Origin of the sequence: Rhodocyclus gracilis, assembly GCF_009617575.1 — a bacterium.
Classification (GTDB): Bacteria; Pseudomonadota; Gammaproteobacteria; order Burkholderiales; family Rhodocyclaceae; genus Rhodocyclus; species Rhodocyclus gracilis.
Map to the genome: position 1 here is coordinate 229,163 of NZ_WIXJ01000001.1, position 57,671 is coordinate 286,833.

General features: G+C 63.1%; 50 protein-coding genes (2 of these 50 running past the window's edge). 15 read left to right on the forward strand and 35 right to left on the reverse strand.

Annotation, left to right across the window (positions count from 1 at the left end):
• The 8 genes from GHK24_RS01050 to gyrA form a co-directional block, all read right to left on the reverse strand.
• A protein-coding gene (locus GHK24_RS01050) for an integration host factor subunit beta (protein WP_153467642.1) crosses the window boundary here: on the reverse strand, positions 1–115 show its start. 170 nt of this gene lie to the left of the window's left edge; only the first 115 of its 285 coding nucleotides appear in the window; the start codon lies at positions 113–115; the stop codon falls past the left edge of the window.
• Between the two features lie 9 nt (positions 116–124).
• Positions 125–1,828, reverse strand: coding sequence for a 30S ribosomal protein S1 (gene rpsA, locus GHK24_RS01055; protein WP_153467645.1), 1,704 nt, complete (start codon positions 1,826–1,828; stop codon positions 125–127).
• Positions 1,829–2,025: 197 nt separating this feature from the next.
• Complete coding sequence (locus GHK24_RS01060) at positions 2,026–4,038, reverse strand: bifunctional 3-phosphoshikimate 1-carboxyvinyltransferase/cytidylate kinase (RefSeq protein ID WP_153467648.1); 2,013 nt, start codon at positions 4,036–4,038, stop codon at positions 2,026–2,028.
• A 14-nt stretch (positions 4,039–4,052) separates the two neighbouring features.
• Positions 4,053–5,015 carry a prephenate dehydrogenase gene (locus tag GHK24_RS01065; protein WP_153467651.1) on the reverse strand — a complete coding sequence of 321 codons (963 nt, stop codon included), beginning with the start codon at positions 5,013–5,015 and terminating at the stop codon, positions 4,053–4,055.
• Entirely contained in the window at positions 5,012–6,103 is a 1,092-nt protein-coding gene (gene hisC / locus GHK24_RS01070; protein WP_153467655.1) for a histidinol-phosphate transaminase, read from the reverse strand. The genes GHK24_RS01065 and hisC overlap by 4 nt, the downstream gene beginning before the upstream one ends.
• A 25-nt stretch (positions 6,104–6,128) precedes the next feature.
• The gene (gene pheA / locus GHK24_RS01075; RefSeq protein ID WP_153467658.1) at positions 6,129–7,220 is read right to left on the reverse strand and encodes a prephenate dehydratase; all 1,092 of its coding nucleotides are present in this window, start codon (positions 7,218–7,220) and stop codon (positions 6,129–6,131) included.
• Complete coding sequence (gene serC, locus GHK24_RS01080) at positions 7,217–8,314, reverse strand: 3-phosphoserine/phosphohydroxythreonine transaminase (protein ID WP_153467661.1); 1,098 nt, start codon at positions 8,312–8,314, stop codon at positions 7,217–7,219. The genes pheA and serC overlap by 4 nt, the downstream gene beginning before the upstream one ends.
• Positions 8,315–8,319: 5 nt before the next feature.
• The gene (gene gyrA, locus GHK24_RS01085) at positions 8,320–10,869 is read right to left on the reverse strand and encodes a DNA gyrase subunit A (protein ID WP_153467664.1); all 2,550 of its coding nucleotides are present in this window, start codon (positions 10,867–10,869) and stop codon (positions 8,320–8,322) included.
• A gap of 214 nt (positions 10,870–11,083) precedes the next feature.
• Between gyrA and ppk1 the strand changes: the two genes are divergently transcribed.
• The gene (gene ppk1, locus GHK24_RS01090) at positions 11,084–13,210 is read left to right on the forward strand and encodes a polyphosphate kinase 1 (RefSeq protein WP_153467667.1); all 2,127 of its coding nucleotides are present in this window, start codon (positions 11,084–11,086) and stop codon (positions 13,208–13,210) included.
• 60 nt (positions 13,211–13,270) lie between these two features.
• On the opposite strand, the gene GHK24_RS01095 is transcribed toward ppk1, so the two are convergent.
• A complete protein-coding gene (locus GHK24_RS01095) occupies positions 13,271–15,499 on the reverse strand; it encodes a RelA/SpoT family protein (protein WP_153467670.1) in 2,229 nt (742 codons plus the stop codon).
• A gap of 96 nt (positions 15,500–15,595) precedes the next feature.
• On the opposite strand from GHK24_RS01095, the gene GHK24_RS01100 reads away from it, so the two are divergent.
• The 6 genes from GHK24_RS01100 to GHK24_RS01125 all read left to right on the forward strand — a co-directional run bounded on the left by GHK24_RS01100 (position 15,596) and on the right by GHK24_RS01125 (position 21,788).
• Complete coding sequence (locus GHK24_RS01100) at positions 15,596–16,510, forward strand: DMT family transporter (RefSeq protein ID WP_153467673.1); 915 nt, start codon at positions 15,596–15,598, stop codon at positions 16,508–16,510.
• The gene (locus GHK24_RS01105) at positions 16,507–17,298 is read left to right on the forward strand and encodes a M90 family metallopeptidase (RefSeq protein ID WP_340666067.1); all 792 of its coding nucleotides are present in this window, start codon (positions 16,507–16,509) and stop codon (positions 17,296–17,298) included. Before GHK24_RS01100 ends, GHK24_RS01105 begins: the two co-directional genes overlap by 4 nt.
• A 293-nt stretch (positions 17,299–17,591) precedes the next feature.
• Complete coding sequence (ahpC, locus tag GHK24_RS01110; RefSeq protein ID WP_153467676.1) at positions 17,592–18,158, forward strand: alkyl hydroperoxide reductase subunit C; 567 nt, start codon at positions 17,592–17,594, stop codon at positions 18,156–18,158.
• Positions 18,159–18,305: 147 nt separating this feature from the next.
• Entirely contained in the window at positions 18,306–19,868 is a 1,563-nt protein-coding gene (ahpF, locus tag GHK24_RS01115; protein WP_153467678.1) for an alkyl hydroperoxide reductase subunit F, read from the forward strand.
• 71 nt (positions 19,869–19,939) lie between these two features.
• Positions 19,940–20,389, forward strand: coding sequence for a PACE efflux transporter (locus tag GHK24_RS01120; RefSeq protein WP_167680631.1), 450 nt, complete (start codon positions 19,940–19,942; stop codon positions 20,387–20,389).
• A 55-nt stretch (positions 20,390–20,444) separates the two neighbouring features.
• Entirely contained in the window at positions 20,445–21,788 is a 1,344-nt protein-coding gene (locus GHK24_RS01125) for a cation:proton antiporter (RefSeq protein WP_153467680.1), read from the forward strand.
• Here GHK24_RS01125 and GHK24_RS01130 read toward each other — a convergent pair.
• On the reverse strand, positions 21,769–22,692 hold the full coding sequence (locus GHK24_RS01130) for a LysR family transcriptional regulator (protein ID WP_153467683.1): 924 nt from the start codon (positions 22,690–22,692) through the stop codon (positions 21,769–21,771). The two genes, GHK24_RS01125 and GHK24_RS01130, sit on opposite strands and share 20 nt — an antisense overlap.
• Before the next feature lie 108 nt (positions 22,693–22,800).
• Here GHK24_RS01130 and GHK24_RS01135 point away from each other — a divergent pair, with 108 nt between their 5' ends.
• Positions 22,801–23,688, forward strand: coding sequence for an MBL fold metallo-hydrolase (locus tag GHK24_RS01135; protein WP_153467686.1), 888 nt, complete (start codon positions 22,801–22,803; stop codon positions 23,686–23,688).
• Entirely contained in the window at positions 23,685–24,455 is a 771-nt protein-coding gene (locus tag GHK24_RS01140) for a DsbA family protein (RefSeq protein ID WP_228384472.1), read from the forward strand. The genes GHK24_RS01135 and GHK24_RS01140 overlap by 4 nt, the downstream gene beginning before the upstream one ends.
• Positions 24,456–24,610: 155 nt before the next feature.
• Here the strand turns inward: GHK24_RS01140 and GHK24_RS01145 are convergent, their stop codons facing one another.
• From GHK24_RS01145 to GHK24_RS01165, 5 genes are all read right to left on the reverse strand, one after another.
• Positions 24,611–25,387, reverse strand: a complete 777-nt coding sequence (locus tag GHK24_RS01145) for a hypothetical protein (RefSeq protein WP_153467689.1) — start codon at positions 25,385–25,387, stop codon at positions 24,611–24,613.
• Between the two features lie 26 nt (positions 25,388–25,413).
• Complete coding sequence (guaA, locus tag GHK24_RS01150) at positions 25,414–26,979, reverse strand: glutamine-hydrolyzing GMP synthase (RefSeq protein ID WP_153467692.1); 1,566 nt, start codon at positions 26,977–26,979, stop codon at positions 25,414–25,416.
• Positions 26,980–27,113: 134 nt separating this feature from the next.
• Positions 27,114–28,574, reverse strand: a complete 1,461-nt coding sequence (guaB, locus tag GHK24_RS01155; protein WP_153467695.1) for an IMP dehydrogenase — start codon at positions 28,572–28,574, stop codon at positions 27,114–27,116.
• Between the two features lie 114 nt (positions 28,575–28,688).
• Positions 28,689–29,003: an RnfH family protein gene (locus GHK24_RS01160; protein ID WP_153467698.1), complete on the reverse strand. Its 315-nt coding sequence runs from the start codon at positions 29,001–29,003 to the stop codon at positions 28,689–28,691.
• Positions 28,981–29,439, reverse strand: coding sequence for a type II toxin-antitoxin system RatA family toxin (locus GHK24_RS01165; RefSeq protein ID WP_153467701.1), 459 nt, complete (start codon positions 29,437–29,439; stop codon positions 28,981–28,983). The genes GHK24_RS01160 and GHK24_RS01165 overlap by 23 nt, the downstream gene beginning before the upstream one ends.
• Positions 29,440–29,522: 83 nt before the next feature.
• Between GHK24_RS01165 and smpB the strand changes: the two genes are divergently transcribed.
• Together smpB and GHK24_RS01175 are read left to right on the forward strand one after the other, a co-directional pair.
• Complete coding sequence (smpB, locus tag GHK24_RS01170) at positions 29,523–29,969, forward strand: SsrA-binding protein SmpB (protein WP_153467704.1); 447 nt, start codon at positions 29,523–29,525, stop codon at positions 29,967–29,969.
• Positions 29,969–30,583 carry a trimeric intracellular cation channel family protein gene (locus GHK24_RS01175; protein WP_153467707.1) on the forward strand — a complete coding sequence of 205 codons (615 nt, stop codon included), beginning with the start codon at positions 29,969–29,971 and terminating at the stop codon, positions 30,581–30,583. Before smpB ends, GHK24_RS01175 begins: the two co-directional genes overlap by 1 nt.
• Positions 30,584–30,653: 70 nt before the next feature.
• Here GHK24_RS01175 and ppsA read toward each other — a convergent pair whose 3' ends face one another.
• Positions 30,654–33,026 carry a phosphoenolpyruvate synthase gene (gene ppsA, locus GHK24_RS01180; protein WP_153467710.1) on the reverse strand — a complete coding sequence of 791 codons (2,373 nt, stop codon included), beginning with the start codon at positions 33,024–33,026 and terminating at the stop codon, positions 30,654–30,656.
• Between the two features lie 339 nt (positions 33,027–33,365).
• On the opposite strand from ppsA, the gene ppc reads away from it, so the two are divergent.
• Positions 33,366–36,191: a phosphoenolpyruvate carboxylase gene (ppc, locus tag GHK24_RS01185; RefSeq protein WP_153467713.1), complete on the forward strand. Its 2,826-nt coding sequence runs from the start codon at positions 33,366–33,368 to the stop codon at positions 36,189–36,191.
• Positions 36,192–36,290: 99 nt separating this feature from the next.
• Entirely contained in the window at positions 36,291–37,124 is an 834-nt protein-coding gene (gene ppsR / locus GHK24_RS01190) for a posphoenolpyruvate synthetase regulatory kinase/phosphorylase PpsR (RefSeq protein ID WP_153467716.1), read from the forward strand.
• Between the two features lie 42 nt (positions 37,125–37,166).
• Here the strand turns inward: ppsR and GHK24_RS01195 are convergent, their stop codons facing one another.
• The 16 genes from GHK24_RS01195 to rpsB all read right to left on the reverse strand — a co-directional run bounded on the left by GHK24_RS01195 (position 37,167) and on the right by rpsB (position 52,206).
• Positions 37,167–37,958: a TrmH family RNA methyltransferase gene (locus tag GHK24_RS01195; protein ID WP_153467718.1), complete on the reverse strand. Its 792-nt coding sequence runs from the start codon at positions 37,956–37,958 to the stop codon at positions 37,167–37,169.
• A gap of 7 nt (positions 37,959–37,965) precedes the next feature.
• Complete coding sequence (gene rnhB / locus GHK24_RS01200) at positions 37,966–38,550, reverse strand: ribonuclease HII (protein WP_153467722.1); 585 nt, start codon at positions 38,548–38,550, stop codon at positions 37,966–37,968.
• Positions 38,531–39,712 (reverse strand): lipid-A-disaccharide synthase, encoded by a 1,182-nt coding sequence (lpxB, locus tag GHK24_RS01205; RefSeq protein ID WP_153467725.1) that lies wholly within the window; start codon positions 39,710–39,712, stop codon positions 38,531–38,533. The genes rnhB and lpxB overlap by 20 nt, the downstream gene beginning before the upstream one ends.
• Positions 39,709–40,485, reverse strand: a complete 777-nt coding sequence (gene lpxA, locus GHK24_RS01210; RefSeq protein WP_167680640.1) for an acyl-ACP--UDP-N-acetylglucosamine O-acyltransferase — start codon at positions 40,483–40,485, stop codon at positions 39,709–39,711. Before lpxA ends, lpxB begins: the two co-directional genes overlap by 4 nt.
• Before the next feature lie 10 nt (positions 40,486–40,495).
• Complete coding sequence (gene fabZ, locus GHK24_RS01215; RefSeq protein ID WP_153468796.1) at positions 40,496–40,933, reverse strand: 3-hydroxyacyl-ACP dehydratase FabZ; 438 nt, start codon at positions 40,931–40,933, stop codon at positions 40,496–40,498.
• A 33-nt stretch (positions 40,934–40,966) separates the two neighbouring features.
• Positions 40,967–42,040 carry a UDP-3-O-(3-hydroxymyristoyl)glucosamine N-acyltransferase gene (gene lpxD / locus GHK24_RS01220; RefSeq protein WP_340666068.1) on the reverse strand — a complete coding sequence of 358 codons (1,074 nt, stop codon included), beginning with the start codon at positions 42,038–42,040 and terminating at the stop codon, positions 40,967–40,969.
• Positions 42,041–42,051: 11 nt separating this feature from the next.
• Positions 42,052–42,570 carry an OmpH/Skp family outer membrane protein gene (locus tag GHK24_RS01225; RefSeq protein ID WP_153467729.1) on the reverse strand — a complete coding sequence of 173 codons (519 nt, stop codon included), beginning with the start codon at positions 42,568–42,570 and terminating at the stop codon, positions 42,052–42,054.
• Between the two features lie 14 nt (positions 42,571–42,584).
• Positions 42,585–44,876 carry an outer membrane protein assembly factor BamA gene (bamA, locus tag GHK24_RS01230; protein ID WP_153467732.1) on the reverse strand — a complete coding sequence of 764 codons (2,292 nt, stop codon included), beginning with the start codon at positions 44,874–44,876 and terminating at the stop codon, positions 42,585–42,587.
• A 3-nt stretch (positions 44,877–44,879) separates the two neighbouring features.
• A complete protein-coding gene (gene rseP / locus GHK24_RS01235) occupies positions 44,880–46,247 on the reverse strand; it encodes an RIP metalloprotease RseP (RefSeq protein ID WP_340666069.1) in 1,368 nt (455 codons plus the stop codon).
• The gene (gene ispC, locus GHK24_RS01240; RefSeq protein WP_153467735.1) at positions 46,244–47,428 is read right to left on the reverse strand and encodes a 1-deoxy-D-xylulose-5-phosphate reductoisomerase; all 1,185 of its coding nucleotides are present in this window, start codon (positions 47,426–47,428) and stop codon (positions 46,244–46,246) included. The genes rseP and ispC overlap by 4 nt, the downstream gene beginning before the upstream one ends.
• A 22-nt stretch (positions 47,429–47,450) precedes the next feature.
• Positions 47,451–48,290 (reverse strand): phosphatidate cytidylyltransferase, encoded by an 840-nt coding sequence (locus tag GHK24_RS01245; RefSeq protein WP_153467738.1) that lies wholly within the window; start codon positions 48,288–48,290, stop codon positions 47,451–47,453.
• Positions 48,283–49,125 (reverse strand): polyprenyl diphosphate synthase, encoded by an 843-nt coding sequence (uppS, locus tag GHK24_RS01250; protein WP_153467742.1) that lies wholly within the window; start codon positions 49,123–49,125, stop codon positions 48,283–48,285. Before uppS ends, GHK24_RS01245 begins: the two co-directional genes overlap by 8 nt.
• Before the next feature lie 22 nt (positions 49,126–49,147).
• Positions 49,148–49,669: a ribosome recycling factor gene (frr, locus tag GHK24_RS01255; protein ID WP_228384503.1), complete on the reverse strand. Its 522-nt coding sequence runs from the start codon at positions 49,667–49,669 to the stop codon at positions 49,148–49,150.
• 51 nt (positions 49,670–49,720) lie between these two features.
• Complete coding sequence (pyrH, locus tag GHK24_RS01260) at positions 49,721–50,437, reverse strand: UMP kinase (protein WP_153467748.1); 717 nt, start codon at positions 50,435–50,437, stop codon at positions 49,721–49,723.
• A 33-nt stretch (positions 50,438–50,470) separates the two neighbouring features.
• Positions 50,471–51,358 carry a translation elongation factor Ts gene (gene tsf, locus GHK24_RS01265; RefSeq protein WP_153467751.1) on the reverse strand — a complete coding sequence of 296 codons (888 nt, stop codon included), beginning with the start codon at positions 51,356–51,358 and terminating at the stop codon, positions 50,471–50,473.
• A gap of 104 nt (positions 51,359–51,462) precedes the next feature.
• Positions 51,463–52,206: a 30S ribosomal protein S2 gene (rpsB, locus tag GHK24_RS01270; protein WP_153467754.1), complete on the reverse strand. Its 744-nt coding sequence runs from the start codon at positions 52,204–52,206 to the stop codon at positions 51,463–51,465.
• 357 nt (positions 52,207–52,563) lie between these two features.
• On the opposite strand from rpsB, the gene map reads away from it, so the two are divergent.
• Positions 52,564–53,361 carry a type I methionyl aminopeptidase gene (gene map / locus GHK24_RS01275; RefSeq protein ID WP_153467757.1) on the forward strand — a complete coding sequence of 266 codons (798 nt, stop codon included), beginning with the start codon at positions 52,564–52,566 and terminating at the stop codon, positions 53,359–53,361.
• Between the two features lie 3 nt (positions 53,362–53,364).
• The gene (locus tag GHK24_RS01280; protein ID WP_153467760.1) at positions 53,365–55,944 is read left to right on the forward strand and encodes a [protein-PII] uridylyltransferase; all 2,580 of its coding nucleotides are present in this window, start codon (positions 53,365–53,367) and stop codon (positions 55,942–55,944) included.
• A 33-nt stretch (positions 55,945–55,977) separates the two neighbouring features.
• Here GHK24_RS01280 and GHK24_RS01285 read toward each other — a convergent pair whose 3' ends face one another.
• The 3 genes in view from GHK24_RS01285 to galU are tightly spaced (at most 9 nt apart) and all read right to left on the reverse strand, a layout consistent with a single transcriptional unit that may run on beyond the window.
• The gene (locus GHK24_RS01285) at positions 55,978–56,724 is read right to left on the reverse strand and encodes an S-methyl-5'-thioinosine phosphorylase (protein WP_153467763.1); all 747 of its coding nucleotides are present in this window, start codon (positions 56,722–56,724) and stop codon (positions 55,978–55,980) included.
• A gap of 1 nt (position 56,725) precedes the next feature.
• Positions 56,726–57,277 (reverse strand): hypoxanthine-guanine phosphoribosyltransferase, encoded by a 552-nt coding sequence (locus tag GHK24_RS01290; RefSeq protein WP_153467766.1) that lies wholly within the window; start codon positions 57,275–57,277, stop codon positions 56,726–56,728.
• A gap of 9 nt (positions 57,278–57,286) precedes the next feature.
• A protein-coding gene (gene galU / locus GHK24_RS01295; RefSeq protein WP_153467769.1) for a UTP--glucose-1-phosphate uridylyltransferase GalU crosses the window boundary here: on the reverse strand, positions 57,287–57,671 show its final stretch. 482 nt of this gene lie beyond the right edge of the window; 385 of the gene's 867 nt are visible here — the last part of the coding sequence; the start codon falls outside the window, past its right edge; it ends in the stop codon at positions 57,287–57,289.

Consider the following 57,671-nt stretch of genomic DNA (forward strand, 5'->3'; position numbering starts at 1 on the left):
GGGCAAGCGCTTCAGACATCGCATCGAGAATCATCTTGACCGCGAAATCGGCATCCTTCGCCACCAACTGGGGAAAACGCTCCGCCAGCCGCGCGATCAGCTCGGACTTGGTCATACGGCTGCCTTATTGCGGATTGTTCAGCTTGGCCTTGAGCAGAGCGCCCAGGTTCGTCGTACCGGAAATCGTGTTGCTATCGGCGGCGAACTTCTGCATGGCTTCGTGCTGTTCGGCTTGATCCTTGGCCTTGACCGAGAGGTTGATCGAACGCGACTTGCGGTCAACGTTGATGATCATCGCCTCGATGGCATCGCCTTCCTTGTACAGGGTACGCAGGTCGTCGACACGGTCACGGGAAGCTTCGGAAGCACGCAGATAGCCTTCCATGCTGTTGTCACCATCGAGCGTCACCACGGCACCGCGGGCGTCCACCGACTTGATCGTGCCGCGAACGATGGTGTTCTTCTCGTGCGTCGCGATGAAGCTGGTGTAAGGATCGCCTTCGAGTTGCTTGATGCCGAGGGAGATGCGTTCCTTGTCGGTATCGATCGCCAGAACCACCGCCTCGACTTCGTCGCCCTTCTTGAAGTTGCGGATCGCTTCTTCGCCAGGCAGGGACCACGACAGATCGGAGAGGTGCACCAGACCGTCGATGCCACCGGGCAGGCCGATGAACACGCCGAAGTCGGTGATCGACTTGATGGCGCCGCGGACCTTGTCGCCCTTCTTGTGGTTCATCGAGAAGTCGTCCCACGGATTCGCCAGGCACTGCTTCATGCCGAGCGAGATACGGCGGCGGTCTTCGTCGATCTCGAGGATCATCACTTCGACTTCGTCGCCGAGCTGGACGACCTTCGACGGATGAACGTTCTTGTTCGTCCAGTCCATTTCCGACACGTGCACCAGACCTTCGATGCCTTGTTCGATCTCAACGAACGCACCGTAGTCGGTCAGGTTGGTGACCTTGCCGAAGAGACGCGTGCTTTGCGGGTAGCGGCGGGAAATGCCGACCCACGGATCTTCGCCGAGTTGCTTGAGGCCGAGCGAAACGCGGTTCTTCTCTTGGTCGAACTTGAGAATCTTGGCTTGCACTTCGTCGCCGACCGCCAGCACTTCCGACGGGTGACGCACGCGACGCCAGGCCAGATCGGTGATGTGCAGCAGACCGTCGATACCGCCCAAGTCAACGAACGCACCGTAGTCGGTGATGTTCTTGACGACGCCCTTGACGACGCTGCCTTCCTTCAGGTTGGCGAGCAGTGCTTCGCGCTCTTCGCCAACGCTCGCTTCGAGCACGGCGCGACGCGAAACGACCACGTTATTGCGCTTGCGGTCGAGCTTGATGACCTTGAATTCGAAGGTCTTGCCTTCGTACGGGGTCGTGTCCTTGACCGGACGCATGTCAACCAGCGAGCCCGGCAGGAAGGCGCGTACGCCGTTGGTCATGACGGTCAGACCGCCCTTGACCTTGCCGGTAATGGCGCCGGTCACCAGCGTGCCATCATTCAATGCCTGTTCGAGGGCGTTCCATGCCGCGACGCGCTTGGCGCGGTCACGCGACAGACGCGTTTCGCCGAAGCCGTTTTCCAGTTGCTCGATGGCAACCTGAACGAAATCGCCGACGCCGACTTCGAGTTCGCCCTGATCGTTACGGAATTCCTCGATATCGATGTAGCTTTCGGACTTGAGTCCGGCGTTGACGACGACGAAATTCTGATCGACGCGAACGACTTCCGCGGTGATGACCTCACCTTGGCGCATTTCCTGGCGCGTAAGACTTTCTTCGAAAAGCTGCGCAAAGCTTTCCTGCATGATGGAAGTGTCAGACATGTGAATGGATGGACCTAACCGCACAAGAGCGGGTTGAATTGAACATTATCGACCGCCTGCGCCAGACTGCGCGAAAACTGCGCCGACCCGCGTCTCCTCACTTTGAGGAAAACAACGAAACGGCGCACAGGACGAGCGACACCTTGAAACGAGCGAAAAACCGCCCGGTACGACTACGAACGCGGCCGATGGCCGCCTCACACTGCCGCGCCAGCGATATCCGGCACCACAGCACGCGCCCAATCCAGTACTCGCGCCACAGCCACGTCAATCGGAATATCGGTGGTATCGAGCAGGGAAGCGTTCGCATCTTGCTGCAAAGGAGCCACGCTACGCCCGCGATCACGGTCGTCACGCTGCTGCATCTCCAGCAAAAGAGGCTGAAGTCTAGCAGCGATTCCTTTTGCCATCAACTGCTTATAGCGTCTTTCCGCACGCGCCTCGACGCTGGCGGTAAGAAAAACCTTCAGCGCCGCATCGGTGAATACCACGGATGCCATATCGCGCCCGTCGGCGACGAGGCCTGGCGCCCGACAAAATGCCCGCTGACGGAACAGCAAGGCCGCGCGCACGCTCGGCAGGACGGCCACTTGAGAGGCACCGGAGGAAATCTCTTCCTGGCGGATGGCGTCTTCCACTTCCTCGCCGGCAAGACGGATCGAACCTTCAGCAAAGACCACATCCAATCCGGCCGCAATGGCCGCGACGGCCGGCTCATCGTCCCACGCCACGCCAGCGCGTTGCGCGGCCAAGGCGGTTAGGCGATAGAGCGCGCCCGAATCGAGATAATTCCAGCCCAAGGTGGCGGCCACGCGCGCGGCGACGGTGCCCTTGCCGGAAGCGGAAGGCCCGTCTATGGCGATCACCGGAACGACACGCGTCAAACGCGCAAAGTGCTGAAAATACTCCGGGAAGGTCTTGGCTACACACCCCGGATCGTTGATGCGTACCGGTGCCCCCACGGAAGCCAGCGAAAAGCACATCGCCATGCGGTGATCGTCATAGGTGTCGATCATCGCGGGACGCACGCCGTCAGTCGGCGGCGTAATGCGCAAAAAGTCAGCCCCCTCCTCGACACAGGCGCCGAGTTTCGCAAGCTCGACCGCCATCGCGGCGAGGCGATCCGTCTCCTTGACGCGCCAGCTGCCGATGTTGCGCAAGGTGCTGACCCCGTCGGCAAAAACAGCCAGAGGCGCAAGAGTCATTGCCGCATCGGGGATGGCATTGCAATCGAGGTCAATCGCCGCAAGCCGCCCCGACACGGGGGCGGCGGCCTCGATCCAGTTCTCGCCGAGCGAAACGCGCGCGCCCATCGCAGTGAGTGCCTCGACGAAGCGCACATCGCCCTGCACCGACTGGCGACCGACGCCCTCGACGCGTACCGGCCCGCCCGCCAAAGCCCCCAGCGCGAGAAAATACGAGGCAGCAGACGCGTCCCCTTCAACGTGCACGACGCCCGGCGAACGATAGCTGCCGGCGGGCACGATAAACGCGGAAACGCCTTCCGCACACACATCAACGCCAAAGCGCGCCATCGTCGCCAGGGTAATGTTGATGTAAGGGCGGGAAATCAGCTCACCGACCACCTCCACCGTGCCGCCACCAATCAGCGGCAAGGCCATCAGGAGAGCGCTGAGGAACTGGCTGGAAACGTCGCCGCGCACACGAATACGGCCAGCCGACTCTTTGCGGGCCGACTCGCCGCCGTCCGGCACGGCACGTGGACCAATCGCGAGCGGCGGATAGCCCTCCGTCGCCAGATAACGGATGTCAGCCCCCGCCTGGCGCAGCGCATCGACGAGATCGCCAATCGGCCGCTCATGCATGCGCGGCGTTCCAGTCAGGCGATAGCGCCCTCCCATCAGCGCCAAAACGGCCGTCAGCGGACGAAACGCCGTCCCCGCATTACCGAGAAAAAGACCCGCCTCGCGTACCGAAAAGGCGCCACCGACACCGCCAACGCGCACATTCAGAGCCGTGTAAGCCTCGTCCGTCCCCGCCGCACCCGGCAAAGGCTGGATGTTGACACCCAAGGTGCGCAGCGCGTCGAGCATGCGCTCGGTGTCGTCCGAGACGAGCAAATCGCGAATTTCCGTCTCGCCCTCGGCGAGCGCGGCGAGCAGCAGCACACGGTTGGAAATGCTTTTCGAACCGGGCAGGCGCACGACGCCGCCCGCTCCCAAGCATTGCGGAAGGTCAATGAAATCCATGAAGGGAAAACTCCTCAGCGAGAATCGCCAGCACTACCCGTCGCCGCGCCAGAAACGCCGTCGGCCCATGCTCGACGAGCCGTCCGGGCAACGTCGAACACCGCCTCCAGGCGCGCGCCATCCCCCGCCGCAAGCGCCGCCCGCAGACGGTCGAGTTCGGCCCGATAGCTATCCAGTTCGCCCAGCAAGGCGTCGCGGTTGGCCAGACAGATATCGCGCCACATTTCCGGGTGGCTGGCAGCGATCCGCGTGAAATCGCGGAAACCGCTGGCCGCATAGGTAAAAAACAAGTCGCGCTCGTCGCGTTGTGCCAGATCGTGCACCAGGGCAAACGACAGCAGATGCGGCAAATGGCTGACGGCAGCGAAAATCTGGTCGTGCCGCTCGGGCGTCAGTTCACGCACATCGGCACCGCACAGCGCCCAGGCATCGCGCACCCGCGCCAGCGCCGTCGGCGAGGTTTCCGGCAAAGGGGTCAGGACCAGTTTGCGACCGGCAAACAGATCCTGACGGGCAGCGGCAGCACCGCTGTTTTCCGCCCCGGCAATCGGATGCGCCGGCACGAACCGGGCAAACTGCTCGCCCAGCGCCGCGCGGGCGACCGCGACGACGTCAGACTTTGTGCTGCCGGCATCCGTCACAATCGCCTGCGGCCCGAGCGACGGCGCAATCCGCGTCAGCACCTCCGCCATGGCACCGACAGGCGTCGCCAGCAATATGAGATCGGCGTCGACCGCTTCCTGCGCCGCATTGGCGCCGACCCGATCAATGACGCCCAGCGCCAGCGCCTGCCGTAGCGAAGCGAGGCTGCGCCCGAAACCGACGACTTCGTCGACATCTGCCGCCGCCTTGAGCGCCAGCGCAAACGAGCCGCCGATCAGACCGACGCCAAACACCAACACCTTGCCAAACCGCGGGCGGGCAAGCGTCGTAGCGACCTCGCCGACAGCGGTATCGGGGCCGGCGCTCTGGCTCATGACAAAGCCTGCGCCAACGCCTCCAGGAAGCGCGCGTTGTCACGTTCCAGGCCGATGGTGACGCGCAGCCACTCAGGCATGCCGTAACCGGCAATCGGACGCACGATCACGCCCTGCCGCAAGAGCCGCTCATTCACTGCGGCCGCGTCGCCGACGTGGAAGGTAATGAAGTTGCCGTGCGCGGGAATGAAGCGACGACCAAGGCGCGTCAGCCCGGCGCTGATCTGTTCAATGCCGGCCACGTTCACGGCGTAGCTCTTGGCGAGGAATTCGTCGTCGCCCAAGGCGGCGACCGCCGCCGCCAGGGCGAGGTTGTTGCAGTTGAAGGGCTGACGGACGCGGTTCATCAGATCCGCCACGCCAGCGTCGGCGAGGCCGTAGCCGATGCGCAGACCGGCCAGCCCGTAAATTTTCGAGAACGTCCGGCAAACCACGAGGTTGGGAAAGCGCGCCAGCCAGGCCGTCGAATCGATGCGCTCCGCCGGAGGGAGGTAGTCGTTATAGGCCTCGTCGATGACGACAGCGACGTTGGCGGGGACTTTCTCCAGAAAGCCGACCAGCTCATCCGCCGCCAAGAACGTGCCGGTCGGGTTGTTCGGATTGGCGATCCAGACGACGCGGGTATCGGGGCGGATCGCCGCCAGCATGGTGTCGAGGTCATGCCCGAAATCGCGCGCCGGCACGGCGATGAGTTCGGCACCCGCCGAGCGCGAGGCCAGCGGATATACGGCAAAGGCGTGCTGCGAAAAGACGGCCGACGTTCCCGGCGCAAGGAAGACGCGCGCCAGAAGATCGAGCACGTCGTTGGAGCCGTTGCCAAGAACGATGCACTCGCGCGGCAGACCATGGCGCTCTGCCAACGCCGATTTGAGCTCGAAATCGTCAGGATAGCGTTCCAGCGTTCCCAGTTCGCGCTCGACCGCGGCACGCGCCTTCGGGCTCATACCGAGCGGATTTTCGTTCGACGCCAGCTTGATGATGTTGTCGACGGGGATGCCCAGTTCGCGGGAAAGCTGGGTGATCGGCTTGCCCGGCTGGTAGGCGGACAAGGCACGGATGTAGGCAGGCGAGTGATCGCAAAGAGACATGGGTTTCAACCTTCGGAGAACGTCGTCAGAAGACGGCAACAGGATAGGAGCCGAGCGTCTTGAGGTAGGCGGCACGACGGGCCAGTTCGTCGAGCGCCACCCGCACCGCAGGATCGTCGCGATGGCCCTCGATATCGACGAAAAACACGTATTCCCAGAGCGTATGGCGAGCCGGTCGGGATTCCAGACGCGTCATCGACACCCCGGCATCAGTGAACGGCGCGAGCAGATAGCCGAGCGCTCCCGTGCGATTGGGCGCCGACATGACGAGCGAGGTCTTGTCGCGCCCCGACGGTCCGGCGTCGTGGCGCCCCAACACGACGAAGCGCGTCGTATTGTTCGGTTCGTCCTCGATGCTGACGGCGAGCTTCGGCAGACCGTACCGTTCGGCCGCCGCATCGCCGGCGATGGCGGCCGCTTCCGGATCGGCGGCTGCCTGCTGCGCCGCCTGCGCGTTGCTGCCGACAGGAATGCGCTGCGCGTCGGGCAAGGCACGGTTGAGCCATTCATGGCACTGCGCCAGCGACTGTGCGTGCGAATAGACACGCTTGATGCCGGTAAGCGACGGCGCGGTCGACAGCAGATGCTGATGGATGCGCAACACCACTTCGCCGCAGATTTTCAGGGGCGTCGTCAGGAGCAGATCGAGCGTGCGACCGATGGCACCTTCGGTAGAGTTCTCGATCGGCACAACGGCGAAATTGGCATGCCCGGCTTCGACCTCGCGGAAAACATCGTCGATGGACATCTGCGGCAGGAGACGCGCGGCGTGGCCGAAATGCCGCACCGCCGCACTCTCCGAAAACGTCCCCAGCGGCCCGAGAAACGCCACCGACAGCGGCTGCTCCAGCGACAGGCACAGCGACATGACCTGGCGGAACAGCCAGGTGACGTTATCGTTCGGCAGCGGGCCCGGGTTGAGTTCCTGCAGGCGGCGCAGGATCTGCGCTTCCCGTTCGGCGCGATAGACAAAGCCGGCATCGCCATGCTGCGACTTGATTTCGCCGACGTGCTGCGCGCAACGCGCACGACGATTCAGGAGTGCGAGCAGATCGGCGTCGATACTGTCGATCTCGTCGCGCACTTGCGACAGGGCTTTTTGCAGCGCGTCGCTCATCCGCGCCGCCGTGCGAAATCGTCCATGAACTCGACCAGCGCACTCACGCCCGCCAAAGGCATGGCGTTATAGATCGAAGCGCGCATGCCGCCGAAGGACTTATGCCCTTTCAGGCCAAACAAGCCGGCCGCCTCACTCTCGGCGAGGAAACTCGCATTGAGGTTTTCATCGGCGAGACGGAAAGGCACGTTCATCTGCGAACGACACGCCGGCTGTACCGGGTTGCGATAGAAGCCTGCACTGCGGTCGATGCAGGCATACAGCGCCGAAGCCTTGTCGGCATTGATGCGGGCAATGGCGCTCAAACCGCCCAATTCCTGGAGCCAGCGGAAGACCAGTCCGGCGACGTAGATGGCGAAAGTCGGCGGGGTATTGAGCATGGAGCCGTTGACGGCTTCGACGGCGTAGTTCTGCAGCCCCGGCACCTGCGGCGCCGCGTGCCCCGTCAGATCGTCGCGCACCAGCACCAGCGTCAGCCCCGCCGGACCGATGTTCTTTTGCGCGCCGCCATAAATCAGCCCGAAGCGCGAAACGTCAAAGGGGCGCGACAAGAGATGCGAACTCATGTCGGCGACGAGCGGTGCGGCGGTCGGCAGTACGACGTCGGCCGGAAATTCGACGCCGTGGATCGTCTCATTGGTGCACAGATGAACGTAGGCGGCATCGGCAGAGAAATCGTACTCGGCGGCCTCCGGCAGACGCGAGAAAGCATCCGCCTCGGTGGACGCAGCACAGCGCACACGACCGAGACGCTGCGCCTCGGTCAGCGCCTTTTTCGACCACGTGCCGGTGACGACGTAATCGGCAGCACGGCCATCCGACGCGCCATCCAGCAGGTTCAGCGGAATTTGCGAAAACTGCTGCGTCGCGCCGCCTTGCAGGAAGAGGACACGGTAGTTGGCGGGAACGCCGAGCAGCGCGCGCAGGTCGGCTTCCGCCGTCTCGATGATGCCGGTGAAGGCCTTGCCGCGATGGCTCATCTCCATCACGCCCATGCCGGTACCGTGCCAGTCGAGCAGTTCGTCGCGAACCTGCTCAAGCACCGGTTCCGGCAGTACGGCCGGGCCGGCGCTGAAGTTCCATACGCGCGCCATCGTCATTACTCCTCGCCGTCGTCGCTTTCGACGACTTTTTCCAGACCGGCGAGCTTCTCGCCGGCATCCAGCGCGATCAGCGTGACGCCCTGGGTGGCGCGTCCGAGTTCGCGAATTTCACTGACGCGGGTGCGAATCAGCACGCCACCGGTCGTGATCAGCATGATCTCGTCTTCGTCCTGCACCAGGCGGGCTGCCACCACCTTGCCGTTGCGCGCGCTGGAAGCAATGGCGATCACGCCTTGCGTGCCGCGACCGGAGTGGCGGAAGTCCGCCAGCAGCGTGCGCTTGCCGAAGCCGTTTTCCGTGGCGACCAGCACCGTCTGCTGATCGTTCTCGGCCACCAGCAGCGACAGGACTTGCTGCTTCAACGCCAGTTTCATGCCACGCACACCGCGCGCGGTACGGCCCATCGGACGGACGTCTTCTTCGTCAAACCACACCGCCTTGCCGGCGTCGGAGACGAGAACAATATCATTCTCGCCATGCGTGATCTCGGCGCCAATCAGGAAATCGCCTTCGTCGAGCGCCACCGCGATGATGCCCGCCTTGCGCGGGTTGGAGAAGTCAGAGAGCGGCGTCTTCTTCACCACGCCACCGGCAGTGGCCATGAAAATGAAGCGGTCGTCGGTGAATTCCTTGACAGGCAGGATGGCATTGATCTTTTCGCCTTCTTCCAGCGGGAAGAGATTGACGATCGGCTTGCCGCGGCTGGTTCGCCCGCCCTGCGGCGCTTCGTAAACCTTGAGCCAGTAGACGCGACCACGGTTCGAGAAGCAGAGGATGAAATCGTGCGTGTTGGCGACGAACAGGTGATCGACGAAATCGTCTTCCTTGACCGAGGCCGCCTGTTTGCCGCGGCCGCCGCGCCGTTGTGCGCGGTAGTCGGCGAGCGGCTGCGACTTGATGTAGCCGGAATGCGAGAGCGTCACCACCATGTCTTGCGGCGTGATGAAGTCCTCGATGCCGAGATCCTGCGTATGCGTGACGATCTCGGAGCGGCGGCGGTCACCGAACTGGGCGCGGATCGCGTTGAGTTCCTCGCCGATGATTTCGGTGATGCGCTCCGGACGCGCCAGGATATCGAGCAGATCGGCAATCTTGATCAGCAATTCGCCGAAGTCGGCCACGATCTTGTCGCGCTCCAGACCCGTCAGGCGCTGCAGACGCAACTCAAGGATTGCCTGTGCCTGCGCCTCGGAGAGCAAGTAGCCGTTCTTCGACAGGCCATATTCGAGGCCGAGACCTTCGGGTCGCGTCGCGTCGAGCGCCGCGCGAGCGAGCATCTCGGCGACAGTCGGCGAGTTCCACAGCTTGCCCATCAGGCCGCGACGCGCGTCCGCTGGCGTCGGCGACGCCTTGATCAGGGCGATGATCTCGTCGACGTTGTCGAGCGCGACGGCGAGCCCCTCCTGGATGTGCGCACGTTCGCGCGCCTTTCTCAGTTCAAAGACCGTGCGCCGCGTGATGACCTCGCGCCGATGCGAGAGGAAGCAATCGAGCAATTGCTTGAGGTTGAGCAGGCGCGGCTGGCCGTCGACCAGCGCCACCATGTTCATGCCGAAGGTGTCCTGCAGCTGTGTCTGCTTGTACAGGCAGTTGAGAACGACCTCGGGGACTTCGTTGCGCTTGAGTTCGATGACGACGCGCATGCCGGACTTGTCCGACTCGTCGCGCAGATCGGAAATGCCCTCGATCTTTTTGTCATTGACGAGCTCGGCGATCTTCTCGATCAGGGACTTCTTGTTCACCTGATACGGCAGCTCGTCGATGATGATCGCCTGCCGGTCGGCGCTGCCCTTGATCGGCTCGAAGTGCGTCTTGCCGCGCATGACAACGCGGCCGCGGCCGGTGTGGTAACCCTCACGCACACCGCCGACGCCATAGATGATGCCCGCCGTCGGAAAGTCCGGCGCCGGAATGATGTCGATCAGCTCATCGATGCTCATGTGCGGGTTACGCAGGAGCGCCAGACAGCCGTCGATCACCTCGTTGAGGTTGTGCGGCGGGATGTTCGTCGCCATGCCGACGGCGATGCCGGACGAGCCGTTGATCAGGAGATTCGGAATGCGCGACGGCAGGATCAGCGGCTCCTGCTCGGAACCGTCGTAGTTCGGCCCGAAGTCGACGGTTTCCTTGTCGATATCGGCGAGCAACTCATGACCGATGCGCGCCATACGCACTTCGGTGTACCGCATGGCCGCCGCGTTATCGCCGTCGACCGAACCGAAGTTACCCTGCCCATCCACCAGCATGTAGCGCAGCGAAAAATCCTGTGCCATACGCACGATGGTGTCATAGACCGCCGTATCGCCGTGCGGGTGGTATTTACCGATGACATCGCCGACGACACGGGCCGATTTCTTGTAGGCCTTGTTCCAGTCGTTGGAAAGCTCGTGCATCGCGAACAGAACGCGCCGGTGTACCGGCTTCAACCCGTCGCGCGCGTCGGGCAGCGCACGACCGACGATGACGCTCATCGCGTAGTCGAGATACGAACGACGCATTTCGTCTTCAAGACTGACGGGCAAAGTTTCCTTGGCGAATGATTCCATCTTCTATCCGGTGAGTGCCGGGCCACGGCAGGCTGCCATCCGACCCGGTAAAGCCTTGAATTCTACCATGCCAGACCACCCCGATCAGCCCCCGCCGCGCAGCGCGACCGCCGTTGCGGCAGCCTGGCCGCCATAAAGACTGAAACATCGCGGTAACATGTTCGCAACATAATGTCCGCTTGCCTCGTCGGGCCAATACTGCTCCAATCCCCACATGCTCACACCCACGTTCGCCGAACAGCACCCCACCTTGCAATCGCCCGCCCACTTCCCCCCGGAAAACTATCTCAACCGGGAACTCGGTTTGCTGGCATTCAACCGGCGCGTGCTGGCACAAGCGCAAAACGCCCGCAGCCCCTTGCTCGAACGTCTGCGCTTCCTCTGCATCGTCAGCAGCAACCTCGACGAATTCTTCGAAATTCGCGTCGCCGGCATCAAGGAACAACTGAAACTCGGCTCCTCGGCCATCACCACCGACGGCATGAGCGCAAAGGAAGTTTTCCTGCGCGTCAGCGCCGAAGCACGCACCCTCATCGAAGCCCAGTACGCGCTTTTCAATCACGAAATATTGCCTCGCCTCGACGCCGAAGGCATCCGCTTCCTGCGCCGTGCCGACTGGACGGAAGCGCAGCGCGAGTGGATCCGCGGCTTTTTTTTCCGCGAGGTAATGCCGGTACTGACGCCGATCGGCCTCGACCCCTCGCATCCTTTCCCGCGCGTTCTCAACAAGAGCCTCAACTTCGCCATCGAACTGGAAGGCAAGGACGCCTTCGGCCGCAGCTCAGGCGCCGCCATCGTGCAGGCGCCGCGCGTCCTGCCGCGGGTCATCCGCCTGCCGGGCGAGTTGTGCGACTGCGAGTACGCGTTTGTCTTCCTGTCCTCGGTGCTGCACGAGTTCGTCGGCGAACTCTTCGCCGGCATGAACGTGCTCGGCTGCTATCAATTCCGCGTCACGCGCAACAGCGACCTTTTCGTCGACGAAGAAGAGGTGAAAAACCTGCGCACCAAGATTCAGGGCGAACTGCCGCAGCGTCACTTCGGCGACGCCGTGCGCCTCGAAGTCGCCGACAACTGCTCGCCGGCGATGACCGAGTTCCTGATGGCGCAATTCAACCTGACGACGCACGATCTTTACCGCGTCGCGGGGCCGGTCAACCTCGTCCGCCTGATGCAGGTGCCGGACTGGGTGCAGCGCGACGATCTCAAGTTCCCGCCCTTCCATCCGGGCAAGCCGAAAGCCCTGCACAAGGGGCTGAGCATCTTCGCCAGCATCCGTGCCGGCGACATCCTGCTGCACCACCCGTACCAGAGCTTCGCGCCCGTCATCGAACTGCTCGACCAGGCCGCGACCGACCCAAAAGTCGTGGCGATCAAGATGACCGTCTACCGCACTGGTACCGACTCGGTACTAATGCAATCGCTCCTGCGCGCCGCCCAGAATGGCAAGGAAGTCACCGTCGTCGTCGAGCTGATGGCACGTTTCGACGAGGAAGCGAACATCGGCTGGGCAACGAAGCTCGAAGAAGTCGGCGCGCATGTCGTTTACGGCGTCGTCGGCTACAAGACGCACGCCAAGATGCTGATGATCGTCCGCCGTGAAGAAAGCCCCGCCGGCAACGGCGGCAGCATCCTCCGCCGCTACGTGCATCTGGGCACCGGCAACTACCACCCGCGCACGGCACGCCTCTATACCGACTTCGGTCTGCTGACCGCCAACGAAGAGATCGGCAGCGACGTAAACGAAGTCTTCAAACAGCTCACCGGTCTGGGCTACGCGCAGTCGCTGCATCACCTCTGGCAAGCGCCGTTTACGCTGCAACCGAACATTCTCGCTGCCATTCGTAGCGAAACGGCGGTGGCGGCACGTGGGCAAAAGAGCCGCATCATCGCCAAGATGAATTCACTGCTGGAACCGGAAACGATTGCCGCGCTTTACGAAGCCTCGCAAGCCGGCGTCAAGATAGACCTCATCGTGCGCGGCGTCTGCGCCCTGCGGCCGGGCGTCCCGGGGCTGTCGGAAAACATCCGGGTGCGCTCGATCATCGGCCGTTTTCTTGAGCACCACCGAGTTTTCTACTTCTATGCCGACGGCGCCGAGCGGGTCTATCTCTCCTCCGCCGACTGGATGGATCGCAACTTCTTCCGGCGCATCGAACTGGCGTTCCCGATTCTCGACCGCAAGCTCAAGCGCCGCGTCATCGTCGAGGGGCTACAGACCTACCTCGCCGACAATCAGGAAGCCTGGGAAATGAATGGCGAAGGTCATTACCATGCGCGCCGTGCCTCCCGCGCCAAACCGCGCGCCGCACAACGCGAGCTGATCGAGTTGCTGCACCACTAAGCCCACGGCCAGCATCCCGCGACACAGCGGGATGCGCCGGAACGTCAGGTTTCTCGCGGGCTAGGCGCGGCGGGCGCCGACAACGCCCGGCACGTCGCGAATCAGCGACAAGGTGCGCTTGAGCTGCGGCAGATCGCCAATCTCGACGGTGAAGCCCATGCGTGCCGCGCCCTGCTTCGACAGGGTATTGACCGCCGTGACATTGAGCTTTTCGCGCGAAAAGACTTCGGAAACATCGCGTAGCAAGCCCTGACGGTCCTGCGCGTCGACCACGACGTCGACCGCAAACACCCCGCCACCACCGCCGCCCCAGGCCGTCTCAATGACACGCTCGGGATTCCGCGTCTGCATATTGGCAAAATTCGAGCAGTCGGCGCGGTGGATCGAGACCCCCTTGCCGCGCGTCACGAAGCCGACGATAGCGTCCGGCGGCGCCGGCTTGCAGCAGCCTGCCAGTTGCGTCATGAGCTTGTCGACACCGACGATGAGGACGCCGGAATCGCCTTCCTTGACCTTTGATTTGCGCACCGGCGCGACCATATCCGGCGCGGCTTCCGCCGGTGCTTCGCCGCCACGGGCGGCAACCTGCAAGGCACGCGGCCCGACCTCGCCACGCGCGAAGGCAATCAGCAACTCGTCGCTACCCGCCAGCCCCAGGCGACCGCTGATCTCATCAAGATTGGCGTTGCTCAAACCGATGCGCTGCAGTTCGCGCATGACGAGCGTCCGCCCCTCGGCGAGCGACTCTTCCAAAGCCAGACTGGCGAACCACTGCCGCGCCTTGGCCCGCGCCCGCGAGGTGGTGAGATAGCCAAGCGCCGGGTTGAGCCAGTCGCGCGACGGCCCGCCCTGTTTCGCCGAGACGATCTCGACGCGCTGCCCGGTTTCGAGCGGCGTGTTGAGAGTGACCAAGGCGCCGTTGACGCGCGCGCCACGGCAGCGATGCCCGAGATCGGTATGCAGACGATAGGCAAAGTCGACCGGCGTTGCGCCACGCGGCAAGGCCACGACACGTCCTTGCGGCGTCAGCACGTAGATCGACTCGTCAAGCTCGGCCTGCTTGTAGCGACGCTGCCAGTCGGCGGAATCGGCCACCTCGTCTTTCCACAGCAGCAGCTGCCGCAGCAGGGCGATCTTCTCGTCGTAATCCTCGGCATTCGGCGCTTTGCTGCCTTCCTTGTAACGCCAGTGCGCGGCCACGCCCAGCTCGGCGTGGCGGTGCATATCGCGCGTGCGAATCTGCACTTCGAGACTGCGCCCGTCCGGGCAGCGCACGGCTGTATGCAACGAGCGGTAGTAATTGCCCTTGGGATGCGAGATGTAGTCGTCGAATTCCTTGGAAATCGGCGTCCAGAGGTTGTGCACGATGCCAAGGACGCTGTAGCAATCACGCACCTCGTCGACGATGACGCGCAGGGCGCGCACGTCGTAGACCTCGGAGAAATCGACGCCCTTTTTGCGCATCTTGTTCCAGATGCTGTAGATGTGCTTCGGACGCCCGTAAATTTCGGCATCCGGCACACCGACCGCCGCCAGCTCGCTGCGCAGACGCGCGATGGCGTCGGTGATGAACTGCTCACGCTCGATACGCTTCTCGTCCAGCTGGCGGGCAATCGTCTTGTAAATGTCAGGGTGCAGGAAGCGGAACGAGAGATCCTCGAGTTCCCACTTGACCTCCCAGACGCCCAGCCGATTCGCCAGGGGCGAGTACAACTCCAGCGTCTCGCGCGCCACCTGCTCGCGCAGATCGTCGGGGTACGCCGCGTAAAAACGCAGGGTTTGCGTGCGCGAAGCCAAACGCAGAAGGACGACGCGAATGTCTTCGACCATCGCCAGCAGCATCTTGCGCAGCACTTCGATCTGCGCTTTTGCTTCCTGCGGATTGTCGCCGGCTTCGTCGAGAAAACCACGGGCAATGGGCCGCAGGCGGTTGAGCCGGCTGACACCCTCCACCAACTGCGCGACCGGACCTCCACAACGCGCCTCGATCAGTTCGCGGGCCGCGCTCTCATCGCCATTGCGGACGAGACAACCGGGCGCAGCAAACAGCAGGGCTGCGGCGCGCGAATCCGCATCGAGACGCAAGCCGGCAACGATCAGTGCCATACCGAGCGCATGAGGCCAAACGCCCTCGCCGGTACCCAGCTTGGCGTCTCCATAGCATTCGCGGGCAAAAACAAACGCCTCACGCAAACGCGCCGCATCGTCAGCATTGAGGGCGACGGCGAGCGTAGCGAAGGACTCTTCGGGATCGGCCTGCGCGGAGACCGAGTGAACGACGGAAACCATGGCGCCGATTATCGCCCATCCGGGGGATGAAGGGGAGCCTTGCCGTACGCAAGCTGCATTGATCAGTGATAATGCCGCCTTTAGCGAGACACGCCCATGCTCGAACGCTTCGCCCACCCGTACCTGCTGCTTGTCCTGACGACGCTCTTCTGGTCGGGCAACATGGTGGTCGGCCGCGCCATCCGCGACGACGTACCGCCTCTGTCGCTCGCCTTCTGGCGCTGGACGATTGCCTTCCTGCTGACGCTGCCGCTCGCGCTGCCCTACCTCAAAACCCAGTGGCCGGCGCTACGCCGGGGCTGGAAGTCGGTACTGGGCCTGGGGCTACTGGGCGTCGGCGGCTACAACACGCTGGCGTACATCGCCTTGCAATACACCGCAGCGACCAACGCCGTCCTGCTCAATTCCTTCATCCCCATCGCCACCATCGCCCTGTCGTGGATTTTCCTCGGCAAGCGCCTGCACCGAATCGAGTGGCTGGGCGTACTGCTCTCCTTTGTCGGCGTGACGACCATCGTCTGCCACGGCGACCCGGCGACGCTGGCGACGCTGTCGCTCAACATCGGCGACCTCTGGATGCTGGTCGCCGTGCTAACTTGGGCGCTCTATACCATCGGCCTGCAATGGCGGCCGACGGGCGTGCATCCGATGCTGATGCTGGCGGCGATGACGGCGGTCGGACTCCTCGCCTTAGCACCGGCTTATGCCTGGGAAGTCGCACAAGGGCGGCATATCCACCTGAATGCGGCGGCCTTTGCCGGCATTGCCTACACCGGACTGTTGCCGGGATTTCTCGGCTACGTTTTTTACAACCGCGCGGTCGCCGATGTCGGCGCCAGCAAGGCGAGTCTCTTCATTCATCTGATGCCTGTCTTCGGCACACTGCTTTCCGCCGTCTTTCTCGGCGAGATTCCACAGCATTACCACTACGTCGGCATTGTCCTGATCTTCGGCGGCATCTACCTGACGACGGCGGCGCTGCCATCGCTCAAGAAACCGCGCGCACCGTGATCCGACGCCTGCTTGGCCGAGCCATCGGCACACTTTTCGGGCGCAGCGAACCTGCGCCGATTGCCGAAGCGCTCTGGCAGGAGACGCTCGCCAGCCTGCCTTTTCTGGCGGCGCTCGACGCCGACGAGCAGCAACGACTGCGCGCCCTCTGCGAAGCCTTTCTGGGCGAAAAGGAATTCACCGCCGTCGGCGAATTGCCGTTGACCGACGCCCTCTGCGTCTCGATTGCCGCGCAGGGATGCCTGCCGATTCTCAATCTCGGGCTGGAGCGCTATCGCGGCTGGGTCGGCATCGTCGTCTACGCCGACGAGTTCGTCATTCCGCGCAGCATCGAGGACGAATTCGGCGTCGTGCACGAGTACGACGAGATCGCCTCCGGGGAAGCCTGGGAGGGCGGGCCACTTCTGGTCTCGTGGCGCGACGCGCAGATGGCGGGCAGCGGCTACAACGTCGTCATCCACGAGTTTGCGCATAAACTCGACATGCAGAACGGCCCGGCCGACGGCGTGCCGCTCTTGCCGCCAACGCTGGCGCGCGATGACTGGGAAGCGACCCTATTGGCCGCCTGGGAAAATTTCGCAGCCAAGGTCGACGCCGCAGACGAGCGCGGCGAAGACACCGCACTCGACCCGTATGCGGCCGAAAGCCCCGCCGAGTTTTTCGCGGTGATGAGCGAGGCCTTTTTCGAAACACCGTGGCTATTGCAGGAGCGCTTCCCCGAGCTTTACGCGCGCTTCGTGGCCTTTTACCGGCAAGACCCGGGGCGTCGCCCATCGCCAGGCGCCTGAAAGCAGGAACGGCAGACGAGCGACAAAGAAGTCGGCGAAAGACGCCACCAAGTGCGTCTTTACGTTGTCATAGCCGGGCGCGAAGATGGCGCAAGAGCGTCGCGCATGAGGCTCTGGCAGCAACGAGACAACGGCGCGTATCTCGGCGCAGCAGCCATAAAATAGCTTCGCGCTATCGCATCGATCAAATCAATCGATTGGAACACGATCGCCAGCCTCAGTAGGATTCAACCCGTGGCAGATGCCCAAGCAATACACATCACTCTTTTCACACGACCCCAGGAGCCAACACCATGTCATCGCTGATCAATACCGAAGTCCAGCCGTTTACCGCCGATGCTTTCCACGCAGGCAAGTTCGTCAAGGTTTCCGACGCTGACCTGAAGGGCAAGTGGTCGGTCGTCTTCTTCTACCCCGCCGACTTCACCTTCGTCTGCCCGACCGAACTGGGCGACCTCGCTGACAACTACGCCGAATTCAAGAAGCTCGGTGTTGAAATCTACGCCGTGTCGACCGACACGCACTTCACGCACAAGGCCTGGCACGACAGCTCGGAAACCATCGGCAAGATTCAGTACGTGATGGTCGGCGACCCGACGGGCCGGATCAGCCGCAACTTCGGCGTGCTGATCGAAGAAGCCGGCCTCGCGGATCGCGGCACTTTCGTCATCGATCCGGAAGGCAAGATCCAGATCATCGAAATCAACGCCGGAGGTATTGGCCGCGACGCGTCGGAACTGCTGCGCAAGGTCAAAGCCGCGCAATACGTCGCCACCCACCCGGGTGAGGTCTGCCCGGCCAAGTGGAAAGAAGGCGACGCCACCCTCGCTCCGTCGCTCGACCTCGTCGGCAAGATCTAAGGCGAAGCGATAAGCTCTCCACGCCGGCCCCTGGCCGGCGACGCCCGGATGGCACTCGCGCCGTCCGGGCCGCAGCGAAAAGATGCGCGCCCTGCCGTGCGAGCGGTTTTTCACTGCGATCCGATTCAAATTCAAGGGGACAGAAGCATGCTCGACGCCACCATCAAAACTCAGTTGCAAGCCTATCTGACGCGCCTCGTTCAACCGATCGAACTCGTCGCCTCGCTCGATGACAGCGCCAAAGGCGCGGAAATGCGCGCGCTCCTCGACGACATCGCCGCGCTGTCTGACAAGGTCAGCGTGCGCAGCGATGGCAAGGCCGCCCGCCGCCCGTCGTTCGGCATCGCCGCAGCGGGCCAGACGCCGCGCATCCACTTTGCCGGCATCCCGATGGGGCATGAATTCACCTCGCTGGTGCTCGCGCTGTTGCAGAGCGGCGGCCATCCGCCGAAGCTCGACGCCGATCTCATCGCGCAGATCAAGGGCCTGAGCGGCAGCTTCCGCTTCGAGACCTTCATCTCGCTCTCCTGTCACAACTGTCCGGACGTCGTGCAGGCGCTCAACACCATGGCCGTACTCAACCCGGCCTTCGAAGCGACGATGATCGACGGCGGCATGTTCCAGAAAGAAGTCGAAGAGCGTCAGATCATGGGCGTTCCGGCGGTCTATCTGAACGGCGAACTGTTCGGTCAGGGGCGCATGAGCGCCGAAGAAATCCTCGCCAAGCTCGACACCGGCGCCGCCGCCCGCGACGCGGCGAAGATAAGCGAAAAGGACGCCTTCGACGTGCTCGTCGTCGGCGGTGGTCCGGCCGGCGCAGCGGCAGCGATCTACGCGGCGCGCAAAGGCATCCGCACCGGCGTCGTCGCCGAACGTTTCGGCGGCCAGGTGCTCGACACACTGGGCATCGAGAACTTCATTTCGGTGAAGGAAACCGAAGGCCCGAAGCTCGCCATGGCGCTCGAGCAGCATGTGCGCGAATACCCGGTCGACATCATCAACCTGCAGCGCGCCGAAGCCCTGCGGCCGGCCGCCAACGGCCCGCTGACTGAAGTGCAGCTCGCCAGTGGCGCCAGCCTGCGCGCCAAAACCGTGATCCTCGCCACCGGCGCGCGCTGGCGCGAAATGAACGTTCCCGGCGAAGCCGAGTACCGCACCAAGGGCGTCGCCTACTGCCCGCACTGCGACGGCCCGCTCTTCAAGGGCAAGCGCGTGGCCGTGATCGGCGGCGGCAACTCGGGCGTCGAGGCGGCGATCGACCTGGCGGGCATCGTCGCGCACGTCACGCTGATCGAGTTCATGGACGAGTTGCGCGCCGACGCCGTCTTGCAGAACAAGCTCTTCAGCCTGCCCAATGTCACGGTAATCAAGGGCGCGCAAACCACCGAGGTCACCGGCGACGGCCAGAAGGTCAACGCGCTGCTGTACAAGGACCGCGCCAGCGGCGAAGCACACCGCCTCGAGCTCGAAGGCATCTTCGTACAGATCGGCCTGCTGCCGAACACCGACTGGCTCAAGGGCACGCTTGATCTGTCGCGGCATGGCGAGATCGTCATCGACGCCAAAGGCCAGACTTCGCTGCCCGGCGTTTTCGCCGCCGGCGACTGCACGACGGTGCCTTACAAGCAGATCATCATCGCCATGGGCGAAGGGGCGAAAGCCAGCCTCTCGGCCTTCGATCACCTGATCCGTAGCTCAGCCCCGGTATAATCGGCGCCCCTCCCTCCCCCGCACACGGCACACCGGCGCCTTGCCGGTGTGCCGTGTGCGCTTCGGATACCGTGTCGAAAAAACCCTCCCTGCGCTCCTGGCGCGACCGCCTGCGGCAGATCGTCCTCTTTGAAGTCGGCGGTCTGCTACTGATTACGCCGCCCTTCACCTGGGCCAGCGGCGTGCCACTGCACGAATCGATCGGCCTTCTGGCCGTGCTGGCGGTCATCGCCTCCATCTGGAACGGCGCCTACAACACCGGCTTCGACTGGATCGAAGGTCGCCTCACGGGCCGCACGGCCGACCGTCGCCCGCTCCCGCTACGCGCGCTGCACGCCATCGGCTTTGAAGGGGGCCTGCTGCTGATGACGCTGCCCGTCATCGTCTGGTGGGTCAGCATGGACTGGCTAGAAGCACTCGTCGCCGACCTCGGCCTGGCCGTCGCCTACACGCTCTACGCGCTGCTATTCAATATCGCCTACGACCGCCTCTTCCCCATCGACACCCGCGAAGCCCCGTAAGCCGGAACGGCCGCGCGCTTTTATACTCGCCCCACCGACGACCTGAAGGATGCCGATGACGCCGCGTTTTCTCCCCTGCGCACTGCTCGCCTTACCCCTCACTGCCCTGGCGGCGGGAAGCGACGTGGTGGGCGAAAACCTGCTCTGGCTGGCCATCATCCTGATGGCGGCGCGACTCTTCGCCCCGCTGGCCAGCCGCGTCGGTTTTCCGGCCGTGCTCGGCGAACTGCTGCTCGGCGTGCTGCTCGGCAACCTCGCCTTGCTTGGGCTGAACTATTTCGAGAGCGTCCGCGCCGATCCGATCATCGCTTTCATCGCCGAACTCGGCGTCATCGTGCTGCTGCTACAGATCGGCCTTGAGACGCGGCTGAAGGATCTCGTTGCTGTCGGCGGACAGGCCTTTCTGGTCGGCTGCGTCGGCATCGCTGCGCCTTTCCTGCTCGGCGCCTTCCTCGTCGGACCGTTGCTGCTGCCGGGCAAGGAAACCAATACCTATCTCTTTTTGGGCGCCACCCTCGCCGCTACCTCCGTTGGCATCACCGGACGCGTATTCCGCGATCTGGGCAAGCTATCGACGCCGGCGGCGCGCATCGTGCTCGGCGCGGCCGTGATCGATGACGTTCTCGGGCTGGTGATTCTCGCGGTCGTCTCAAGCCTCGTGCAGGCGGGCAGCGTCAGCCTCGGCGAGGTCGCCGGCATCGTTGCCAAGGCGGTGATCTTCCTCGGCGGCAGCATCTGGCTCGGCCGCCTGATCGCGCCACATTCGAGTCGCTGGCTGGCGCGTGTCGACGCCAGCCACTCGATGCTCTTCGCACAGGTGCTGGCGACAGGATTGGCGCTGGCCTGGCTTGCCCACGCCATCGGGCTGGCACCGATCATCGGCGCTTTTGCCGCCGGCCTGCTCTTCGAGCCGCTGTTTCTCAAGGATTTCGAGCGGCCAGCCATCGTCCGCGAAATCGAACCCCTGCTCCCCGACGATCACGGGCATCTCGCTGCCCGGCTGCGGCCGATCCTGCTGCGTCACGCCGGGCATCAGCACGAACACATGATCGAGCCGATCGGCTACTTCTTCGTACCGGTGTTTTTCGTACTGACCGGCATGCAGGTCGACCTGCGCACCCTCGCCGATCCGGCGCTCGTCGCCGTCGCCCTCGGCATGACGGCTGCCGCCATCGTCGGCAAGCTGGTGGCGGGCCTCTTCGCCCGTCAGGCGGGCGGCTGGATCGTCGGCTGGGGAATGGTGCCGCGCGGCGAGGTCGGGCTGATTTTTGCCATGGTCGGCAAGCAGCTTGGCGTCATCTCCGAAAACCTCTTCTCGATCATCGTCATCATGGTCATCCTGACCACGCTGGTGACGCCGCCGGTACTGACCTGGCTGCTCAAGCGCCAGAAGGACTGACCGTGCCGGCCGGCGCCAGACCTTCCTGCACGAACCAGTCGACCAGAAAATCGAGCAGCGTCCGCACACTTGCCGGCTGGTGCGCGCGCGAGGCATAGACCGCGAAAATTCCCAGCGCCAGCGGTCGATATTCGGGCAGCAGGGCAATCAGGCGGCCGTCAGCGATGAAAGGTGCCGCCGAAAACACCGGCTGCATGGCGATCCCCGCCCCCGCAAGCGCCGCCTGTAGCAGGACGACCGACTCATTAGCGCTGAGGTTGCCACTCACCGGCACATTGCGCGGCTCGCCGCCGTACTCGAACTGCCAGAGGCTTTTGCCAAAGTACGAATACGTCAGGCAGTTGTGCGCGGCGAGGTCGTCCACCGTGAGCGGCACGGCGTGCGCGTCGAGGTAGGCGGGCGAGGCACACAGCACCGACGGGCAGGCGCCAAGAGGCCGGGCGATCAGATTGGGATCGAGCTGGTGAGTGATGCGGATGGCGAGATCGATGCGCTCGTCGATCAAGTGGACCGCCTGATTGCCGATCTGCAAATCGACGCTGACCCGCGGATGGCGGCGCAAATACTCCGCCAGGGCATGCGCCAGCGTTGCCTGCGCCAGTGATTGCGAGCAGGCGATGCGCACGATGCCATGCGGCGCGTCATTGCCGGCGTCGGCGTTCACCGGCATCTGCTCGGCAACCTCCAGCAAGCGGCGGCAGCGTTGCAGCGTTTCTTCACCGGCCGCCGTCAGGCTCAGCGAGCGCGTCGTGCGATGCAGCAGGCGCGCCCCGACCCAAGCCTCCATCTGCGCCAGATAGCGCGTCACCATCGCCCGCGACATCGCCAGTGAATCGGCTGCCGCGATCAGGCTGCGACGTTCATTGATGGTGACAAAGACGCGGGCGGCGATCAGGCGGTCCATTATTCGTCCGATACATGAAACAAACTGGTGACCAAAACGCGGTTTTTCGTTCGCTCCATGCAATCTATGCTTCGCCTCGTCATCACGTCAAGCCAAAGGACAGCCACCATGATTCGTCATTCACTACTCTCCAGCCTTGCCGCCCTTAGCCTTCTGAGCCCCCAGGCAAACGTCGCCAACGCCGCCACGCCCTTGCGCGTCGAGGTCTACAACCCCGGCGAACGCTCGCTCTTTCCCGTTGCCTCCGAGATCGTCATGGGCGAACGCGAGGCGATTCTGATCGACGCCCAGTTCCAGAAAAACGACGCCGAAGCGCTGGTCAGCAAAATTCAGGCAAGCGGCCGGCAGCTGAAAACGATCTATATCAGTCAGAGTGACCCCGATTACTACTTCGGTCTCGACGTCATTCACGCCGCCTTCCCGGAAGCGAAAATCGTCGCAACGGCGCCGACCGTCGCTGCGATCAAGGCAAGCATGCAGGGCAAGCTCGCGCACTGGGGGCCGATCCTGAAGGAAAACGCGCCGAGCCAGCTCATCGTTCCAGAGGTGCTGGCAAGCGAACACCTCACGCTGGAAGGCCGCTACCTCGACATCAAGGGGCTGCACGGAGCCGCACCCGCGCGCAGCTACGTGTGGATTCCCTCGCTCAAAACGGTCGTCGGCGGCGTCGTCATCGCCAGCGGCATTCATGTCTGGATGGCCGATACGCAAAGCGTCGCCTCGCGGCAAGCCTGGCAAAAGACGCTGCGCGAAATCGAGGCGCTCAAACCCGCCGCCATCGTCCCCGGCCATTTCCTCGGCGAAGCACCAGCCGGCAACGCGGCGCTCCGCTTCACTGCACGTTACCTGCGCGACTTCGACGCCGCAGCAACGCGTGCGGCGGATGCCCCGGCGCTGATCGCCGCCATGCAAAAAGCCTACCCCGATCTCGGCGAAGCCGCATCGCTCGAACTGAGCGCCAAGGTCATCAAGGGAGAAATGACGTGGCCGCAATGAATACCGTCGCCGCAGCCCCGATGAGCCGTCACGACGCCACCCTGCACTATCTCTACGACCCGCTCTGCGGCTGGTGTTACGGTAGCGCACCGCTGATCGCCGCCGCCGAGAAGGTCGCCGGGCTGAAGGTGCAGTTTCACAGCGGCGGCATGATGAGCGGCATTCATCGCCGGCCAATCGACGCCTACTGGCGCGACTACGTCATGCCGCACGACCGCCGTATCGCCGAACTGAGCGGCCAGCCCTTCAGCGACGCCTACTACGACGGTCTGTTGCGCGACACGAGCGTGATACTCGATTCCGCCCCGCCGACGACGGCGGCGCTTGCCGCCGAAGCGATGAGCGGACGGGGGTTGCCGATGATTCACCGCTTGCAGCGAGCGCACTACGTCGACGCGCGCCGCATCGCCGACAGCGCCGTGCTGGAGGAAATTGCCGGCGAGCTGGGCCTCGACGTCGCCACCTTCCGCCGCCACTACGCGCAGCTGGCGGGGACGGCGACGACACAGCACTTCGCGGCGACGCAGCAACGATTGGCGGCGGCCGGCGGTCAAGGCTTTCCGACGCTCATTCTGGAATTCGCCAACGGCCAGTCACAGCGTCTGGAAGTCGGCCGCTGGCTGGGGCAGGCTGCGGCCTGGGCGAAAGAGCTCGCGCGCCGGCTCGCCGCCTCCGGGGCGAACGAGGAGCGCGCGCCGGCCGGCCGCCGCGCCGCTGGCCCGCGAGCAGGCACGGCTCATTGCGACACGGACCACTGCGCGTTCTGAGTGGGTATAAGACTGACTCCACTCCGTGCGCTGAATATTCTGAGCGCTCTGAGAGAAGCAACCGGCATGCGTCAGTATGGGGCGACTTTATCCAAAAACACGAAGCACGCGCGCCCGCTCCACGGCAGGGAAGTCCGTTTTGTCAGGCAAGCCGCCTAGAAGCGCAGACCGACGGTAACGCGCGTCTGATCCTCGCCTGAAAAATTCACCTTCTGTTCGTGCGCCAGACGGACGAAGACCGACGCATAGTCGTAGGTAAGCGAGACGCCACGCCCCGCCACGCTTGCCTCATCAGGGGACGGACGTCCATGCTTGTCCGATACATCGACAGTCAGACGCTGGAGGTCGCTGACCTGGTAACGCCAGACGGCGTGCGTCACCACTTGTCCGGTATCGAGACGGTCGTCGCGCACGGCGTACAGGGAGATCGTCGAAGCGGGTACAAGACGCGTGCCGAAGCCATAGACGACGGAATCGTTGGGATCGAAATTGAGGTTGTAGTAGGCGCGCGTGTTGGTCCGCCCGAAGCCCAGCAGCGCAAAAACCTGCGTGCCGATCTCCGCGTTTACCGAGCCGCCGACGAAACCATGGCTGGCCACCTGCAGCGACGGCACAAGCTTTCCCGCCGCGCCGACGAGGGTGTACTCGTAGCCTGTTCGTGTTTGCTCAAAGCCACTGTCGCCGTCAGCCGAGCCGCCCTGACGGTAGTGCCCCAACCAGAACGCATGGGCGCCGTTCGTGGCACGCACGTTGACGTCGGTCGCCGCCGCCTGATGCGTCGTCGAATACCACGACGGCGTGAGTTTGAAAGCCCAATCCGCGTCGCCAATCTCCTCGCCACCGCCGGGCCGCGAAGGGTCCGCCAGCGCCGGCAAGGAGATGAGAAGTAGCGCGAGGAAAAACGCCGCGTGTGGCGGATGCTGGCTGGACATGCGTCAAGCGAAGAAAGGGACGGGGCTTATTCCCACTCGATCGTTGCCGGCGGCTTGCCCGAAATGTCGTACACAACCCGGTTGATGCCACGCACTTCGTTGATGATCCGGTTGGCGACCTTGCCGAGCAGGCTGTGCGGCAGCTCAGCCCAGCGCGCGGTCATGAAATCCTGAGTTTCGACGGCCCGCAGAGCGACAACGTATTCGTAGGTACGGCCATCGCCCATGACGCCAACGCTTTTCACCGGGAGGAAGACGGCGAAGGCCTGACTCGTCTTGTCGTACCAGTCGGCGGCACGCAGTTCGTCAATGAAGATGGCGTCCGCGCGGCGCAGCAGATCGGCGAACTCCTTCTTTACCTCGCCGAGAATGCGCACACCGAGGCCCGGACCAGGGAACGGATGGCGATAGACCATCTCGCGCGGCAGACCAAGCGCGACGCCCAACTCGCGCACTTCGTCCTTGAACAGCTCGCGCAGCGGCTCGAGGAGCGACAGCTTCAGGGTTTCCGGCAGGCCACCGACGTTGTGGTGGCTCTTGATCGTGTGCGCCTTCTTGGTCTTGCCACCCGCCGATTCGATCACATCGGGGTAGATCGTGCCCTGCGCCAGCCAGCGCGCCGCCGGCAGTTTCTGCGCCTCGGCCTGGAAAACCTCGACGAACTCCCGACCGATGATCTTGCGCTTCGCCTCCGGGTCGGCAACGCCCTGGAGATGCCCCATGAACTGCGCCGTCGCGTCGACGTGGATGACGCGCACGCCCAGATTGCGCGCAAACGTCTCCATCACCTGCTCGGCTTCGTTCAGGCGCAGCAGGCCGTTATCGACGAAAACGCAGGTGAGCTGGTCGCCGATGGCGCGGTGGATCAGCGCGGCGGCCACCGACGAATCGACACCGCCGGAAAGACCAAGGATCACCTCGTCGCTGCCCACCTGTTCGCGAATGCGGGCAACGGCCTCGTCAATGTAGCCGGGCATCGTCCAGTCGTTGCCACAGCCGCAAATGTCATGCACGAAACGGGCGAACATGTCGCGCCCCTTGATCGTGTGCGTCACTTCCGGGTGGAACTGCACGGCGTAGAAACCGCGCGCCTCATCGGCCATCGCCGCGATGGGCGTAGAGGCGTTGCCACCGATGACGCGAAATCCCGGCGGCAACTCGACCACCTTGTCGCCGTGGCTCATCCACACTTCCAGCTGCGGCTGGCCAGCGGCATCGACCGTATCGGCGAGATCGCGGAAGAGCTTGGTGTCGGTCGCAGGTACAAGTGTCGCGTAACCGAATTCGCGTTTCGCCGAGCCTTCGACCTTGCCCCCCAACTGCGCCGCCATCGTCTGCATGCCGTAGCAGATGCCGAGCACCGGCACGCCCAACTCGAACACCGCCTGCGGTGCCCGCCAATCCTCAGCCTCGTAGACCGAATTCGGGCCACCGGAAAGGATCACGCCGCTGGCGCCAAAGGCGCGGACGAAATCGTCACTGACGTCGAAGGGATGCAGTTCGCAATACACCTGCTGCTCGCGAACCCGGCGCGCGATCAGCTGGGTAACCTGAGAACCGAAATCGAGGATTAGAATCTTCTTGTGGGCCATGGGAGACTCGAAGGGTGGGCAAGACAAGCAAAACCGGTCGAACGCATGCGTGACCGACCGGCAGAAAACGACAGGCAAGAGGCCCGGAAGAACAAAGGGCGGCCACGAGGCCGCCCTGCCAAGACGCGTGTCGATTACTCGACGTGATAGTTCGGTGCTTCCTTGGTGATCTGCACGTCATGCACATGCGACTCACGCACGCCTGCGGCCGTAATCTCGACAAAGGCCGCCTGCTCGTGCATCTGCGCAATCGTCGCGCAACCGAGGTAGCCCATCGATGAGCGCAGACCACCCATCAGCTGATGCACCACGGCCAGCACCGAGCCCTTGTAGGGAACTCGGCCTTCGATACCTTCCGGCACCAGCTTGTCGACGTTCGCCGTCGTCTCCTGGAAGTAGCGATCCGCCGCGCCCGCCGCCATGGCGCCAATCGAACCCATGCCGCGATAAGATTTGTACGAACGCCCCTGAAAGAGCTCGACCTCGCCCGGCGCTTCTTCGGTGCCGGCGAACAAACCACCCAGCATCACCGCGTCGGCACCGGCCGCAATGGCCTTCGAAATATCGCCGGAGTAACGCACACCGCCGTCGGCGATCATCGGCACGCCCGTACCGCGCAGCGCGTCGGCAACGTTTTGAATCGCCGTGATCTGCGGCACACCGACGCCAGCAACAATACGCGTCGTACAGATCGACCCCGGGCCGATGCCGACCTTGACGCCGTCGGCGCCGTGATCGAGCAGCGCACGTGCCGCATCCGCCGTGGCGATGTTGCCACCCACCACTTCGACGTGCGGGAAATTCGTTTTGACCCAACGCACGCGGTCGAGGACGCCCTGCGAATGGCCGTGTGCCGTATCGACCACCAGCACATCCACGCCGGCTTCGGCGAGCAATTCGGCGCGCTCTTCCGTGCCGGCACCCACACCGATTGCAGCGCCGACGCGCAGACGACCGGAGGCATCCTTACTGGCGTTCGGGTGTTCCGTCGACTTGAGAATGTCCTTGACGGTGATCAGGCCGCGCAGATCGAAGTCGTCGTTAACCACGAGCACACGCTCAAGACGGTGCTTGTGAATGAGCGCCTGGCCTTCGGCCACCGACGCGCCTTCTTTCACCGTCACGAGACGCTCGCGCGGCGTCATGATGTTGGCGACCGGCTGATCGAGGTTGGTTTCGAAACGCAGGTCGCGGTTGGTCACGATACCGACGACACGCTTGCCATCGACGACCGGAACGCCGGAAATCTTGTGCTGGTGGGTCAACTCGAGCACTTCGCGCACCGTCATGGTCGGCGGCACGGTGATCGGGTCTTTCAGAACGCCAGACTCGAAACGCTTGACCTTGGAAACCTCGGCAGCCTGCACCTTCGGCCGCAGGTTTTTATGCACGATGCCGATACCGCCTTCCTGCGCCAGCGCGATGGCCAGACGGGATTCAGTAACGGTATCCATCGCTGCCGACACCAGCGGCAAATCGAGGGAAATATTGCGCGTGAAGCGGGTTCTGAGGCTGACGTCGCGGGGGAGGATTGCGGAATGGGCGGGGACGAGCAGTACGTCGTCGAACGTCAGCGCCTTCTGGATTAAACGCATGGGCTTTGATCCGAGGTCACAAAAACGCATTATACAGCAAGCTTTCTTGCCGTTGAATGACCATCCAAACGAGACGAAGGGGACACGGCGCCGAACGGCCCGGCGCCAACTCGCTCAGGCGATCTCGCCAACGCCTTTTTTCATGACCTTGCCTTCTGCCGCCCGCTGCTTGCGCATTTCCTTCGGGTCAGCGATGAGCGGGCGATAGATCTCGACACGATCGCGGTCGCGCAACACGGTCTCCGGACGGGAGAGTTTGGCAAAAATCCCTACCTTGTTTTTGGCAAGATCGATTTCCGGGTACTTGGCGAGCAGACCCGATTCCTCGATGGCCTGCCGCAACAGCGTGCCTTCGGGCAAATCGAGCACGACGGAGTCATGCCGCTGCGCGCAGGCGTAGATCACTTCAACGCGAATGGTTGCCGACATTCCCACTTCCATACACAACTTCGGCGCGCCTGACGAAGGCATCGACGAAGGTATTGATGATCTGGCTAAACACCGGACCGATGACTTTCTCGAACATCTTGCTGGAAAACTCGTAGGCGAGCTGAAACTCGACCTTGCACGCATCGTCGCCAAGCGCCTTGAAGCGCCACATGCCTTCGAGGCGACGAAAAGGGCCATCGACCAGCTTGATGTTCATCCAGAGCGGGATTTCCTTGTCGTTCTCGGTGGTGAAGTGCGACTTCACGCTCAGGTAATTGATGTGCAGCGTAGCGACGGTTTTCGTCTCATCGCGACGCTTCAACTCGGTGCGACTGCACCACGGCAGGAACGCCGGGTAATGCTCGACGCCGTCGACCAGATCGAACATCTGCTGTGCCGAACGCTCGATAAGGACGGATTTTTCAACCAACGCCATCTGCCGCCGCGCCTCCGGAGAATCAAGGGAATCCTGTAGAATCGCGGATTCTAGCGCAAAAGCCCCGCGAAGGTCCGCCCCCGATGAGCATCATCGCCAACAAGAAAGCCTTCCACGACTACTTCATCGAAGAGAGGTTCGAGGCCGGTCTCGTCCTCGCCGGATGGGAAGTGAAGGCCATCCGTGCCGGTCGGGCCAACATCAAGGAATCCTACGTCGTCATCCGCGATGGCGAGATGTTCATCTTCGGCATGCACATCGCCGCACTGACGACGGCCTCGACGCACGTCTCCCCCGACCCGATCCGCACGCGCAAGCTGCTGCTGCACGCCAAGGAAATCGACAAGCTGATCGGCAAGGTCGAGCGCGCTGGCTATACGCTGCTGCCAATCGACCTGCATTTCACGCGTGGCCGCATCAAGGCCGAGATCGGTCTGGCGCGCGGCAAGAAGCTGCACGACAAGCGCGATGCCGAGAAGGATCGCGACTGGCAACGCGAAAAACAGCGCCTGATGCGCATCAAGGCCTGATGGAGGCACTGCTCTACTGGGCCGGCATCGCCGCGGTGGCCGTCAATGCCATCACCGGCGTACTGGAATCGGAACGCAAGCGGATGGATCTCGTCGGCGCTGTCACCGTCGCCACGGCGACGGCCATCGGCGGCGGCACCTTGCGCGATGTCATCCTCAACCGCGAGGTCTTCTGGGTTGCCGATCAGACCTATCTGGCGACGGCGATTGGCATCGCCATCCTGACTTTCTTTTGGGCGCGGCGGCGCAAGATCTCGCCGGAACAGTTCCTCTACCCCGACGCCATCGGCTTGGCTCTGTTTTCGGTCGTCGGCGCGCAGGCGGCGCTGCTGTGGCACGCGCCCTGGCTCGTCGCCAGCATCATGGGCGTGATTACCGGCGTGTTCGGTGGCGTCTTGCGCGACGTATTCTGCAATCAGGTGCCGCTGATTTTCCTGCCGGGCGAGCTTTACGCCAGCGTGGCTTGGGTTGGCGCGCTTACGCTGATCGGCTTGCAGGCGATTGGAGTGGATGGCACGACAGCCGCCTGGATCGCCATGGCGGTCATTCTCGTCCTGCGCGCAGCGGCGATTCACTTTCGTATCCGCCTGCCGACCTTCCACGAGCCGTCGTAACAGGACTCAGGGCGCGCTCGCCACACGCGGCGACTCATAAAGAAAGGGCGCCTTGCGGCGCCCTTTGTCTTTACGCGGAGTGTGCTGCCAGTCGTATCCAGGTATCGACGACGGTATCCGGATTCAGGGAAATGCTGCTGATCCCCTGATCCATCAGCCATTCCGCCAGATCGGGGTGATCCGACGGGCCTTGGCCGCAAATCCCGATGTACTTGCCCTGCCGGTTGCAGGCGGAAATCGCCATCGCCAGCAAGGTCTTCACCGCCGGGTCGCGCTCGTCGAACAGAGAGGCGACGAGGCCAGAGTCGCGGTCCAGACCGAGGGTCAGCTGCGTCAGGTCGTTCGAGCCGATGGAGAAGCCGTCGAAGTGCTCAAGGAACTGGTCGGCAAGCAGCGCGTTGGAAGGAATCTCGCACATCATGATCAGCTTGAGATCGTTTTCACCGCGCTTCAGACCGTGTTCGGCGAGCAGCTTGCCAACGGCCGCCGCCTCGTCGACGGTACGCACGAACGGCACCATCAGCTGGACGTTGGTGAAGCCCATTTCCTCGCGCACCTTCTTCATCGCCAGACATTCCAGCTCGAAGCAGTCGCGGAAGCTCGTGGCGATGTAGCGCGAGGCGCCACGGAAGCCGAGCATGGGGTTTTCTTCTTCCGGCTCGTAGACGTCGCCGCCGAGCAACTTGCGGTATTCATTCGACTTGAAGTCGGAAAGACGGACGATCACCGGCTTCGGCCAGAAGGCAGCGGCAATGGTCGACACCCCTTCCGTCAGCTTCTCTATGAAGAAGGTGCGCGCATCGGCGTAGCCACGTGCGCGACGCTCGATTTCCTCGCGGCGCGAGGCCGGCAGGCGGTTGATGTCGAGAATCGCCTTCGGGTGGATGCCGATGACGTTGTTGATGATGAATTCGAGACGGGCGAGACCGACGCCCGCGTTCGGCAGCTGCGAAAACTCGAAGGCGAGTTCCGGATTGCCAACGTTCATCATGATCTTGACCGGCACATCGGGCATGGCCGACAGGTCGCGCGAGATCACCTCGAAGTCGAGGCGGCCGCGATAGACGTGGCCGGTATCGCCTTCGGCGCAGGAGACGGTCACGAGATCGCCCTCGGCCAGGGTCGCCGTCGCGTCACCACAGCCGACGATGGCGGGAATTCCCAGTTCGCGGGCGATGATCGCCGCGTGACACGTACGGCCACCGCGGTTGGTGACGATCGCCGAGGCGCGCTTCATCACCGGCTCCCAGTTCGGGTCGGTCATGTCGGCGACGAGCACATCACCGGGCTGAACCTTGTCCATCTCACGCGGATCGTGCACGACGCGGACTTGCCCGACACCGATCTTCTGGCCGATGGCACGCCCGGAAGAGAGCACCTTCGAGTAGCTGTTGAGGCGGAATTTCTGCAGGCGGCCGTGGCCTTCGCGCGACTTCACCGTTTCGGGACGCGCTTGCAGGACGTAGATGCGGCCATCGCGACCGTCCTTGCCCCACTCGATATCCATCGGACGGTCGTAGTGCTTCTCGATGATCACAGCGTAGCGGGCCAACTCTTCGACTTCAGCGTCGCTGATCGAGAAACGGTGACGATCCGCTTCCGGAACATCAATGGTCTGCGTCGAACGTCCGGCCACCTTCTCCGGCGTGAATACCATCTGGATCAACTTGGAACCCAGGTTGCGACGGATGACGGCATGCTTGCCGGCCGCCAGCATCGGCTTGTGAACGTAAAACTCGTCGGGATTGACAGCCCCCTGGACGATCGTTTCGCCAAGACCATACGAGGACGTGATGAACACCGCGTCGCGGAATCCAGACTCGGTATCGAGGGTAAACATGACGCCGGCGGCGCCGGTATCGGAGCGCACCATGCGCTGCACACCCGCCGACAGGGCGACGTCGGCATGCGCGAAGCCTTTGTGCACGCGGTAGGCGATGGCGCGGTCGTTATACAGCGAGGCAAACACCTCCTTCATCGCATGCAGGATGTTGCCGAGACCTTCGATATTGAGGAAGGTCTCTTGCTGGCCGGCGAACGAGGCGTCCGGCAAATCTTCCGCCGTCGCCGAGGAGCGGACGGCAAAGGTGACACCTTCGCCGGAATCGGCGACCAGCGCGTCGTAGTGTTCGCGAATCGCCGCATCCAGCGCGGGCGGGAACGGCGTATCGACGATCCACTGACGAATTTTCGCTCCACAGTCGAGCAGCGCATTGACGTTGTCGACGTCGAGACTCGCCAGCGCCGCTTCGATACGCGTCGCCAGGCCTTCGTGCGCCAGAAAATCGCGGTAAGCCTGCGCCGTCGTCGCGAAGCCGCCCGGCACACGCACGCCCGAATGGGCCAACTGGCTAATCATTTCGCCCAGCGAAGCGTTCTTGCCACCGACTCGATCAACATCGCTCATGCGCAACTGATCGAAGCTAATCACATACTCGTTCATCGCCACCGTCTTTCGCCCTTGATGAGTGTTGGATGCGGAAAAAATGCCGCCGAAAACGACCGGCCGCAAAAAAAGCGCAACCTTAACATTTTTCGCCGTGCTTTTCCCCTCCGCCATGCAGGCAGAGGAGCCTACGCCGCAGCGCAGCAAAATGACATTCGAAACACGGCGCGCTTTGCCTGCAGAGCGCCGAAAGCAGCCGATGCGACGCTGGCACAAGGGCCAGAGCATCCGGAGAACACTCCATTCAGGAGGGCGCCAAGCCACCGCTGCTTGCCCGCCGCCCGCATGAATCGGTGATAATCCATGCGTTACCCGACTGCTGCGAGTGCACGAACCATGTCCCTGCCGCCTCATTCCGCCAGCCCCGCCGACGCCGCGCCGGCCGCCGACAAGGATTTGCCTCTGCGCGAGGATATTCGCCTGCTCGGGCGACTCCTCGGTGACACGGTGCGCGAACAGGAGGGCGACGACGCCTTCCGCATCGTCGAGGAAGTCCGTCAGACCTCGGTGCGCTTCGCGCGCAGCGTCGGTAGCGGCGAACGCTCGACCGGTGACGAACTCGCGCCACTGCTCAACGGATTGCCACGCGAGACGATGCTGGCGGTCGTCCGCGCTTTCAGCTACTTCCTGCATCTGGCCAACATCGCTGAAGACCTGCATCACATCCGCCGCCGCCGCGCCCATACGCTGATGGGATCGGCACCGCGCGACGGCAGCATCGAGCGCGCCCTCGACCGGATAGCCGAAGCCGGCGTCTCGCTGCCACGGCTGCATGACTTTTTCGCCAGCGCCCTCCTCTCGCCGGTGCTGACCGCGCACCCGACGGAGGTCAGTCGCAAGAGCATCCTGCAATCGCAGCATGAAATCGCCCGCCTGCTCGACCGCCGCGAACGGATCGAGCTGACCGCCGAAGAGCACGAAGAGAGCGATCTCGCCCTGCGCCGCGCCATCCTGACCTTGTGGCGCACACGCATGCTGCGTCCGGACCGCCTGGCCGTCGTCGACGAAATCAACAACGGCATCAGCTACTACGACGACACCTTTTTCGCCGAACTGCCCCGCCTCTACGGGCATCTGGAAGACCTGCTGCGCCGCCGCTTTCCCGACGAAAACTGGCGCTTGCCGCCGTTTTTCCGCGTCGGCAGCTGGATCGGCGGCGACCGCGACGGCAATCCCTTCGTCACCGCCGATATCCTGCGTACCGCGCTGCGCCTGCAATCGTCGGCTGTTCTCGACTTTTACCTGCGCGAAACGCACGCCCTGGGCGCTGAACTTCCCCTCTCGCAACTGCTCGCCCCGGTGACGGCAGAACTCGCCGAACTGGCCGCCCGTTCGCCCGACCATTCCCCCCACCGCGCCGACGAGCCCTACCGCCGCGCCCTGACCGGCATTTACGCACGACTGGCGGCAACGGCTCGCTCGCTCGACCAGCATGCCAGCGCACGCGCCGCCGTCGGCGAGGCAGCTCCCTACGCGAACGCCTGCGACTTTGCCCGCGATCTCGACGTTCTTGACCACTCGCTGCACGTCCAGGGCGCCGCTCTACTGGCAAACGGTCGTCTGCGCCGACTGCGCCGCGCGGCGCAGGTTTTCGGCTTTCATCTGGCGCCGCTCGACCTGCGCCAGAACTCCGACGTTCACGAACGCTGCGTTGCCGAACTGCTGGCACGCGCCGGTCGCCTGCCCGAGCGCGACGCCTATTCGGCGCTGCGCGAAGACGAACGTATCGCCCTGCTCATCGACGAAATCACCTGCCGGCGCCCGCTGTATTCGCCCCAACTCGAGGACGCCGTGCTCTCCGCCGAGACGGCGGGCGAACTGGCGATTTTCTTCGCCGCCCGCGATTTGCGTGAGCGTTACGGGGTCGCCGCCCTGCCCAACGCCATCATCTCCAAGACCGACGGCGCCTCCGATCTTCTCGAACTTGCCCTGCTGCTGAAGGAATCGGGGCTGTTGCAGGCCGGCGAGGCGCCGACTCTGGCGATGAACATCATCCCGCTCTTCGAAACCATCGACGACCTGCGCCGCGCCGCCAGCGTCATGGACCGGCTCTTTGCGCTGCCCGCCTATCGCGCCCTGATCGCCTCGCGCGGTGACGAACAGGAAGTCATGCTCGGCTATTCGGACAGTAACAAGGACGGCGGCTTCCTGACGTCGGGCTGGGAACTCTACAAGGCCGAAGTCGAACTGGCCGAGACCTTCGCCCGCCACGGCGTTCGCCTGCGCCTCTTTCATGGCCGCGGCGGCTCGGTCGGTCGCGGCGGCGGCCCCAGCTACGAAGCGATCCTCGCGCAACCGGATGGTGCGGTGTCGGGGCAGATCCGCATTACCGAGCAGGGCGAAGTCATCGCCTCGAAATACGCGACGCCCGAAGTGGGACGGCGCAATCTCGAGATTCTCGCCGCCGCGACACTCGAAGCCACGCTGCTCGAACGCGAGCGCGAAACCGAGCCAGCGGCCTTCCGCGGCGTCATGGAAAGCCTCTCGCAGCACGCCTTCCGCGCCTACCGCGACCTCGTGTACGAAACGCCGGACTTTGATCGCTATTTCCGCGAATCGACTCCTCTCTCGGAAATCTCCGAGCTGAATATCGGCAGCCGCCCGGCCTCGCGCAAGCCATCGAGCCGCATCGAAGATTTGCGTGCGATTCCCTGGGTATTCAGCTGGGCGCAATGCCGCCTGATGCTGCCCGGCTGGTATGGCTTCGGCAGCGCCGTCGAGGCCTGGCTCAAAGAAAATCCCGATGGACTCACCACCTTGCAACGCATGTACGCAGCCTGGCCGTTCTTCCGCTCGCTGCTCTCGAACATGGACATGGTGCTGGCCAAAGCCGACATCGCCATCGCCTCGCGCTATGCCGAGCTCGTCAGCGACGTGCAGTTGCGCAACACCGTGTTCGCCCGCCTGCGCGGGGAATTCGAGCGCACGCGCCGCTACCTGCTGGTGATCGAAGGGCAGGACGAATTGCTTGCCGACAATCCGCTGCTACGCCGCTCGATCCGCAACCGCTTCCCCTACATGGACCCGCTCAACCACCTGCAAATCGAGCTACTGCGTCGGCATCGCGCCAGCGACAGCCAGCAGCTGCCCGATGAGCGAGTGCGGCGCGGCATCCACCTGACGATCAACGGCATCGCCGCTGGCCTACGTAACAGCGGCTAAGCCCCGCCATCCGGCGCGCCGGTGCCAGCCCCTCCGGCGCGTGCTGCCGCCTGCCCTTCCCATTCCCCGAAGCCTCGTTTTCTGCCTGAAAGCTGCGTCATGACGAACCTCACCCCCGTCCGTACGGCCTTTTACATCTCCGACAGCACGGCCATCACCGCCGAAACCCTGGGTCACAGCCTGCTCGCCCAGTTCGAGGACGTGCCGTTCCGGCAGATTCGCATCCCTTTCGTCGACTCGCCGGAAAAAGCCCGCGAGGCGGCGCAACGCATTAATCAGGCAGCGCGCGAAGACGGCCTGCGCCCCTTGGTGTTCACGACACAGGTCGATCCGGCAGTGAATGGCATCCTGCGCGAGTCGGACGCCTTCTGCATGTCGCTCTTCGAAGTCTTCATCGCGCCGCTGGAAGCCGAGCTGGGCGTCAAATCGACGCATACCATCGGCCGCTCACACAGCCAGACCGACAGCAACACTTACCAGCACCGGCTGGAAGCGATCAATTTCGCCCTCGGACACGACGACGGCGTAACGATGAGCGGGCTGGACGAAGCGAGCGTCATCCTCGTCGGCGTGTCGCGCTGCGGCAAGACGCCAACCAGCCTGTATCTGGCGATGCAGTTTGGCGTCAAAGCCGCCAACTACCCGCTGATCCCCGAGGATTTCGAGCGAGGCCGCCTGCCCGAAGGCCTTGAACGCTACCGGGATCGACTGTTTGGGCTCACCATCGAGCCGGTGCGGCTGCACCAGATTCGCAGCGAACGCCGCCCCAATAGCCGTTACGCCGCACTTGAGAACTGCCGTCAGGAAGTGGCCGACGCCGAACGGCTGATGCGCCGGGAAAACATTCGCTGGCTCGATTCCACCAGCAAATCCATCGAGGAAATCTCGACGACGATCATGCAGGAAATCGACATCCACCGGCACCCGTTCTGAAGCACGGCGTAGGCCAGAGAAAGAACGCTAGAGGAAAAGCCGCTAACGCGGCGCGCGTTGCCGCACGGTTTCGAAGAGACAGATCGCTGCGGCCGCCGCCGCGTTGAGCGACTCGCCGCCGCCGGGCATCGGGATCGTCAGATGCACGCGGGCGGCCGCCGCCGTCGTCTCGCGCACGCCACCACCTTCACTGCCAAAGACCCAGGCAACCGGTCCGCGCAGATCCGTGGCAAAGAGCGAATCGGCCACCGCCGGCGCCGTCACGGCGGAAAGTCCACGATACGCGCCGAGAAAGCCGACCAGATCGCTGCCTTCAAAGAGGTCGAGCGAAAAATGCGCGCCCATCGCCGCCCGCACGGTTTTCGGCGACCAGACCTGCGCGCAATCAGGCGACAGCAAGACCTGCCGAAAGCCCGCCGCTGCCGCGCTGCGCAGGATCGAGCCGACATTGCCGGGGTCTTGCACGCCGTCGAGAAGAACCGCGTCGCGTTCCTGATCGAGTCCATGTCTCGGCTGCGGCTGACGAATCAGCGCCATGATGCCGCTCGGCGTTTCCACCGCCGCCAGTTCGCCGAACAGACCATCGCTGAATTCAACGAGGTCGAAGGCAGCGCCAGCACCGGCGAGAAAGGCGGCGATCTCGCCCCGCAAGGCGCCATCACTGCTGACGATCAGGGATTCCGGACGACCACCGCGCGCCAGATACGCCTCGATGACATGCATGCCATCGAGCAGAACGAGCCCTTCGCGACGACGCTCGCGACCGCTCTGGCACAGCTTTTTCAGCGCCTTGAAACGCGGATTGTCGCGAGACGTGATCAGGCGCGTTGCCATGCGCGCGTTACCAGAGCAGGCGTTGCGCGACTGGCGCGAAACTGCGCCGATGCTCGTCACACGGGCCATGCACGCGCAGCGCGTCGAAGTGAGCGACGGTCGGATAGCCTTTGTGGCGATCGAAACCGTAGGCTGGATAGCGCCGATGCAGATCGAGCATGCCGGCATCGCGCACGGTCTTGGCGAGGATGGACGCCGCGGCAATCGGCGCCGACAAACCATCGCCACCGATCAGCGCCTCCGCCGGGCAAGGCAATTCGGGGCAGCGATTGCCGTCGATTAGCGCGCGTACCGGCGCCGGCGACAAGGCGGCGACGGCACGCTGCATCGCCAGCAAGCTTGCCTGCAGAATATTGAGGCGGTCGATTTCCTCCACGCTGGCCTCGGCCACCGCCCAGGCCAGCGCACGGCTACGGATGAGTTCGGCCAGCGCCTCGCGGCGCCGCGCGGTGAGCTTCTTGGAGTCGTTCAGCCCCTCGATGGGCTGCAGCGGATCGAGGATCACCGCCGCCGCGACAACCGGCCCGGCGAGCGGGCCGCGCCCGGCCTCGTCGACGCCGCAGACGAGCCCCTCAGGCAGAGACAGCAACATGGGAGCGGAAGGTCGACGGCAGGCAATCGATGACGGCATCGGCCGCTTTCTCGGCGGTGTTCTGCCGCAGTTGCACGTGCATGTCGTGAAACAGATCGGCAAGACGCGCGGCGTTGGCGCGGTCTTCGTAAAGATTGAGCAGTGCCTGCGACAGGTTGTCCGGCGTCGCGTCGTCCTGAATGAATTCCGGCACGACAAAGCGCCCGGCCAACACATTCGGCAGACCCACATACGGCAGGTACCCCTTCCCCTTCATCAAACGATAGGAGAACGGCGCCATGCGGTAGGTGATGACCATCGGCCGTTTGAGCAGGGCCGCTTCCAGCGTTGCCGTACCGCTGGCGACGAGGACGACGTCGGCGGCAGCCATCGCTTCATGCGCGTGGCCAAACAGCATGCGAATCGGCAGGTCGCGCGCTTCGCAGCGATAAATGGCTTCTTCGAAAAGCAGACGCGTCTCGCGCGTCGCCAAGGGCACCAGAAAGAGCGCATCCGGACGCGCGGCAAGAATCTTGCGCGCCGTCAGGATGAAGGTGTCCGCCATGAAGCGCAGTTCCGACTGGCGGCTGCCCGGCAACAGCGCGAACACCGCGCGGTCCTGCGCAATCTCGAGGACGTCGCGCGCTGCGCTACGCTCATCTTCCAGCGGCAAGGCATCGGCCAGCGGATGACCGACGTAGCTGACGGGGATGCCGCGCGCCTCGTACAAAGCCGGCTCGAACGGGAATAAGGCCAGCATGCGTGAAACGGACTCGCCGATCTTGCGGATGCGTTCGCCACGCCAGGCCCAGATCGACGGGCTGACGTAATGCACCGTCGCAATGCCGCGCCGGCGCAAGGCTTTTTCGAGCGAGAGATTGAAGTCGGGCGCGTCGACGCCGATGAAGACATCCGGCGGCGAGGCCAGCAAGCGGCGACGAAAGTCGCTGCGAATGCCGGAGATCTCGCGGTAGTTGCGCAAAGCCTCGGCGTAGCCGAGCACCGAGAGCTTTTCCAGCGGATACCAGGCGTCGAAGCCCTGCCCCAGCATCTTCGGGCCGCCGATGCCGAAGAACTCGGCATTCGGCAAGCGCACGCGCAGTGCAGCGATGAGGTGACTGGCCAGCAGGTCGCCCGATGCCTCGCCGGCGGCGATGGCAATGCGAGGAGCCGCCAGTGTCATCGGATGATGCCGCGCGTGGACGTTTGCAAAAAGTCGAGAATCAGCTGCACTTCGGGATGCGCGCCCACTTCTTCCTCGAGCTTGCTACGCGCCTCTTCGAGCCGCAGCCCGGCTTTGTACAGGGTGCGATAAGCGCGCTTGAGGGCGAGCAGGGCTTCGGGCGTGAACCCGCGCCGCTTGAGGCCCTCCGAATTGATCCCGAAGGGACTGGCCGAATTGCCGGCTGCCGTCACGTACGGCGGCACATCTTGCAGGACCACCGTGCCGACCGCCGTCATGCAGTGCGCACCGATACGACAGAACTGGTGCACGCCGGTATAGCCGCCGAGGATCGCCCAGTCGTCCACGTGCACGTGCCCGGCGAGCTGCGAGTTATTGGCAAAAATCGTCTTGTTTCCGACCTGACAGTCGTGCGCAATATGCACGTACGCCATCACCCAGTTGTCGTCGCCGATGCGGGTCACGCCGGCATCCTGCGCCGTGCCGAGGTTGAAGGTGCAGAACTCGCGGATCGTGTTGCGATCACCGATTTCGAGCCGCGTTGGTTCGCCCGCGTATTTCTTGTCCTGCGGAACCTCGCCCAGCGAACTGAACTGGAAGATGCGGTTATCGCGCCCGATGCGGGTGTGCCCCGAAATGACAACGTGCGGGCCTACGCTCGTTCCCTCGCCGATCTCGACATGCTCGCCAATGATCGAGTACGGGCCAATGCTGACGTTTTCGCCCAGCCGGGCGCCGGCGTGAACGATCGCGGTCGGATGAATCTGGCTCACGTTACCGCCCTCAGTCCACGTCGCGCTGCGCGCACATCAACTCGGCTTCAGCCACCACCTGACCGTCTACACGCGCCACGGCGCTGTATTTCCAGATGCCGCGCATGTGCCGAACGATGTCTACGTGCAAATCGATGCGGTCTCCCGCCGACACGGGCCGCTTGAAACGGGCGCCGTCGATACCGACAAAATAGAACACCGACGAGTTATCGGGCTTGATGCCCATGGTCTTGAAGGAAAGGATGCCGGCCGCCTGCGCCAGCGCCTCGAGAATCAGCACGCCCGGCATCACCGGATGATGCGGGAAGTGACCGACGAAAAACGGCTCGTTGATGGTCACGTTCTTGTACGCGTGAATACGCTCGCCCGGCACGCATTCGAGCACGCGATCCACCAGCAGGAATGGATAGCGGTGCGGCAGATGCTCGAGGATTTCCTTGATTTCCATTGAGTTCAAACTGAATTCTCCAGTGCGACCGGGCTAGGCCCCGGCCTCAGTATTCGTTTCCGCACACGTGTCGTCGGCGACACCGGCAGACATTCGTTCCAGTTGCTTCTCCAGCTCGGCAACGCGCTGCGCGAGCTTGCCCAGACGACGAATCTGCGCCGCATTGTGCAGCCATTCGTCGTGCGCTTCGAGCGGGTAAATCGACGTGTACTGACCGCCGCGTCGCAAGCTCTTGCTCACCAGCGAGCCGGCGGAGATGTGCGTGTCGTCCGCCAGTTCGAGGTGACCGAGAATCATGCCGGCACCACCGACCGTGCAGCGCTTGCCGATCGTCGTGCTGCCGGCGATTCCAACGCAGCCTGCCATCGCCGAGTGCTCACCGATCACGACGTTATGCGCCACCTGAATCTGGTTATCGAGCTTCACTCCATCACCGATCACCGTGTCATCGAGAGCCCCACGGTCAATCGAGGTATTGGCGCCGATTTCGACGTCATCGCCAATCAGCACGCGGCCGATCTGGGGGATCTTGATCCAGCGCTCGCCTTCGCGCGCGAAGCCAAAACCATCCCCACCAATGACCGCCCCCGCCTGTATGACTGCCCGGCGCCCGACGCAACAGTCATGGCAGATGACCACGTTCGGGTGCAGCAGGGAGTCAGCGCCAATCGTCACGCCATCGCCGATGACGCAGCCCGGATGAATCACGACGTTCTCGCCAATGCTCACCGCGTGGCCGATGACAACATTTTCGCCGATGCTTGCCGAAGCCGGCACCGGCGAATGCACCACCGCCGAGGCATGCACGCCCAAGGGACGCGCCGGCGGTGGGTTGAGCAAGGCCACGACGCGCGCGTAGCACGCGTAGGGATTCGGGTGAATCAGGCGAGGAAGCGAGGTATCGTCAGCGAACTGCGGCGGCAGGATCACTGCCGCCGCACGTGTCGTCAGCAACTGCTGACGGTATTTGGCACTGACAATAAAGCCGATCTGGCGGGGGCCGGCCGAAGCCAGCGCCGCCACCTGCTCGATCAGGACCGAGCCATCACCGGCTAGCGTTCCACCAAGACGCGCGACGATTTCGTCAAGACGCACAGCCGTTCGCACAAATACTCCGGTTACTTCGCGTCTTTGCTCTCGGAGAGCGCTTTGATGACTTTGTCCGTCACGTCGAGACGCGGGCTAACCCAGACGACGTCTTGCAGAATCAGATCGAACTTCTCGGCTTCGGCAATCTGCTTGATTGCACGATTGGCCTTGTCGATGATCGCGGCGTTTTCTTCGTTCTGACGCAGATTGAGATCTTCGCGGAACTCGCGCTGCTTGCGCTGGAAGTCGCGCGAAAGCTCGTTGAGTTCTTTTTCCTTGTTGCGGCGATCAGCTTCGGAAAGCGTCAGCGCGTTCTTTTCAAGATTTTCCTGCATGGACTGCAGCTGCTTGGCGACGCGTTGCAACTCCTGATCACGCTTGGAAAACTCCTGCTCGATCTTCTTCGCCGCCTTCACTGCCGCCGGCGCATCGCGGAAGATGCGCTGGGTATTGACGTAGCCGACCTTGAGCAGATCCGACGCCGAGGCATACGTGGCTGGCAACGAGACCGACAGCGCAAGCAGCAAGGTCGCAATCTTCTTGTTCAAGCTGTTTCTCCCAATTAAAAGGTCGTTCCCATCTGGAACTGGAACCGTTGAAGTTTATCACCATCCTTGGAATTCACAGGCTGGGCGATACTGAATTTGAGCGGACCAAAAGGCGACGTCCAGACTGCGGCAATCCCGGTCGAGGCACGCATGTCGCTAAGCGACATTTTCTCGGACTTATCCCAGACCTGGCCAGCATCAAAGAAAGCGCCGATACGAACAGACTTGTCGACACCGAAGCCCGGCAGAGGGAAAAGCAACTCAGCGTTGAAAATGAGCCGCTTGTTGCCGCCGAGGCGCTCGTCGGACAACACGCCATTGACCGAATCACGCTGACCGAGGCTAGCCGTATCGTAGCCGCGCACCGAGCCGACACCACCGGCGTAGAAACGCTTGTAGAACGGTAGCGCCTGATTGCCATAGCCGTCGGCATAGCCCGCTTCACCGTTGAGCATCAAGGTCAGACTCTTGCTGACCGGGAAATACTGCTGCGCCTGGTAGGTGGCACGATAGTAGCGCAGCGAGCCCCCCGGAACGGCAACCTCAAGCCCGGCACGCTGAATCCCGCCACGCGTCGGGTAGATGGCGCTGTCTTTGGTGTCAGCGCCCCAACCAATCGTCGCCGGAATACTGACGTTAGTGCTGCCGAACTGATTGACGAAATCGATGTAGCGCTTTGGACTGAGCGTCTGATCAACCGTCACCGTCGTGCTATCGATACCCAAGCCAAAGGACAGGGACTCTTTCTCGGCGATCGGGTAACCGAAGCGGATACCGCCACCAGTCGACTTCGTCTGGTAGGTGTAGGAGAGCGAGGTCGGATTGAGTGTGCGGTGATAGACATCGAAGCCTTGACTGATGCCGTCAACCGTGAAGTACGGGTCGGTGTAGGAGAAGGCGATCGTGCGATTGAGTTTGCCGGTATTCAACTGCAGCGACGCAAATTTGCCGCTACCGAACAGGTTGGCCTGCGAAATCCCACCTGAGAGGATCACCCCTTCCGAGCTCGAGAAACCAGCGCCCAGCGAGATGTTGCCCGTCGATTTCTCCGTCACTTTGACGTTCACATCGACCTGATCGGTCGTTCCTGGAACCGGTGGGGTCTCGACATTGACCTCACTAAAGTAGTTGGTCTTATCGATCCGTTGCTTCGACAGGGCGACGCGGTCGGCATCGTACCAGGCGCCTTCCATCTGGCGCATTTCCTGACGAACGACCTGATCGCGCGACTTGCTGTTGCCGAGCACGTTGATGCGCCGCACGTAGACGCGACGCCCCGGATCGATAAAGACGGTGAAAGCGACCTGACGCTTCTCCTTGTCGACCTCAGGCGCGGCATTGACGTTGGCAAATGCGTAGCCGAGCGCGCCGAGGCGGTCGGTAATCGCCTTGGTGCTCTCATTGAGCTTTTCACGCGAGAAGACGTCGCCGGGCTTCACTTGCATGGCCTTGCGCAGGTCTTCTTCGGGCAGCAACAGGTCGCCCGCCAGTTTCACCGAGGAGACGACGTAACGCTCGCCTTCATTGAGGCCGACCGTGATGTAAATGTCTTTTTTGTCCGGGCTGATCGAGACCTGCGTCGACTCGATGTTGAACTCGAGGTAGCCACGGTTCAGATAGTAGGAGCGCAGCGACTCCAGGTCGGCAGACAGCTTCTGCTTCGAGTACTGATCGTTCTTGGTGTACCAGCTGATCCAGTTGGGCGTCTGCAACTGAAAGACTTCCAGCAGGTCTTTCTCGCGGAAAGCCTTGGCGCCGACGATGTTGATTTCCTTGATCTTGGCGGCTTCGCCTTCATCGATGGTGAAGTTGACCGCCACACGATTACGCTCCAGCGGCGTCACCGTCGTCGTGATCGCGACGCTGTACTTGCCGCGCGACAGATACTGCCGCTTCAACTCCTGCTCCGCCTTGTCGAGCATGGCGCGGTCGAAGGTGCGCGATTCGGCGATACCGACGTCTTTCAAGCCTTTTTTCAGCTGATCCTTGTCAAATTCCTTGAGGCCAACAAAGTCGATCTGGGCGATGGCGGGACGCTCTTCAAGGGCGACGATGAGAACATCGCCTTCCACCTCGATCCGCACATCCTTGAAAAATCCAGTCGCGAAGAGCGCCTTGATCGCCTGCCCCGCTTTTTCGTCGGTCATCGTCTCGCCGACTTTTACCGGCAGGTAGCTGAAAACCGTCCCAGCCTCCGTGCGCTGAATGCCTTCAACGCGAATGTCCTTGACGGTGAATGCCTCAAAGGCAGAAGCGCCCGAAGCAAAGACAGCAGCAATCAGACCTGCAAGCAGGTTTTTCTTCATAGGTCAGCCGGAAAACAGTCGAGAGAAATCGTTGTAGAGGGCGAAAGCCATAAGCATCAAAAGCAGGGCCATTCCTGCACGCTGGCCGCTTTCCATGGCGCGCTCGGAGAGCGGCGCCCGCCTGATGATTTCCGCAAGATAATACAACAAATGCCCACCGTCCAATATTGGCACGGGCAGCAGATTCAGGACGCCAAGGCTCAAACTGACGAGCGCCAAAAAGCGCAGATAGTAGTCTGCTCCCATTGCCGCCGACTGTCCGGCGTAGCTCGCAATGCTCACCGGGCCGCTCAGATTGCGCCAGGAAACATCGCCGGTCAGCATGCGCCCCATCATCTGCAGACTGAATACCGACTTCTCCCAAGTCTCACTCAGCGCCCGCGACAAGGCCCGCACGGGCGAGTAGCGCACGGTCGTCGTCCATGCCTCGCCGGAAGCGTCATCGGCCCGCACGGTGATACCGATACGCCCCACAGTGCCGTCGCCGCGCCGCTCGCTGGCGATCGCAATCCGCATCTCGACGGTCTGCCCGGCTCGCTCGACCTTTGCGAGCAGCACCTGTCCCGGCGAGGCGCGCACGGTCTGAACGACCTCCATCCAGTCGTCTACGTCACGGCCATTGATGGAAAGGAAGCGGTCGCCCACCTCGACGCCAGCCGCGGCGGCCGTGCTCTCGGGACCCACCTGCGCCACCACCGGCAAAACATGCGGACGCCCCGGCACCAAACCCAGGCGCGCCAGCGCATCGCCCTCCCATCCGGCGGCCCGCACAGCCGCAAGATCGAGTCGCCGCAAGGTGATATGCGATTGGCCGTCGATGACTTCGAGATCGAGCACAGGCTGTTCGAGGGACTGCTGCAACAAGGCCCAACTGGCTTCCTGCCAGGTGTCGACCGGCGTATCGCCGACGCGCAGCACGCGCTCCCCGGCCACAACGCCCGCCTCGGCGGCGGCCGTCGCGGCGGGTGGAGCGCCAAGCCAAGCCCGAGGCTCTTCGACTCCGTAAATGAAGAGCCCCCAATAGAGCACAATGGCCAGCAAAAAATTGGCAAGCGGGCCGGCAATGACGATCGCGATGCGCCGCCACGGCGACTGCCGGTTGAATGCCCGCGCCAGTTCGGTAGGGGCGACATCGCCCTCGCGCTCGTCGAGCATGCGCACGAATCCACCGAGGGGGATGGCCGAGATCATCCACTCTGTCTGGTCGCGCCCAAAACGACGGGACCACACGCGCGGGCCGAAGCCCAAGGAGAATCCCAGAACCTTGACACCACAGGCACGCGCCACGAAATAGTGACCCAGCTCGTGCACCAGCACGAGCACGCCCAGCGCCAGCGCAAAGGCTAGCAGCGTGTGCAGGAGGGAATTCACGCCACGGCAGCCGACGCCAGCAGTTCGTGGGCGGCCGCACGGGCAACGCGGTCGGCCTCGAGCACCGTTTCCAGCGTCGTGACGTCAACGACCGGAACGGCATCAAGGACACGCGCGATCACATCGGCAATCGCCGTGAAACCAATGCGCCCGTTGAGGAATGCATCGACCGCGACCTCGTTGGCGGCATTGAGCGTCGCCGGCGCGCTCCCCCCCGCCTGCAAGGCGCGATACGCCAGGGCAAGACACGGGAAGCGAGCAAAATCCGGCTGCTCGAAATCAAGGCGGGCGATGGCAAAGAGATCGAGCGGCGCGACACCCGCCTCGATGCGCTCGGGATAGGCCAGCGCGTGAGCGATCGGCGTGCGCATGTCGGGATTGCCGAGTTCGCCAACGACCGAGCCGTCGACGTACTGCACGAGCGAGTGGATCACGCTCTGCGGGTGGATGACCACCTGAATCTTGTCGGCCGGAACATTGAACAACCAACGCGCCTCGATCATTTCGAGGCCCTTGTTCATCATCGTTGCCGAATCGACGGAAATCTTGCGCCCCATCGACCAGTTCGGATGCGCACACGCCTGATCCGGCGTCACTGCCGCCAGATCCGCCACCGGCGTACGGCGGAACGGCCCGCCGGAGGCAGTGAGCAGCAGTTTGCTGACGCCACTCGCTGCCATATCACCGGAGTAGCCGCGTGGCAGCGACTGAAAGATCGCGTTGTGTTCCGAATCGATCGGCAGCAGCACCGCACCGCTTTCGCGCACTTCGCGGATAAAGACGGCGCCGGCCATGACCAGCGCCTCCTTGTTGGCCAGGAGCACCTTCTTGCCGGCACGCACCGCCGCCAGCGTCGGCTCAAGGCCGGCGGCTCCGACGATGGCGGCCATGACGGCATCCACCTCCGGCAAGCGGCTGACCCGCGACAGTGCCGCCGGCCCGCTTTCGACTTCGGTTGCACAGTCCGCAGCAGTGAGGCGCGTGCGCAGTTGCGCCGCCAGCTCGTCACTGCCCACCACCGCGAAGCGCGGCCTGAACTCCAGACATTGCTCGAACAGCCGATCAATCTGGCGATGCGCACACAAGGCCAGCACGCGGTAGCGCTCGGGGTGACGACGAACAACATCCAGCGTACTGACGCCAATAGAGCCGGTAGAGCCAAGAATAGTGAGGTTCTGCATCGAAGCTACTCGCGAGGTCGGGTCAAAGCGCACTCGCCAGCCAGACCAAGGCGACGAGCGGCAGGGTAGAAGTCAGACTATCAATGCGGTCAAGCACACCGCCATGACCGGGCAGCACATTGCTGCTGTCCTTGAGGCCGGCATGGCGCTTGAGCAGGGATTCAAAGAGATCGCCAACGATACTCACCGCAGTCAACGCAAGCAAGACGGCGATCAAGACGGGAAGATGAGTGCGCAGGGATGGCGGCAGGTAGTCGAGCACTACCAAGCCATAGACGCCGACGCCGACGGCGGCACCGACAGCGCCTTCCCAGGTTTTGCCGGGGCTGATCGCCGGCGCCAGCTTGTGCCGCCCGAAGGTACGTCCGCTGAAATACGCCGCAATGTCCGCTACCCAGACGAGCGCCATGATCGCCAGCACGAATACGCCACCGCCCTGCCGCAGATGCAGCAAGGCCAGCCATGTGGGGAAAATCACCAGCGCACCGACCAGTACACCGACAATGCCGCCGGGCAAAGGCCAGCGGCGCGTCAACCAGACGGGAACGACGCCGAGCCAGAACAACGCCGCCGGCAGATAGAGCCAGCGGCCAAACTGCCAGGCGAGCGATGCGGAGAAGTCGCCCACGAGCCCCAGGGCCTCGGGCACCAGCATGACCGCCGCGTCGCAGAAAAAGATGGCCGCCACGCCGAGCATGATGCGTCCCGGCGCTTGCCAGCGCAGAAGCGCCCCCCATTCCCAGGCCGCCACCGCGACAACCAGCGCGGTGAACGCAGCCCAGCCAGTGGCAGAGAGCGAAAACAGTGCAGCGAGGAAAGCGGCGAGAAGGATGACCGCGGTCAGAGCCCGCGTTTTAAGCATACAGTCGCTTGCCGTCCGCTAATTCCGGCTCGGCAGCAGTGGCCGCGCTATCGCCCAACGCGACCGTGGCGCCCGTCATTGGCGAGTTGGCGAGCAACTGCTCACTGGTACGCCCGAAGCGCCGCTCGCGCTTGCGATACGACTGAATGGCCTCGTCCAGCGCAGCCGCGCCGAAATCCGGCCAGACGGTCTCAGTAAAATAAAACTCCGTGTAGGCCAACTGCCAGAGCAGGAAATTACTGATCCGCTCTTCGCCGCCCGTACGGATGAACAAATCCGGCTCCGGCGCGTAAGCCATCGACAGATAAGGCGCCAGGTCTTCTTCGCGCCAGAGGCCGAGCCGATCGGGATGCTCGGCCGCCATTCGATTGACCGCTTGCAGGATGTCCCAACGGCCACCGTAGTTGGCCGCTACCGTCAGAGTCAGGCGGTCGTTGTGAGCGGTCAGTTCTTCGGCGCTGCGGATGAGCGCCTGCAGTTTGGCGTCAAAACGCGACAGGTCGCCGATGATGCGCAAACGCACGCCGTTCTGGTTCAGACGCGACACCTCGCCGCGCAGCGAGCGCACGAAGAGTTGCATCAGCAAGGTGACTTCCTCTTCGGGGCGCCGCCAGTTCTCGGAACTGAAGGCAAACAGGGTCAAGTAGCTGATGCCGCGATCAAGGCAGGCCTTGACCATCTCGCGCACCGCCTCGACACCGCGATGATGGCCGGCGACGCGAGGCAAAAAGCGCCGACGCGCCCAGCGACCGTTGCCGTCCATGATCACGGCAACGTGTCCCGGCGTTGCCGAAACTTCCGGCACCGCCACCGTCGAGCTTTTGAATTTCGCCATCAGACCTGATCCTGAGCGTGGCTCAGACAGCCATCAACTCGGCTTCTTTCTGGGCCAACTGCTTATCGACATCGGCAACGAAACGGTCGGTGAGCTTCTGGATATCGTCCTGAGCGCGCCGTTCTTCGTCCTCGGAGATTTCTTTGGCCTTCAACAATTCCTTGAGCGTTCCATTGGCGTCACGGCGCAGGTTACGCACGGCCACCTTGGCGTTTTCGCCTTCGCTCTTGACCACTTTGGTCAGATCGCGACGACGCTCTTCCGTCAGCGCTGGCATCGGCACGCGGATCAGTTCGCCCATCGCCGACGGGTTGAGCCCGAGATCGGAATCGCGAATGGCCTTCTCGACCTTGCTCGCCATCGGCTTTTCCCAGACTTGCACACCGATGGTACGCGAATCGATCAGGGTGATATTAGCCACCTGGCTGACCGGCACGAGCGAACCGTAGTACTCAACCTGCACGTGATCGAGCAAACCCGTATGCGCACGCCCGGTGCGCACTTTGGCGAGATCCGCCTTCAGCGCCTCAAGCGAGCGCCCCATCTTGTGCTCAACGCTTTTTTTCAGTTCAGCGATAGACAATTTTCTGCTCCCTCAGCAAACCACCAACGTACCTTCGTTCTCACCCAGCACCACGCGCGTCAGCGCGCCCGGCTTGTAGATCGAAAACACGTTGATCGGCAGGCGCTGGTCACGACAGAGGGCAAACGCCGTCGCATCCATGACCGCGAGATTTTGCGCGATGACATCATCAAAGCTGATGCGCTCGTAGCGCACCGCATCAGCCACTTTCTTCGGATCGGCGGAGTAGATCCCGTCGACCTTGGTGGCCTTCAGAACAATTTCGGCACCGATTTCGGCGCCACGCAGGGCGGCTGCGGTATCCGTCGTAAAGAATGGATTACCCGTGCCGGCAGCGAAGATCACCGTCCGCCCCTGCTCAAGATAGCGAATCGCCTTGCCACGAATGTACGGCTCGACGACCTGCTCGATATTGAGCGCCGACTGCACGCGCGACGCCATACCGGCGGCGCGCATGGCGTCCTGCAAGGCGAGGCCGTTCATCACCGTCGCCAGCATGCCCATGTAGTCGGCTTGCGCCCGATCCATGCCGGTGGAAGCGTGCGCAAGACCACGGAAGATGTTGCCACCGCCGATGACGACGCCGACCTGGACACCCAGATCCACCACCGCCTTGATCTCGGCAACGATCTCGGCGAGCGTCTGGCGATTGATGCCGTAGGCGTCACCGCCCATCAGCGCCTCACCCGACAATTTAAGGAGGATGCGTTTGTACTTCGGTTGAGCCATGTTCGCTCCCGTCATCGTCATACGGCGAAACCCTTATTTTTGTGCAGCAGCGGCTTGGGCGGCAACTTCAGCAGCGAAGTCGGTGACTTTCTTCTCGATACCTTCACCAACGATGTAGAGCGCGAAGCTCGCCACCGAAGCCCCCTTCGCCTTCAGCAGCTGCTCGATCGTTTGCTTGCCGTCTTCGGCCTTGACGAAGACTTGGCCGAGCAGCGTCACTTCCTTCAGGAATTTCTGCACCGAACCTTCGGCGATCTTCTCGATCATCGCTTCCGGCTTGCCCGCTTCCTTCGCCTTTTCGATCGCGACACGACGTTCGCTTTCGATCAGTTCGGCCGGAACGCCCGACGCGTCGAGCGCCTTCGGCTTGCCCGCAGCGATGTGCATGGCGATGTCCTTGCCCAGCTGCTCGTCGCCACCGACGACATCGACAACGACGCCGATCTTGGCGCCACCGTGGATGTACGAGGCCAGACGGCCCTTCGCAGCAATCCGCTCAAAGCGACGGATCGACAGGTTTTCACCAATCTTGCCAACCAGCGCAGCACGCGTCGATTCGACCGTGCCTTCGCCCAGCGGCAGTGCGGCCAGCGCGGCCACGTCAGCCGGCGCGGCGCTGACCACGAGGCCGGCACAATCACGCGACAGCTTCAGGAAGTCGTCGTTCTTGGCAACGAAGTCGGTCTCACAGTTCACTTCGACGATCGCCGCCGCAGCGCCTTCGACAACAATCGCCACCACGCCTTCAGCCGTCACACGGCTGGCCGCCTTGCTCGCCTTGGTGCCGAGCTTGACGCGCAGGATTTCTTCGGCCTTGACCGGATCGCCAGCGGCTTCGGTCAGGGCTTTCTTGCATTCCATCATCGGCGCGTCAGTCTTCTCGCGCAGTTCTTTAACCATGCTCGCGGTGATTTCCGCCATTTTGTTCTCCACGTGCGAACGCGGCCGGGATCGCCGGCCGCGCCAGTTTCAATCAACAAGGCAGGCGCCGCACCGATGTGCCACGCCTGCGGTCATCCTGCAAATTACTCAGCCGCTTCCTGGACTTCGACGAACTCGTCGCCTTCGCCTTCGAGGATTTCTTGCAGCACTTGGCTACGGCCTTCGAGGATCGAGTCGGCCACGCCGCGAGCGTAGAGACGGATCGCGCGCGAGGAGTCATCGTTACCCGGAATGACGTAGGTCACGCCTTCGGGCGAGTGGTTGGTATCGACCACGGCGATCACCGGGATGCCGAGCTTGGCCGCTTCGGTCACAGCAATCTTGTGATAACCGACGTCGATGACAAACAGTGCATCGGGAAGGCTATTCATTTCCTTGATGCCGCCGATCGACTTTTGCAGCTTTTCGAGTTCGCGCTGGGTCATCAGCGCTTCCTTCTTGCCCATGCGCTCGAAGGAGCCGTCTTCGGCCATGGCTTCCATGTCCTTCAGGCGCTTGATCGATTGCTTGACCGTCTTGAAGTTGGTCAGCATGCCACCCAGCCAACGCTGGTCAACGAAGGGCGAACCGGCGCGCAGCGCTTCTTCGGCAACGATCTCACGCGCCTGACGCTTGGTACCGACGAAGAGGATGGTGCCCTTGTTCGCGGACAGCTTGCGCACGAAGGCCATCGCTTCGTTGTACTTGGTCATCGTCTTTTCGAGGTTGACGATGTGAATCTTGTTGCGTGCGCCGAAGATGTACTGCGCCATCTTCGGGTTCCAGAAACGGGTTTGGTGACCGAAGTGGACACCGGCTTCCAGCATTTGACGCATAGTCGTGGACATACTTTTGAGACTCCATAAGGGTTGAACCGCCGTTCGCCCAGCTACGCCCGCATCGAAGCGGACACCCTTGAATCAGCGAACGTGCGAAATAGACGCAAAACCGTTTTGCGCCCGCGCGCCAACACGGCGCGCATGGATATTTCACCTACCCACCGACGGCGGGCTGGCAAAACCCGGCGAGTATACCACTGCCACGCACGACAACTCAAACCGCACGTACATCACGAGACAGACCGCCTGCGTGACGAAACACCTGCCGAAACGCAGGCTAAACAAGGGCATCATTGCCATCATCGGCGAAATTGCCTTGCCCCCCCCCTTCCTTTATTCTTCCCGCTTTCGTCCTGACCACCCACGATGAGCATCCAGATCAAAACAGCCGCCGAAATCGAAAAAATGCGGCTCGTTGGCCGACTGACCGGCGAAGTCCTCGACTACATCACTCCCTTCGTCACCGCCGGGGTCAGTACCGAAGAAATCGACCGTCTCTGCCACGATTACATCGTCAACGTGCAAGGCGCGATTCCTGCCCCGCTCAACTACGCACCTCCCGGCTACACGCCTTACCCGAAGTCGATCTGCGCGTCGATCAACCATCAGGTTTGCCACGGCATTCCGGGTGAGCGACCGCTGAAAAACGGCGACATCGTCAATCTCGACGTCACCGTCATCAAAGACGGCTATCACGGCGACAGCAGCCGCATGTTCATCGTCGGCGAACCCTCTATCCTCGCCCGCCGGCTCTGCGAACTGACCCATGAATGCCTGTGGATCGGCATTGCCCAGGTGCGGCCGGGCGCCCACCTCGGCGATATCGGTGCCGCCATCCAGCGCCATGCGGAAAAGGCCGGCTTCTCGGTCGTTCGCGAGTTTTGTGGCCACGGCATTGGCAGCCGCTTCCATGAAGACCCGCAGGTGCTGCATTTCGGCAAGGCGGGAACCGGCGCACGACTGGAGCCGGGGATGATTTTCACCATCGAGCCCATGATCAATGCGGGCAAGCCGGGCATTCGCCAGCTCGCCGACGGCTGGACGGTCGTCACCAAGGACCACAGCCTGTCGGCACAGTGGGAACACACCATTCTCGTCACCGACACCGGCTTTGAGGTACTGACCCTCACCGCAGGCGCCCGCCCGCAGCCCGACTGGGTCTAGATCATGACCGCCACCTCGCCCGATAGCGCACTGATTCATTCCTGTAAGACCACACTGCGCGAGGGGCAGGAAGCCATCTGCGCGCGCTACCGCGAAGATCACGACAGCCGTCGACTGCTACAGCGCCGTTGTCGTCTGGTCGACCGCGTACTCAGCGAGCTCTGGCGCGAACTTGCTTTCCCGCCGGAACTGACACTCGTTGCCGTCGGCGGCTATGGGCGAGGCGAACTCTATCCCGCCTCCGACATCGATCTGCTGCTGCTCCTGCCCTCGCCGCCGGACATGGCGCTCCAGCAATCGCTCGAACGGCTGATCGGTCTCTTCTGGGATATCGGGCTGGAAGTCGGCCACAGCGTCCGCACCATCGACGAATGCCTGACGGAAGCCGCCGGCGACATCACCGTACAAACGGCACTCATCGAGACCCGGCGCATCTGCGGCGACGAGGCGCTCTTCAGCCGCTTCCGTGCCGGCCTCAAGGAGCGGCTCGACGTTATCGCCTTCTTCCGCGCCAAGCGCCTCGAACAGGAAGAACGCCACCAGCGCTATCAGGAAACGCCGTACAGCCTCGAACCGAACTGCAAGGAAAGCCCCGGCGGCCTGCGCGACCTGCAGATGATCCTCTGGATCGCGCAAGCCGCCGGCTATGGCGCGCACTGGCGCGATCTCAAAGAACACGGTTTCATCACCGCCAACGAGGAACGCCGCCTCGAGCGCTGCGAAGGCTTCCTGCGCCGGCTGCGCGTGCAGTTGCACATCGATCTTGGGAGGCGAGACGACCGCGTCCTCTTTGACTACCAGAGCCAGCTGGCCAGCCATCTGGGCTACGAGGCCGCGTCGACGCGTCAGGCCAGTGAAGCGCTGATGAAGGATTACTACCGCACGGCGAAAAACGTCACCCAGCTCAACGCGATCCTGCTGCTCAACCTCGCCGCCGCGCTGCTGCCGACGCCGCACCTGACGCCCAAGCCGATCAATGCGCGTTTTCGCGCCAGCGGCGACTTGCTCGATGTCGTCAGCGAATCCGTCTTTCAGGAAACGCCGAGTGCCATTCTCGAAAGCTTCCTGCTCATGCAGCAGCACGCCGAATTGCAGGGGATGACCGCGCGCACCTTGCGCGCCCTGTGGCGCGCAGCCGCCGACATCGACGATGACTTCCGGCGCGATCCGGGCAACCACGCACTGTTTCTGCAACTCTTCCAGCAACCGCGCGGCCTGGTGCACGAATTCCGGCGCATGAACCAGCTGAGCGTGCTCGGTCGTTATCTGCCGAATTTCGGTCGCATCGTTGGTCAGATGCAGCACGACCTCTTCCACGTCTACACCGTCGATCAGCACATCATGCAAGTGATGCGCAACCTGCGCCGCTTCACGATGCATGAGTTCGCGCACGAATACCCGGTGTGCAGCCGGCTGATCAGCGACTTCGAACGCCCCTGGCTACTCTATGTCGCGGCGCTCTTCCACGACATCGGCAAGGGGCGCGGCGGCGACCACTCCGAGCTGGGTGCAGTCGACGCCCGCGAATTCTGCGAGCAGCACCAGATGAACGCTGCCGACAGCGAACTGGTGGTGTGGATCGTCCGCCAACACCTCGTCATGTCGCACGTCGCGCAGAAGCAGGACACCTCGGACCCTGAAACCATCGCCCGCTTTGCCGCCATCGTCGGCGACGAGCGGCATCTGACGGCGCTCTATCTCTTTACCGTCGCCGACATTCGCGGCACCAGTCCGAAAGTCTGGAATGCCTGGAAAGGTCAGCTGCTGGAGGAGCTATTCAGCGCCACGCGCAAACTTCTCGCCACCGGCGGCGAAATCCCCGCGACGCAAGGCATCATCGAAGAACGCCAGCAGGAAGCCCGCCGCCTGTTGCGCTATTTCGCGCTCTCCGAGACGGTGCATGAACGCCTGTGGAAGCAGCTCGACACCGTCTACTTCCTGCGCCACTCGGCGGATGAAATCGCCTGGCATACACGCGCCCTGCACTACCGCACCGACAAGGATCAGCCAGTGGTCAAGGCCAGGCTATGCGCACAAGGAGTCGGCCTGGAGGTGATGGTCTACACGACGGATCAGCCGGACCTCTTCACCCGCCTCGTCGCCTTTTTCGGCCGCGCTGGCTACACCATTCTCGACGCCAAAATCCACACGACGCGCCACGGCTACGCCCTCGACAGCTTCGTCCTGCAAGACCTGAGTGGCCGTGGCGAAGACCGCGAGATGATCAACTACATCGAACACGAACTGGCGACACGCCTGGTCAAGCAGACGCCGCCGGAGGCGCCGTCCGGCGGCCGCCTGTCGCGGCAGGTCAAACACTTCCCGTTCGAGCCGACGGTGACGATCAAACCCGACGAAAAAGGCGCGCGCTACATCCTGTTCATCGGCGCCGCCGACCGACCGGGGCTGCTCTACACCGTCGCCACCACACTCGCCGAACATGGCGCCAAACTGCACACGGCGAAGATTTCGACGCTCGGCGAACGCATCGAAGACACTTTCCTCGTCAGCGGCGGTTCGCTCGGCGAAAGCGCTGGCCGTATCCGCCTCGAAACCGCCCTGATCGAGCAACTGCGCGTTTAAGAAGCTGGCCGGCGCGTGCCGGCCAGCCCACACTCAGGCGCCGTCGTTAGCGATGAGGTGCTCGAGAATCGCCCGCACCTGCCCCATCGATACTTCCAGCACACCCTGAATCGCCTCGAAGCTGATGCCCTTCGAGCTATCGCCGCGGCCGGCCGCATAGTTCGCCACGACGTTGATCGCGGCGTAGGGTAGATCGAGTTCGCGCGCCAAGGCTGCTTCCGGCATGCCGGTCATGCCGACGAGATCGGCACCGTCGCCTTCGAAGCGGTTGATCTCGGCCGCCGTCTCGAGACGCGGGCCTTGCGTCGTGGCGTAAACGCCGTGGTCGCTGGCCGCGACGCCGACAGCCGCCGCCGCCGCGATGAGACGCGCCCGCAGCGCTTCGTCGTACGGTTCGGTGAAATCGATGTGCGTCACCGTGCAATCGGCGCCTTCGTGGAGGGTCGACTTGCGACCCCAGGTGTAATCGATGATCTGATGCGGAATGACGATACCGCCCGGCACCAGATCGGCGCGGATACTGCCGACCGAGGCAACGGCGACGACGCCGTGCGCGCCACATTCGCGCAAGGCCCACAGATTGGCACGGTAGTTGATTTCGTGCGGCGGGATCGTATGACCATAGCCATGGCGCGCCAGAAAAGCGATCGGCTTGCCGCAGAACTCGCCGAACGTGATCGGGCCGGAAGGCTCGCCATAGGGCGTGCGCACCACTTCACGCCGCGTCCCCGCCAGACTCGCCAGCTGCGTCAAACCGCTGCCACCAATGATTGCCAGCATCTCAGCACTCCTCCTTCATGGCGTAGATCGCCGGCAAATTGCGCCAATGGCCGTAGGCATCCATGCCGTAGCCAAAGACAAAACGGTCGGGAACCGACAAGGCCACGAAATCGGCGGTGATCGGCTTTGCCTTGCCGTTTTCCTTATCCGTCGCCACGGCGGTGTAGCAGGCGGTCGCGCCCAGTTGCAGCATGCGCTCGCGCACAGCCGCCAGCGTCAGCCCTTCGTCGAGGATGTCGTCGACGATCAGCACGGTACGTCCCTTGACCGACGTCCACGGCGCCGCGCGCCAGGACAGCGCGCCACCGGACAAATCCTGGCCGTAACGCGTCACATGCAGGTAATCGAAATCGAGCGGAAAATTGAGCTGGGTCATCAGCTGGCCGGCGAAAGGTACGCCGCCGCTCATTACACAGAGCAACAAGGGATGCGTGTCCGCCAGCTTGTCCGTGATCTCGTGGGCGACGCGGGTGACGGCCTTGGCGACGGTTTCCGCTGAATGGATCAGTTCAGCCGAGGCGAGAATCGCCTCCGGGGTCTTGGTAGGGGGCATGGTGAGCACTCAGTCGAGGTGGTGGAGATAATCGGAAAATGCCGCGCCGACTTCCGGGTGGCGGCGGCCAAAGACGACCGTCGCCTGCAGATAGCCGAGCTTCGAGCCGCAATCATAGCGGGTGCCGGCGTAGCGATAAGCCAGGGCCTCCTCTTCGGCGAGCAGCGCGGCGATGCCGTCGGTGAGCTGGATTTCACCGCCCGTACCGGGCTTGGCCTGCGCGAGATGATGAAAAATGCGCGGCGTCAGCACGTAGCGACCGACCACCGCCAGCGTCGACGGCGCAAGCTCCGGCGCCGGTTTTTCGACGATGCCGGTAATGCGCTCGATACGCCCCGCCGCATCACAGGTGCGGACGATGCCGTAGCTCTTGGTTTCGCTGCGCGGCACATCC

Excerpts from the sequence above, each read along its gene's own strand:
- rpsA (WP_153467645.1), bottom strand. The coding sequence starts at position 1,828 with ATGTCTGACACTTCCATCATGCAGGAAAGCTTTGCGCAGCTTTTCGAA.
- GHK24_RS01060 (WP_153467648.1), bottom strand. The coding sequence starts at position 4,038 with ATGGATTTCATTGACCTTCCGCAATGCTTGGGAGCGGGCGGCGTCGTG.
- GHK24_RS01065 (WP_153467651.1), bottom strand. The coding sequence starts at position 5,015 with ATGAGCCAGAGCGCCGGCCCCGATACCGCTGTCGGCGAGGTCGCTACG.
- hisC (WP_153467655.1), bottom strand. The coding sequence starts at position 6,103 with ATGTCTCTTTGCGATCACTCGCCTGCCTACATCCGTGCCTTGTCCGCC.
- pheA (WP_153467658.1), bottom strand. The coding sequence starts at position 7,220 with ATGAGCGACGCGCTGCAAAAAGCCCTGTCGCAAGTGCGCGACGAGATC.
- serC (WP_153467661.1), bottom strand. The coding sequence starts at position 8,314 with ATGGCGCGCGTATGGAACTTCAGCGCCGGCCCGGCCGTACTGCCGGAA.
- gyrA (WP_153467664.1), bottom strand. The coding sequence starts at position 10,869 with ATGGAATCATTCGCCAAGGAAACTTTGCCCGTCAGTCTTGAAGACGAA.
- ppk1 (WP_153467667.1), top strand. The coding sequence starts at position 11,084 with ATGCTCACACCCACGTTCGCCGAACAGCACCCCACCTTGCAATCGCCC.
- GHK24_RS01095 (WP_153467670.1), bottom strand. The coding sequence starts at position 15,499 with ATGGTTTCCGTCGTTCACTCGGTCTCCGCGCAGGCCGATCCCGAAGAG.
- GHK24_RS01100 (WP_153467673.1), top strand. The coding sequence starts at position 15,596 with ATGCTCGAACGCTTCGCCCACCCGTACCTGCTGCTTGTCCTGACGACG.
- ahpC (WP_153467676.1), top strand. The coding sequence starts at position 17,592 with ATGTCATCGCTGATCAATACCGAAGTCCAGCCGTTTACCGCCGATGCT.
- ahpF (WP_153467678.1), top strand. The coding sequence starts at position 18,306 with ATGCTCGACGCCACCATCAAAACTCAGTTGCAAGCCTATCTGACGCGC.
- GHK24_RS01125 (WP_153467680.1), top strand. The coding sequence starts at position 20,445 with ATGACGCCGCGTTTTCTCCCCTGCGCACTGCTCGCCTTACCCCTCACT.
- GHK24_RS01130 (WP_153467683.1), bottom strand. The coding sequence starts at position 22,692 with ATGGACCGCCTGATCGCCGCCCGCGTCTTTGTCACCATCAATGAACGT.
- GHK24_RS01135 (WP_153467686.1), top strand. The coding sequence starts at position 22,801 with ATGATTCGTCATTCACTACTCTCCAGCCTTGCCGCCCTTAGCCTTCTG.
- GHK24_RS01140 (WP_228384472.1), top strand. The coding sequence starts at position 23,685 with ATGAATACCGTCGCCGCAGCCCCGATGAGCCGTCACGACGCCACCCTG.
- GHK24_RS01145 (WP_153467689.1), bottom strand. The coding sequence starts at position 25,387 with ATGTCCAGCCAGCATCCGCCACACGCGGCGTTTTTCCTCGCGCTACTT.
- guaA (WP_153467692.1), bottom strand. The coding sequence starts at position 26,979 with ATGGCCCACAAGAAGATTCTAATCCTCGATTTCGGTTCTCAGGTTACC.
- guaB (WP_153467695.1), bottom strand. The coding sequence starts at position 28,574 with ATGCGTTTAATCCAGAAGGCGCTGACGTTCGACGACGTACTGCTCGTC.
- GHK24_RS01160 (WP_153467698.1), bottom strand. The coding sequence starts at position 29,003 with ATGTCGGCAACCATTCGCGTTGAAGTGATCTACGCCTGCGCGCAGCGG.
- GHK24_RS01165 (WP_153467701.1), bottom strand. The coding sequence starts at position 29,439 with ATGGCGTTGGTTGAAAAATCCGTCCTTATCGAGCGTTCGGCACAGCAG.
- smpB (WP_153467704.1), top strand. The coding sequence starts at position 29,523 with ATGAGCATCATCGCCAACAAGAAAGCCTTCCACGACTACTTCATCGAA.
- GHK24_RS01175 (WP_153467707.1), top strand. The coding sequence starts at position 29,969 with ATGGAGGCACTGCTCTACTGGGCCGGCATCGCCGCGGTGGCCGTCAAT.
- ppsA (WP_153467710.1), bottom strand. The coding sequence starts at position 33,026 with ATGAACGAGTATGTGATTAGCTTCGATCAGTTGCGCATGAGCGATGTT.
- ppc (WP_153467713.1), top strand. The coding sequence starts at position 33,366 with ATGTCCCTGCCGCCTCATTCCGCCAGCCCCGCCGACGCCGCGCCGGCC.
- ppsR (WP_153467716.1), top strand. The coding sequence starts at position 36,291 with ATGACGAACCTCACCCCCGTCCGTACGGCCTTTTACATCTCCGACAGC.
- GHK24_RS01195 (WP_153467718.1), bottom strand. The coding sequence starts at position 37,958 with ATGGCAACGCGCCTGATCACGTCTCGCGACAATCCGCGTTTCAAGGCG.
- rnhB (WP_153467722.1), bottom strand. The coding sequence starts at position 38,550 with ATGTTGCTGTCTCTGCCTGAGGGGCTCGTCTGCGGCGTCGACGAGGCC.
- lpxB (WP_153467725.1), bottom strand. The coding sequence starts at position 39,712 with ATGACACTGGCGGCTCCTCGCATTGCCATCGCCGCCGGCGAGGCATCG.
- fabZ (WP_153468796.1), bottom strand. The coding sequence starts at position 40,933 with ATGGAAATCAAGGAAATCCTCGAGCATCTGCCGCACCGCTATCCATTC.
- bamA (WP_153467732.1), bottom strand. The coding sequence starts at position 44,876 with ATGAAGAAAAACCTGCTTGCAGGTCTGATTGCTGCTGTCTTTGCTTCG.
- ispC (WP_153467735.1), bottom strand. The coding sequence starts at position 47,428 with ATGCAGAACCTCACTATTCTTGGCTCTACCGGCTCTATTGGCGTCAGT.
- GHK24_RS01245 (WP_153467738.1), bottom strand. The coding sequence starts at position 48,290 with ATGCTTAAAACGCGGGCTCTGACCGCGGTCATCCTTCTCGCCGCTTTC.
- uppS (WP_153467742.1), bottom strand. The coding sequence starts at position 49,125 with ATGGCGAAATTCAAAAGCTCGACGGTGGCGGTGCCGGAAGTTTCGGCA.
- frr (WP_228384503.1), bottom strand. The coding sequence starts at position 49,669 with ATGGGGCGCTCGCTTGAGGCGCTGAAGGCGGATCTCGCCAAAGTGCGC.
- pyrH (WP_153467748.1), bottom strand. The coding sequence starts at position 50,437 with ATGGCTCAACCGAAGTACAAACGCATCCTCCTTAAATTGTCGGGTGAG.
- tsf (WP_153467751.1), bottom strand. The coding sequence starts at position 51,358 with ATGGCGGAAATCACCGCGAGCATGGTTAAAGAACTGCGCGAGAAGACT.
- rpsB (WP_153467754.1), bottom strand. The coding sequence starts at position 52,206 with ATGTCCACGACTATGCGTCAAATGCTGGAAGCCGGTGTCCACTTCGGT.
- map (WP_153467757.1), top strand. The coding sequence starts at position 52,564 with ATGAGCATCCAGATCAAAACAGCCGCCGAAATCGAAAAAATGCGGCTC.
- GHK24_RS01280 (WP_153467760.1), top strand. The coding sequence starts at position 53,365 with ATGACCGCCACCTCGCCCGATAGCGCACTGATTCATTCCTGTAAGACC.
- GHK24_RS01285 (WP_153467763.1), bottom strand. The coding sequence starts at position 56,724 with ATGCTGGCAATCATTGGTGGCAGCGGTTTGACGCAGCTGGCGAGTCTG.
- GHK24_RS01290 (WP_153467766.1), bottom strand. The coding sequence starts at position 57,277 with ATGCCCCCTACCAAGACCCCGGAGGCGATTCTCGCCTCGGCTGAACTG.